Below are 55,469 nucleotides of genomic sequence, written 5' to 3'. Positions count from 1 at the left end.
CAAGCGACGCGTTCCCGAGTCCCGCTATGCTGACAGCGAATCAACCGGATGAGGCGGGGCGCCGGTATCTGATGGCCCTCTCGCGATCATCGAACCCTACCCAACCGAGAGGCTCTACCCCGTGAACTCTGCCACGCGCCGCACGCTGACGCGCGCACTCGTCTCCCTCGCCGCCGTCGCGGTCGCGATCCCGCTGTCCGGATGCAGCATCGTTCGCGACCTCGTCGGCGGCTCTGCACCGCAACCCGAACGCGACGAGACCACGCAAGAGATCGTTGAAGAAGGCGACGCCGACGTCTTCGCCCTTCAGGTCGGCGACTGCATGAACGAAGTGACCGAAGAGCTCGTCTCCGAGGTGCCCGTCGTTCCGTGCGACCAGCCGCACGACGAAGAGGTGTACTTCGACCTCACCCTCGAGGGCGAGGAGTACCCCGGCGACGACGTCGTGGAGACGCAGTCCGACGAGGCCTGCCTCGCGCAGTTCGAGCCCTTCGTCGGCCTCGGCTACGACACCTCGACGCTCGACATGTACGCGTACCGCCCGTCGCAAGAGAGCTGGGAGAGCCTCGACGACCGCGTCGTCTCGTGCGTGATCTACGACCCGGCCGGCCAGGTCACGGGAACCCTCGCGGGCACCGCACGCTGATCAGCTGAGCCACGGATGCCGCGTGGTGCGCCTTCGGGTGCGCCACGCGGCATTTCTCATGCCTGCCGGGTCTCATGCCGGCCGGGGCTTGCGGCGGCTCCACGCGACGCCGGCGAGGCACAGCACGCCGCCGATCATCCCGAGCAGGGTCGGCAGCTCACCGAGCAGCAGCCACGAGAGCACGACGACGATCGCGGGCACGGCAAGGGTGGCCGAGGCGGTCGCACCGGCGGAGCTGCGCTTGAGCACGTACGCCCAGAGCAGGAACGCGACGGCTGTCGGGAAGACCCCGAGGTACACGACCGCCAGCACGGCCGGCGTCGGCGCGTCGGAGAGCTCGCCGATGGTCTGCGGGAGGAATGGCAGCAGCGCCACGGCGCCGACCACGCAACCGATCCAGGTCGCGCTCAGCGCGTCGGCATCTCGCAGGGCGACCTTCTGCACGAGTACCCCGGCGGCATAGAGCACTGCGGCGAGGATACCGAGCACGATGCCGAGCGGATCGCTGTGCGCACCGATGCCGCCCGTCGCGATGATCACGACACCGGTGAACGCGATGCCGATTCCGATCATGAGCGGGCGCGGGAACCCCTCCTTCAGCAGTGCGCCGGCGGCGAGCGCCACGAGGAGCGGCGCGATGTTCACGAGCATCGCGGCGGTGCCCGCGTCGAGGTGGCGCTCGGCGAGATTGAGCACGAGGGTGTAGCCCGCGAACCAGAGCAGACCGTAGACCGCGATGAGCACCAGTGCGCGGGGGCGAGGCAGCGGCGGGCGGCGCCAGATGGCGATCGCGACGAGCACGGTGGCACCGACGAGCTGGCGGCCGAGCGCGAGCGGTCCGGGCGAGATCGCATCCCCGACCCCTCGGATGGCGATGAATGCCGAGGCCCAGAGCACCAGCACGATGAGCATCGCGGTCAGCACCTTCCAGCCGATCGTGGCTGGTGGCACCGGTGATTGCAGCGCGTCGGGCGCGGTCGCTGAGGGGAGTCGCATCCGTCCAGCCTGACGTGCGAATCACCTCAGTACAAGCGAACGATTCTTCCTATTCGTTCAGTGACACTGTACGATCGCGGCATGGTAGACCCACATCGACTCCGCGTGTTCCGGGCAGTCGTGCAGACCGGCTCGATCAATCAGGCTGCGACGCGACTCGGTTACACCCCTTCGGCGGTCAGCCAGCACGTGAGCACGCTGCAGCGCGAGACCGGGCTGACGCTCATCGAGAAGCGCGGGCGCGGCATCGTGCCGACGTCGGCCGGCATCGCCGTCGCCGACCGTGCCGCTCGAGTGCTCGACCAACTCGCCGATTTCGACTCCATGGCCGACGATCTGCGCTCCGGCCGCAGCGGAACGCTGCGCATCAGTTGCTTCATGTCGTCGAACCGCGCCTGGATGCCGGCGATCGCCGCCACACTCTTGAGCGAATTCCCGACACTGCGGCTCGAGCTCAGCCTCGTCGAACTGCGCGGACAACACGCCGGTGAGCCCGACATCGAGTTGTACGTCGCCGAATCGGTTCGCGGCGACCGCGACCCGGCGGTCGCAGATGGCGCAGCCGACGGCTACGAGATCGAAGAGCTTCGCACCGAGGGCTACGTCGTCGTCGTGCCGAACGGGCATCCGCTCACGAAGCAGCACTCGGCGACGCTGCGCGAGCTCGCCGACGAACCTTGGATCGACAATGACCACGCTCACGGACCATGCCGTGAGATCGCGCTGTCGGCCTGCGCCGCCCGCGGGTTCGCACCGCAGTTCCGCATCCAGGCCCCCGACTATGCGACCGCCTTCGACTACGTCGCCCACAACGTCGGCGTCACCGTGCTGCCTCGCCTCGGCGTGCTCGACCTACCCGACGGCGTCACCGTGCTGCCAGTCGACGATGTCGACGTGCAGCGGCGCATCATGTTGCGAGTGAAGCGCTCGATGCGAACGCACCCCGCGGTTCTGCGCATCACGGCGCTGCTGCGCGAGGCAACACGCACCTGAGACACGGATGCATGATGCAGCGCTGAGCTGCTCCGACAATGTGCGACAACGGCCGATGGTGGAGATGGGGGGAATTGAACCCCCGTCCATCGCTGTGATTCCACGCCTTCTCCGGGCGCAGCCTGTGCAAGCGTTCTGCTCGGCCCCGACCTTTGCCACAGGCGCCTAGGTCGACGAGCCCAGCCTGAGTAAAGTCCCGCGTGTCGCTCAGGCGACCACACGCAGCAAGTTCCCTAGATGACGCCAGCTACCGGGGCGGGAACAGACCCGCGGGCTGACGGACTATCGAGCTCGCTTAAGCAGCGAGGGCGAAGTCAGTGCGCTTTGAATTGGCACTTATTGTTTTCCAGAGATCGTTTACGAGATAACCCTGGATCCTCGGCCCGCTTCTCGTGGGTTCGCAGACGATGTCGAAACCGATCATCCCCATGAATCGCCGTGACTGCTCGCTCAGTCGGAACTGAGACTGCAGTCTGGCGGGCCGTTGTCGCACACTGTGGAATTTTCAATGGGCAGAGCCCAACCCGGGCGCCGATCTTTGAATCGGTGAGTGCCCGGCCTTACAGTCTAGAACAGGCGCGGCCGCTCCGCCATTCCCGAGCGGATGATTCTGGAGGTCCATGTGGCTACCGTCATCGCCGTGCGCGGCAACGCCGAAGAGCGCGTCGCACCCGAGCTCGGCGCGGTGTCGCTGACGGTCGGCGCGTCGGGCGCCGAGCGCGACTCCACGTTGGCGCGCACCGCCGAGGCACGCGAAGCTCTCATCGCCGCGGTGCGCGGGCTGGAGGCATCCGGAGCCCTCGACACGTGGTCGGCGGGGCAACTGCGGATCTCATCACACCGTCCGTGGAACAGTGAGGGCAAGCAACTGCCGGTCGTGCATCAGGCGAGCGCCGACGTCGAGGTCGTCTTCACCGATCTCGACAAGCTCGGCGAATGGGTCAGCGCCGTGTCCGTCAACGGCCGGGTCTCCGTTGGCGGTATCGAGTGGCGACTGACGGATGCCACCCGCAAGCGCACCCAGGAGCTCGCACAGCGCGGCGCCGTCGCCGACGCCGTCGCGAAAGCGACCGTCTATGCCGCTGCGCTCGGACTCGGCGTTCCCGCACCCGTCGAACTCGCCGACACGGGCTTGCTCACCGCACAGCCGGTCGTGCCTGCTGCAGGCGCTGAGCGGATGTACGTGATGCACGATGCAACGGTCGACTCGTCGGGCGGCGGCCCATCGCAGTTCACGCCGGCGCAACTCGTGATCGCGGCATCCGTCGACGCCAGGTTCGCGGCCGCGCCCGCCTGAGGCGAGCCGGATCGGCTGACGTCGAGAAGCCCGCCGAGCTCAGCTCGGGTCGATCAGCAGCGTCTCGAGCGCGGAGAGTTCGGAAAGCGCCAGCCCGGCGGCGAGCAGGTACTCGCGCACGGAGCCGTGTTCACGTTCGATGGTCTCGATGACGCCGTCGATCGCGTCACGCGGGCTGCCGCCCATTAGCGTGCGCAGCTCGGGGCTGTCGGGCACGCCGTAACGCACGACGAGGCCCACCATCTCTTCGAGCCACTCCCCCGCGAGGTTCGCCTCGGTCGAGGCGTAATCGGCGACGACGGACTCACGATCGACACCGACCGCGAGCAGCGCGAGGGCGATGACGACGCCGGTGCGGTCTTTGCCCGCCGTGCAGTGCACCACCACGGCGCGGTCACCGGCCGTCGAGATCTCGCGCAGTGCGGCGACGACGACCGACGCGTGCTGGGTGACGATGCGCTCGTACAGTGCGTCGAGCGAGATGCCCGCGGCACCCTGTGACGCACCGGACCCCTCGAACACCGGCAGCCGCAGCACCTCGACGTCGAGGTCGCCCAGATCGTCGGGCATGACCCGGGACTCGTTCTCGTCGCGCAGGTCGATGACGATACCGACCCCGAGGTCGCGGAACTTCGCTTGCCCTGCCTCCCCCAATCTGTGCAGGCCGTCGGAGCGGTAGAGCACGCCCGCGCGTACCGTTCCGGTCAGTGCCGGCAGCCCGCCGACGTCACGGAAGTTGTACGTTCCGGGCACAGGGATGCGGGTCGAGGTCTCCATCGCGACGAGCCTACATCGCACGTCGCTTCGACAGGCTCAGGGAACGATCAGTCGCCGAGGTTGCGCCGGCTCGCCATGGCCCGGTCGGCCTCGCGCTTGTCTTGACGCTCGCGCAGTGCCTGCCGCTTGTCGAACTCCCGCTTGCCCTTCGCAACCGCGATCTCGACTTTCGCGCGACCGTTCGAGAAGTAGATCCGCAACGGCACCAGCGTGTAGCCGCCTTGGCTCGTGCGGTGGCTGATCTTCACGATCTCCTGCTTGTGCAGCAGCAGCTTGCGCTTGCGCCGCGGAGCGTGGTTGTTCCAGGTGCCCTCGGTGTACTCGGGAATGTGCACCGCGTCGAGCCACATCTCGCCGCCTTCGAGGAACGCGTAGCCGTCGACGAGCGACGCCCGACCCTCGCGCAGCGACTTCACCTCGGTGCCGGTCAGCACGATGCCGGCCTCGTAGGTGTCCTCGATCGTATAGTCGTGGCGCGCCTTGCGGTTGGTCGCCACGACCTTCTGACCGGTCTCCCTGGGCACGAGCGGCTCCTTGCCTCGAAACGGATGCCCCGGGGCATCCGGAGCAGCCGTTCAGTCTAACGGATGCCGCGGCATCCGTTTCGCCGGACTCGGAAGCTGCGAACTCAATAGCTGCGAACTAGACCTTCAGATACCTCGTGATCGCGATGCCAGCCGACGCGGCCGCGAGCAGCACCCCCACGAGGATGAGCAACGGCACCACGATCAGCGCATCGCCGAGGTCGACGAAGGTGAACGACAGGTTGTCGGCGAGGTAGCCCTGCACGAAGAAGTACACGATCGCGACCACCGCCCCACCCGCGAGCACGGAGCCGATGAGCCCCGCGAACACGCCCTCGAGTATGAACGGGGTCTGGATGAACCGGTTCGACGCACCCACCAGCCTCATGATGCCGAGCTCTCGCCGGCGCGAGAACGCCGAGAGCCGGATGGTCGTGGCGATGAGGAGGGCCGCAGCGACGAGCATGATCGCCGCGATCGCGATCGCCGTGTAGCTCGCGGCGTTCAAGACGTCGAAGATCTGATCGAGATACCGGCGCTGGTCGACCACCCCCTCGACGCCGGCCATGCCCGCAAGACTCTCGACGAGCACGGCAGCCTGCGATGGATCGACGAGGTTCACCCAGAACGTCTCGTTCAGCACCTCGGGCGTCACGTAGTCGGCCGCCGGGGTGCCCTTGAACTGCTCCTGGAAGTTCTCGAAGGCCTGCTCGTGATCTTCGAAGTAGAACTCGTCGATGAAGGGCATCAGCGTGTCGGAACCCAGTTGCTCCTCGATCGCGGCCTTCTGCTCTTCAGTCGCTTCGCCGTCGGTGCAGCCGGCTGTGGTCGACACGCCCGTGCAGAGGTACACGGCGACCTGGGCTCGGTCGTACCAGTAGTTCTTCATCTGGCCGATCTGCAACTGCAGCAGCGCCGCGGTGCCGACGAAGGTCAGCGAGATGAACGTCACGAGCACGACGGAGACCACCATCGAGGCGTTCCGGCGAAGGCCGTTCGCCGCCTCGGAGAGCACGAGACCGATCCTCATTTCGTCGGCCCCACTTCCTGGTCGTCGTCGCCTTCCCGGGGGCCTCCCGAGGCGCGCAGTCCCAGCCGTTCAGCGAGAGTCAGATGTTCGGATGCCGCGCTTCCGGCCCTCTTCGCCTTCGCTGCGTCACTCGAGCCGGCCCCCTCGCCGGCCACGGGCACGGCGGCAGTCGCTGCGGCGGTGATCGCCGCCGCGGCATCCGTCACCTCGTCGCGCTCTTCGGGCTCGACGTAGAGCGGCTGCGCTTCGCGCATGACCTCGGTCGTGACTTTCGGTGCTGCACTCGTGATCGGCTCGCCGGTCGGCTGGGCAACGGGACCGGTGCCGTCGCCGGCATCCGCGCCGGACTCGCGGAGCGACGCTCCGTAGCCGGCGCTGCGCTCGTCGCGCACGATGTCGCCGGCGGAGAGCTCGATCACCCGGCGCTGCATCTGGTCGACGATGCCGGCCTCGTGCGTGGCCATGACGACGGTCGTGCCACTCGAGTTGATGCGTTCGAGCAAAGTCATGATGCCGGCGCTCGTCACGGGGTCGAGGTTTCCGGTCGGCTCGTCGGCCAACAGGATCTGCGGGTTGTTCACGATGGCGCGAGCGATGGCGACCCGCTGCTGCTCACCGCCGGAGAGCTCGTGGGGCATGCGCTTGCCCTTGCCGTCGAGGCCGACGAGCTTCAGCGTCTCGGGCACGGCCGACTGCACGAAGCCGCGCGACTTGCCGATGACCCGAAGGGTGAACGCGACGTTCTCGTAGACCGACTTGTTCGGCAGCAGCCGGAAGTCCTGGAAGACGACGCCGAGGTCACGCCGGAAGTAGGGCACCTTGCGGCTCGAGATCGAGCCCAGGTCTTGCCCGAGCACATGGATCGCGCCCTTCGAGGGCTTCTCCTCTTTCAGGATCAGCCGGAGGAAACTCGACTTGCCGGAGCCCGAGGCGCCGACGAGGAAGACGAACTCACCGCGGAGGATCTCAACCCCGATGTCGTTCAGGGCGGGCCTCGCCTGGCCGGAGTAGGTCTTGGTGACGGAATCGAAGCGGATCATCGCCATCGAGCCTAAGCAGGGACGGGGTGAATCGGCGCAACGACTCGCACGTTCAGCGGGTGTTTACTCGGCGGGGCGCTTGCGCCACTTGATACCGGCCGCGATGAAGCCGTCGAGGTCGCCGTCGAAGACGTGGCTCGGGTTGCCGACCTCGTAGTCGGTGCGCAGGTCTTTGACCATCTGGTACGGCGCGAGCACGTACGAACGCATCTGGTCGCCCCAGCTCGCGGTGATGTTGCCCGCAAGTTCTTTCTTCTGCGCGGCCTCCTGCTCTTTCTGCAGCAGCAGCAGTCGCGACTGCAGCACCCGCATGGCGGCGGCGCGGTTCTGGATCTGCGACTTCTCGTTCTGCATCGACACGACCGTGCCGGTCGGCAGGTGCGTGATGCGCACCGCGGAGTCGGTCGTGTTGACCGACTGGCCGCCAGGCCCACTCGAGCGGAAGACGTCGACGCGGATGTCGTTCTCGGGGATCTCGACCGCTTGCGCCTCTTCCATGAGCGGAATGACCTCGACGGCGGCGAAGCTCGTCTGACGCTTGCCGGCCGCGCCGAACGGGCTCATGCGCACGAGGCGATGGGTGCCGGCCTCGACACTCAGGGTGCCGAACGCGTAGGGCGCGTCGATCTCGAAGGTCGCCGACTTGATGCCGGCCTCTTCTGCGTAGCTCGTGTCCATCACGGTGGCCTTGTAGCCGTGCTGCTCGGCCCATCGCAGGTACATGCGCATGAGCATCTCGGCGAAGTCCGCGGCATCGACGCCGCCGGCGCCGGCACGGATGGTGATGACCGCGGGGCGGTCGTCCCACTCGCCGTCGAGCAGAGTCTGCACCTCGAGGTCGCCGATGGCCTTCTGCAGCGACTCGAGTTCGGCGCGCGCCTCTGCAGCGCTCTCTTCGTCGCCCATCTCGTTGGCCAACTCGACGAGCACCTCTAGGTCGTCGAGCCGTGAATCGATGCTCTTCACCCGGGCGAGCTCGGTCTGACGGTGGCTGAGCTCACTCGTCACCTTCTGGGCGTTCTCGGTGTCGTCCCAGAGATCGGGAGCGCCGGCCTGCTCAGAGAGCCGCTCGATCTCCGACTCGAGGCCGTCGACGTCGACGACGGAACGGATGTCGCGGAAGGTGGATCGCAGCGCGGCGATCTCCTGTGTGAGGTCAAGATCCAACATGGCCTCCCAGCCTACGCGAGTCGCCCTTCCCGCGACTGACGCGGCATCCGCCCCCTCCCCGAAGGCGACGGCACCGGGCGGTGGCGGCACGGGTGTAGCGTCGAATCGATGACCGATTCCACGCCCCGATTCTCGTGGCGCTCGATCATCCTCCCGGTTTACCTGCCGACGCTCGTCTTCTCGCTCGGCGAGGGCGCGATGATCCCGATCATCCCGCTCGTGGCGACCGAACGTGGCGCGACCCTCGCGCTCGCGGGCCTCATCGCGGCGATGCTCATGGTCGGCGAGCTGGCCGGCGATCTGCCCGCCGGCTGGCTCGTGGCGCGCATCGGCGAGCGCAACGCGATGATCGGTGCGGCGCTGCTGGCCGTCATCGGGGTGCTCATCGCGCTCGTCTCCCCGACCGTCGCGGCGCTCGGTATCGGCGTGTTCCTGCTGGGCCTTGCGACCTCGGTGTTCGGGCTCGCCCGACATGCGTTCCTCACGAGCTACGTGCCGGTGCGCATCCGCGCGCGTGCGCTCTCGACGCTCGGCGGAGTGTTCCGCGCAGGCTGGGCGGTCGGCCCGTTCGTCGCGGCGGCCATCATCGCGGCGACGGGCTCGAGCGAGACCGTCGTCTGGGTGCTCGTCGCCGCATGTTTCGCGGTGATCGGTGTGCTCGTGCTGCTGCCCGACCCGGAGCGGGTCTTCGGTGCGGCGAGGCTCGCGCGTGCGGCATCCGCTGACGTGCTCGAGACCGCGACGGATGCCGCGGGCCGGCCGCGCACGGCCGGTGAGGCCGAGGCTGCGGCAGAGTCTTCGCCGAGCGTGTTCGGCGCGATCCGCGAGAACCGAGGCGTGCTCGCGCGCATCGGCACGGGCGTGGGCCTGCTCTCCGCGATCCGCGCGAGCCGCACGGTGGTGCTCCCCTTGTGGTCGGTCTCGATCGGCATGCCCGCCGAGCAGGCCGCGCTCGTGATCGGCATCTCGGGCACCATCGACTTCGCATTGTTCTACGTGAGCGGCCAGATCATGGACCGTTTCGGCCGGCTCTGGAGCGCGATCCCCGGCCTGCTCGGCATGGCCGTCGGCCACATCGCGCTCGCGTTCACGCACGACCTGCCCGACAACGCCCTGTGGTTCGCGATCATCGCCGCCTGGCTCGGCCTCGCGAACGGGGTCACGAGCGGCATCATCATGACGCTCGGCGCCGACCTCGCGCCGAAGCAGAACCCGGCGCCGTTCCTCGGCGCGTTCCGAATGATCGGCGACACCGGCGGGGCCGGGGCTCCGCTCATGATCGCGGCAGTGACCTCTCTCGGCTCGATCATGGCCGCGAACGTCGTGGTCGGGGCGCTCGGCCTCGTCGGCGCCGCGCTGCTCTGGCGCTGGATTCCCCGGTACGTGCCCCACCGGCGACGGCGCTGACGCAGCGTTCGAGCGGGCTTCAGCCCGTCGTCGTGAGTGACAGCACGACGAGAATGACCTGCGAGACGAACACGAAGCCTCCGACGGCGACGGCGCCGATCCAGAGCCATCCGGCGACGAGTGTCGGATCGCTCTTCACCTCACGCCGCGCACGCAGCCCGAGCACGACGGCGAGCCCCGACAGCGGCAGCGAGGCGATCGCGGGCGTGAAGAGCGCGGCCACGACGATCGCGACGGCGGCGATCGCCGTCCACGCGTAGCGTCGCCCGTCAGCTCGCGCTGTCGGGCCCCGATCCGAATTGCCGTCGCTCATGGCTCAGCGTCCGTTGACCTTCTCGATCTGCATCACGAGGATGACCCGGTCGGCCTTGTCGGCGGGCGCCTGCTGCTCGGCGTTGCCGTAACGCTGGCCGAGGTGAACATAGAACGCGCCTTCCGGGTCGGGGATGACCTCGGCGAGGGTGCCGCGCAGCTCGACGTACTTCTGCGGATTCTCGGGGTCGGTCATCTCGAGGGTCATGCGGGGGTTCGCCTGCAGGTTGCGGAACTTCGCGCGCTTCGTCGTGTGCGTGAACCGGATCGTCTGCGTTTCGGCGTCGAACTCGAACCACATGGGGTTGATCTGCACTTCGCCATTGGGGCGCACGGTGCCGAGGTGGGCGAACACCGGCGCGGTGAGGATGCGAGTGAAGTGGTCTGAGATCTCAAGGGTCATGTTCCCAGTCAATCGCACGGTGAGCCGTCAACGGAACGAGCCGTGAGCTGAATGCTCCGTCAATGGAACACGGAACGGGCCGTCGCCGTCACTTCGATCGGCACCGACAGCGGCACCAGTTCTGTGTGGATGGGTGCGTACCAGACGGCCCGCATCGTGATCGTCGCGCTCTGCCCGTCGTCGGATGCCGCGCGCACGAGTTCGACGTCGTGCAAGCCGTGCACCGCGTCGGCGAGGTAGCCGTCGGCGACCTGCTGCACCTCGACATCGTCGAGGCTGAGCGAGAGGTGGTCGCCCTCGACGTGCACGGTGTCGAGGCTCCACGCCTCGGCTGCGGCGAGCGCCGCACCGTCGGCGAGGGTGAACAGGCGTTTTCGCTCGAGGTAGAGCGAGGTCGCCGAGACGACGACGAGCACGAGCGAGAGGCCGAGGAAGCAGTAGAAGATCGTGAGCAGCAGGGTCGATCCCTGTTCGCCCCGATCGAGACGCGCCCGCACCCACCGCATCATGGGCCGGTACCGCCTGTCGTCGTGGCCGCCGCGAAGCGCGACACGGTCTGAGTTGCGCTCGCCTCGAGGGGCACGCTCGTCGCTCGGTCGAGCGACAGGAACGCGGGCACGAGCGGCAGCGCGACGGTGGCCGTGACGGAGACCCGGACTCGCTCGCCCGGGGCGAGGCAATCGCCCGAGGGCGAACATGAGACGGTGACGGATGCCGCGTCGGCATCGACCCCGTAGTCGTCGAGCGTCACCCGCACGGCGCGTTCCACCGCGGCATCCGCTGCCCCTGCATCGATCGCTTGCACGGCGACGCGCGCCGCCTGCCTCGCCGCGCCCTCGACAGCGAGCGCACCGCCCTGAATCGCCGCGACGGCGAGCACGAGGTAGACGAGCGGCACGAGCAGGATGATGCCGACCGTGAGGAACTCGAGCGAGGCCGAACCAGACTCATTCGAGAACTTCGAGCGCAGCATGCCCCGTCACCTCCAGCGCACGGTCGACGCCGAGTAGTCCCACGACGGGCAGCGGGGCGCGCACCGTCACCGACACGATGGCAACGCCGCCGACGGTCGTGATGCCCGCCTCGATGTCGTTCGCGTAGTCAGTCGAGACGGCCGCACCGATCAGTTCGCGCGTGCGGGCGATGCCGGCACCCTCGCTCGACCCGGCGAGCGCGGCATATCTGGCTCCCTCGGCGGCGGCGTCGAGTACGGTGTTCCGCACGTGCAGGGCCAGCGCCAGCTGCACCACGGCGAGCGCGAGCACCGTGAGCAGAATGCCCACGAGCGTGAACTCGGCGACGGCTGAGCCACGCTCCTGCCTCGCGAGTCGCCGCGCGAACCTCCGAAGCCGGGCGGGAAGCGCCCGGTTGATCAGACGCCGAGCACCCGGCTGATCGCCTGGTCGAAGACGCCCGACAGCGCCGGCCCGGCGAGCCCCCAGATGACGATGACCAGCCCGGCCGTCATGAGCGTTATGAGCACCCAGCCGGGCACGTCGCCGCGTTCGTCGCGAATCCGTTGCTCGATCCACCTGCGCATGGGGTTTCCTTTCGTCGGTGCACCTGACTTCTGCGCACGGGGTTGAACGGTCGTCGTCATCGATGCTGCGGTTCATCAGAATCCCGTCTGCAGCACGAGGTAGCCCGGGAACAGCGCGTACGCGACTGTGACGGGCAGAATCAAGAAGATCAGGGGCACGAGCATCGCGACCTCTTTACGCCCCGCGAGCTCGATGATCGTGCGTTTGGCTTCCTCACGGGCATCGCCGGCTTGCGATCGGAGCACGGCCGCGAGCGGGGCGCCTCGATCGAGCGCACCGAGCACCTGGTCGAGGGCGCGTGAGAGCGCCGGATGCTCCAGGTCGTCACGAAGTTGCGTCAGCGCCTGGCCGAGCGGCACCCCGGTGCCGACGGATGCCACGACTCCGGCGAACTCTCGTGGCAGTTCACCCGACCGAGAGCCGACGCTCGCGAGACGACGGATCGCATCGAGCATGCCTTCGCCCGCGGTGAGGCTGAGGGTCAGGAACTCGAGCACCGTCGGCAGCTCGGCCGAGATTCGGGCGAGGCGCCGGCGGGCGGCGCGCTGCAGCACCCAGTCGCGTGCGATCGCACCGAGCGCCGCCGCGAGGAACGGCATGGCGATGCGAACGACCGCGGGAAGCGATCCGAACGCCGGCGAGAGGAGGGCGAGCGCGGAGGCCAGGGCGAATGCGCCGGCACTCCACGCCAGTTGCTCGCCCCGGAACCGCTCGACCGTCGCCGTCGACCCCGCCTGCCGGAGGCGTCGCGCGATCGTGTCGGCTCCGCCGAGCCACTCCGAGACGAGAGTGCGCAGCGCGCGAGCGGCGGGGCTTATGAGGAACCCCAGCACCGGCGTCGGGTCGGCCGGCCGTCTCGCGAGCAATGCCCGCGCCTCGGCCGAGATGTCGGCGACATACGGAGCGACACGATCGACCAGCTTCGGGCGGCCGACACGCGGCACCGCCGAGACGACGAGCCAGAGCCCGAGGCCGAGCACTGCGCCGAAGACGAGCGCGAGCGCAGAGGCGCCGTTCAGTGGAACCATCTGCGCTCCTCTGGCAGTCGGCCGAGGGCGACCATCGCTTGGTAGGCCACGATGGTCACGACCACTCCGGCGATGATCAGGGCGGTGCCCGCGGCGGAGTCGTAGGCGACGATCGTCTCGGGTCGCGAGGCGAGCACCAGGAGCAGCAACCACGGCGCTGCGACGCCGAGGCGGGCCGCGTTGCGGATCCAGGACTGCCTGGCGACGACCTCGCCGCGAAGCGCCGCGTCTTCGCGGAGGTACCCTGCGAGTCCGCGGAGCACGGCCGTCACGTCACTGCCGCCGACCTCACGGGCCATCCGGAGGGTTTCGAAGATGCGGTCGGCGACGGGGTCGGCCAGCGAAGCCTTCAGGCGGTCGAGGCACGCTCCGAAGTTGCCCGTACGTCGGTATTCGTCATCGAAGGCCGCGAACGCCGCACGGGTGGGTGCCGGGCCGAGGTCGGCGAGTGCCCCGAGACTGTCGGGCAACGACATGCCGGCTCGCACCGACGCCACGAGGTGGTCGACGACATCGGGCCACACCGCGCGATTGGTCGCCCGCCGGCGTGCGGCTCGTGCGCGCACGAGCAGCGGGACGATGGCCGCGCCCAGCAGCGTCGCGACCATAGTGAGCACGGGCACCATGAAGACCGCCTGCGCGATCGCGCCGCCTACGACTGCGAGCACGGCAGCGACGACCACGATGACGGCGACCGGCACGCCGCCGAGCCCGGCGAGGGCGAGCTCGTCGCGGATCCTCCCGCCGTCGCCGAGGCCCTTCGTTCGCGCGACCTTGGCCGGCCACATGAGCGGAGAGAAGGCCAACAACACGCCAAGACCCAACAGCGCCCCGAGCACGAGGCTCATCGGCGGGCCGCCGCGAGCACGATGTCGGGGTCGAGCCCGACGGCATGATACTTCTCGAGTCGCGCCGGCGTCGCACCCGTGGCGATGAGTTCACCGTCGCGCGAGACGAACACAGCATCGGCGTCGACGGATGCCCCGGTGCATCCGCCCGTCGGCGCGATGATCTCGGAGACCCGACGGTGACCGTCTCGGTCGATCGCGAGGTGCACGACGAGGTCGATGCAGCTGGCAACGGTCGGCACGACGAACGAGGAGTCGATGTTGCGGCCGGCGAGGAGCGGCAGCGTGCAGAGCTTCGCGAGCGCGTCGCGCGCGGAGTTGGCGTGGATGGTGCACATGCCCGGCAGGCCCGAGTTCAGCGCGATGAGCAGGTCGCGACTCTCGGCCTCGCGCACTTCGCCGACGATGAGCCGATCGGGCCGCATGCGCAGCGCTTCTTTGATGAGCCGGCGCAGCGTGATCTCGCCGGTGCCCTCGAGGCTCGGTTGACGGCACTGCAACGCCACGAGGTCGCGCACGTCGAGATCGAGCTCGAACGTCTCTTCAACGGTGACGACCCGGTCGCTCGCGCGCGCTCCGGACATGAGGGCGTTGAGCATGGTGGTCTTGCCCGTGTGCGTCGCACCCGACACGAGCATGTTCGCACCGGCGAGCACGCTCATACGGAGGAACTCGGAGGCGTGCGGCGTGACGGAACCGAGCTCGATGAGCTGTGCGAGCGAGCGGATGCGGCGCTGGAACTTGCGGATGTTGACGGCCCAGTGCGCCCTCGCGACATCGGGGATGGCGACGTGCAGCCGCGAGCCGTCGGGCAGCGAGGCATCGACGAAGGGCGACGAGAGGTCGACGCGGCGACCCGAGTGCTGCAGCATCCGTTCGACGAGCTCTCGCACCTCGCGATCGGAGAGCACGACGGTCGTCAGCTCTGACACGCCGTGGCGGGCGATGAACACCTTGGTGGGCGCGTTGATCCAGATCTCTTCGACCTCGGGATCGTCGAAGTAGGGCTGCAACTGCCCGTAGCCGGTGATCGAGGCGACCACGTCGCGAGCCGTGCCGTGCTCGTCGCCCAGCTGGGCATGCGCGCCGGCGAGCGCACGCTCGCTGTACCGCCGCACCTCTTCATGCGCGTAGCGCGCCGCGGCGGACTCGTCACGCGTGAGATCGACCCCGTCACGGAGCACCCGTGTGCGCACCCGGTCGGCGATGGTGCGCACGGCGTCGGTCATGGCATCCATCATGCGGTGTGTCGGATGCCTCGCCCCGAAGTTATCCACAGGCGCACCGCGATGGGGCGATCATCGCCTCGCGCCCGCTCGAGGCGATGCCGTGGTTCCCGGGCACGCATGGGTGGGGCAGATCATGCCGCTCGGCGCAGCCTCGAGAGAAGCGCGGCACTGTGGTCGCTCCAAGGGCGGCGAATGCGAAACGCCTAGACTGATCGGGCACTCGCGGGAGTGGTGAAATCGGTAGACACGCAGGATTTAGGTTCCTGTGCCTTCGGGCGTGTGGGTTCGAGTCCCACCTTCCGCACGAGAGATCATGCGAGCCGACAGATACACGGATGTCGCAGCGCGCGTTGTCGCGCTACGTTCGTCTCAGGGCCGTTATTCCGACGGCGTCAGACGAGAGGAAGCTGGCCATGACTGATTTCGTCGATCCCCTTGAAGAGCCGCTCGGTCTCGACCGCGATCCCAATCGCCCGCAGGCGCAGTCGCCCGAGATCGATGACGACTGGATCGAGTACGACGCCGACGGCAACGAGATCGCGAAGGACGACTCCTCCGACTGAGCTCAGTCTCTCGGCGGCCCGGCGGCGATGCGTTCGCGAGCGTACGCTTCGATGCGCTCGGCGGGCACCGACCAATCGGACTCGAGCCACCAGGTGGCGCCCGCGTCGGCCCACGGCTGCACGACGGCAGCGTCGGCCGCGGCATCCGTACCGCTCGTCGTGCCCTCTTGGATCACGTCGAACGGCCGACCTGCGAGACCCAGCGCTTCACGCTCGGCATGTATCCACGCGATCGCTTCGGCCGTGATCTTGGGAGTGAAGAGCCGCGTCTGCTCTTCGGGGCTCGCAGGCGACGCCCCAGGCGGCGCGTAGTTCGGAATCCACCCGTCGTACGCCGCGACACGGCGCATCGACTTCATGCGCGGCCAGAGCCCGACGACCCACGTCGGAATGCGGGGCTGCTGCACGATCGCCGGCGGCAGCATCGAATCGGTGCGCGCAGCCCGATAATGCTGCCCCTCGTATTCGAACGGCTCGGCGCGCCACAACTGCTGCATGAGCTCGAGCGACTCGTCGAGCAGCTCGGCGCGATGCTTGCGGCCGGGGTCGTCTTCGAAGGTCCAGAATCGGGGCTCAGCCTCGGAGACGCCGAGCCCGGCTGAGAGGATGACGCGGCCGCCCGAGAGCCGGTCGACGGTCATGGTCTGCCCGGCGAGCTCCCACGGGCGGCGGCGGGGCACCGGCGTGAGCATCGTGCCGAGGCGGATGCGCTCGGTGACCATCGCCGCCGCCGCGAGCGTGGCCCAGGGGTCGGTGGCCCAGATGCCCTCCCACACGAAGAAACCGTGCCAGCCGGCTGCTTCGGCGAGCGGCGCGAGCTCGACCGCGAGGTTCGGATCGGTACCGGTGAAGATGAACCCGTGCTTCATGGGGGCGACGCTACCGCCGACCTCTGACAACGGCTCGCTCCAGAAGATCTCGTGGCCGCGAGAGATCGAGTCGCTCCGCGGTCGCTGAAGCTTCCCACCGAGCCGTTCGCCCCGTAGGCTGGTGAGGTAACCCTTACCTAACTCGCCTCACCCGAAGGGTCGTCATGCCGATCGCTCCCCCGACTGCGCCACGCCCCGGCACCGAACCCGTCGACGTCGCTGCACTCGTGCGCGCGGCATCCGCCGACGACCACCGTGCCGCCGAATCACGCGGATACATCGTGCAACTCATGGGCGGCGAACTCTCGCTTGCGGAGTACACGCGCTATCTCGCACAGTTCGGCTGGGTGTACCAAGCGCTCGAGGAGCGCGGCAGTCGCGACGGCGACCCCGCGGTCTTCGACCCCGAGCTCGCCCGCTCGGCCGCGATCGAGGCCGACCTCGCCGCCCTCGGCGCTGCCGACTGGCGCAGCACGCATCCGCCGCTGCCCGCAACGGCCGAGTACGCCGCCCACCTCCGCGCCATCGCCGACGACGACGTTCGCTTCCTCGCCCACCACTACACCCGCTATCTCGGCGATCTCTCGGGTGGCCAGGCCATCGCACGGCTCGTCGCACGACACTACGGCGCGACCCCCGAGCAGCTCGGTTTCTACCGGTTCGAGATCGCCGAAGACGGGGTCGTCCGCTACAAACGCGGGTACCGAGAGGCGATGAACGACCTCGCCCTCTCGCCCGAGCAGGTCGACGTGCTGATCGCCGAGGTTCGCGAGTCGTTCCGGTTCAACGGCGCGATCTTCGAGGCGCTCGCCGCCTGAGCGACGTCATCCTCCAGTCGGATGCCGCCCGCATCTGCCCTCGGTAGACTGCAACGACACCACGCCGCCTGCTCAGACGCCACCATCGTCGACGCTGCGCCGTGCCCGACGACGACAGGAGATCCCTCCCGTGATCCACACCGCGCTCATCCCGTGGCTCGACCCCGAGACGATCATCTCCGGCGCCGGCCCATGGGCACTCGTCGTGGTCTGCGCGATCGTGTTCGCCGAGACGGGCTTGCTCTTCGGGTTCCTCCTGCCGGGCGACACCCTCCTCGTGATCTCGGGTCTGCTCACCCACACCTCGCTCGTCTTCGGCGTCGACATCTGGTGGGTCTGCCTCGCGATCGGCATCGCGGCGTTCCTCGGCGGCGAAGTCGGGTATCTCATCGGCCACAAGTTCGGCCCGAGCGTCTTCGAACGCAAAGAGTCGGGCCTGTTCAGCGTGAAGAACGTCGAACGCACGAACGCGTTCTTCGAACGCTTCGGCGCGCTCGCGATCATCCTCGCCCGCTTCGTGCCGATCGTGCGCACGTTCGCTCCCGTCGCCGCGGGCGTCGGCCACATGAACTACAAGAAGTACTCGCTCTACAACCTCATCGGCGCTCTGATCTGGGGCGCGGGGCTCACCTACTTCGGCTTCCTCATCGGCTACATCCCGCCGATCGCCGACTTCGTGCAGGAGTACATCGACGTCATCCTCCTCGGTGCGGTCGTGCTCACCCTCATCCCCACGCTCTGGCACTACTTCTCTTCCGCGAGCAAGGCGCGAAAGGCCGCTGCAGCCGGCGCCGACGTCGTCACCGACCACGACGAGGCCGAGCACCTCGTGCTCGACCCCGAGGTCTTCGAGCGCGGCCCCGAAGAGCGGTAGCCACCAGAGAGCGTTCGCGACGGAACTCGGCGTCGTGCAGCAGCCGCGCACCACTCACGGATGCTGCGGCTGCTCCCGCTCGGCACGACCCGCCGGCTCGAGCTGGAACGTCGAGTGCGCGACGTCGAAGTGATCGCTGAGACATCCGCCGAGCTCATCGAGCATTTCGCCCGCGCGGCCCGAGGCGAACACCTCGGGCTCCACCTCGACGTGCGCACTGAACACGTGCGAGCCCGAGGTGATCGCCCAGACGTGCACGTCGTGCACCGCGACGACGCCCTTCGTGCGCAGGATGTGCGCCCGGATCTCGGCGACGTCGGTGTCGGCGGGGGCGGATTCGAAGAGCACGCGCGCCACGTCACGCAGCAGTGAGAGGGCCCGCGGCACGATGAGCGCCGCGATGGCCAGCGACGCGATCGGGTCGGCCGCGTCGAACCCCGTGAACACGATCACGAGCGCGGCCGCGATGACCATGACCGAGCCGATCATGTCGCCGAGCACCTCGAGATATGCGCCGCGAAGGTTGATCGAGGCCTTCGAACCGCCGCGGAGCACGAGCATCGCGGCGACGTTCGCGGCGAGGCCGATGACCGCGACGACGAGCATCGGCACACCCTGCACCTCGTGCACCTCGCCCTCAGCGCCGGTCACCAGACGACCGATCGCGCCGATCGCCACCGAGACCGCCACGACGACGAGGATCACGCCATTCACGAGCGCGCCGAACACCTCGGCCCGACGGTATCCGTAGGTCTGCCGATCGGTCGCCGGACGGGCCGCGACCACGGCGGCCACGAGCGCGACGACGAGACCGATGAGGTCACTCGTCATGTGGCCCGCATCGGCGAGGAGTGCGAGCGAGCCGCTGATGAGCGCACCGATCACCTGCACGACGAGGAACGCGCCGATGATCGCGATCGCCACCCAGAGCCGGGTGCGATTCGCGGTGCCCGCGTGGTCGTGATCGTGTGCCATGTCATTCCAGCGTAAGCCGGGAACCGGGGACCGGGCCCAGATAGGAATGAGTCGCGTTCTCAGGCCCGCAGGCGATGCCGTCAGCCGAGTCCGCTGCGGAATCCCTCCCGCCAGCTCGGCCATGCCGGAGTCCACCCGAGCTCTCGCTTCGCCTTCGCGTTCGACGAGCCGCGCACCTTCGTCATCATCGACACGCCGTGTTCGCCGATGAGCGCCCTGGCCACCCACGAGGGCACGTGCATCGGCGGCTTCGCACCGACCGCCCGTGCGAACTCCGGCAGCCACACCGATACAGGCGCAGGTTCGTCGTCGACGATGTTGTAGATGCCCGGTGCGCCCCGTGTGACGGCCGCAGCCGCCGCGGATGCCGCGTCGTCGATGTGGCAGAACGACCATATCCCCGTGCCGCCGCCCACGACGGGCAGCTTGCGTGCCTTGACCATCTCGACGATCGAGCCGCCACGACCGATGGCGTTCCCCGGGCCGTACAGGGTGCCGTAGCGGAGCGCGAGACCCCCGGCATCCGTCGTCCGCTGCTCGACGTACCGGATCCCGGCGAGCGTCTCGCGCGACGCCTTCGTCGGGTTCGAGTCGAGCGGGTCCTCCTCGGTCTTCACCGGCCCGCCTGTGCGCTCGTTCGGCCAGCCCGCGTAGCTCTGCGCGATGAAGCGCTCGACACCTGCCTCTGCTGCGGCTGCGAGCAGGTGGTCGGTGCCCCGCGTGCGCAGGGCGTTCGTCGCCGCGAAGCCCTGATCGAAGTGCTTCATGTCGCCGACCTGCCCGCTGAGGGCGGTCAGCTGGTGGACGATCACGTCGGGCCGCGCCTCGACCACGGCGGTGCGCACGGATGCCTCGTCGAGGCCGTCCATCACGACGGCGCGTGCGCCGGCTGCCTCGATCGCCGAGAGCCGGTCGGGCTTCCTCGATGTACCGATGACCTCGTGCCCCTCAGCGACGAGCAGCGGTACCAGTCTCGATCCGATGGCGCCCGTGGCGCCGGCGATGAACACTCGCATGTCGATCTCCTTCTCTCTCACCCCCTCCGACGATCGAGTACCCGCATCTGTGACAGCCCGCATCTGTGCCATCCGGAATCTGTGCCATCCTCGAACCATGGCGGTCACCCGCGAGGCGCAGAACGCACTGCGCCCGCTCATGTTCTCCATCGCCTACCGAATGCTCGGCAGCGTGGTGGAAGCCGAAGACGTCGTGCAAGACGCGTACGTGCGATTGCAGGAACGCCAGGCGGCGGGCAAGACGATCGACAATCCCGACGCCTTCGCTGCGACGGTTGCCACACGTCTCTCGATCGACGCGCTGCGCTCGGCCCGGCGCACCCGTGAGGTCTACGTCGGCCCCTGGATACCCGAGCCGCTGCCGGATGACGATGCCGACCCCGCGCACCGGGTCGAACGCGACGAGACGCTCTCGTTCGCGTTCCTCGCGGTGCTCGAGCGGCTCGGACCGGTCGAGCGCGCCGTGTTCCTGCTGCGCGAGGTGTTCGCCTACGACTATCCGGCCGTCGCCCGCATCGTCGAGCGCGATGAGGCTGCGTGCCGCCAGATCTTCCACCGGGCGAAAGCACGCATCGCCGACGGGCGGCCTCGATTCGACGGCGCGAGCGAACGCGACGCCGCACTGACCGACGCGTTCTTCGCCGCACTCGAGGCGGGTGACGTCGACCGACTCGTCGGTGCGCTCGCCGACGACGTCGTGTTCTACGGCGACGGCGGCGGCCGGGCCCCGGCGATCCGCCAACCGCTGCACGGCGCCGTCGCCGTCGCACGGTTCCTGGCCGGACTCGCCCGCCGCGGCGAGAGCCTGGGCATACGGCTCGAACGCACGAACGTCAACGGAGCGCCGGCGTTGTGCATCACCGGGCCCGACGGCGCGATCCTCAGCGTGCTCATGGTGCACGTCGAGGGCGGCTCCGTGCACACGGTCGCCAACCAGCTGAATCCCGAGAAGCTCGGTCACCTCGGGAGGGTCGGCGACCTCACCGCCCTCATGAGTTCGAACGACGCGGAGGCGTAGCGCCGCGCTCAGGCGCCGCGCTCGGCGACGATGCGTTCGAGTCGGGGCAGCAACGCGCCGAACGCACGCGCCCGATGGCTGTGCGCGTTCTTCACCTCGGGTGCGAGCTCGGCGGCCGAGATGTCGAAGCCCTCGGGCACGAAGATCGGGTCGTAGCCGAACCCGTGCACGCCCGCGGCATCCGTTGCGATGCGACCGGGCCACTCACCGACCGCCGCGAACTCGAACGCGTTGCCGGCCGCGCCGGCAGCCTCTGGCGCGACGAGCGCGATCGTGCAGTGGAACCGGGCCCCCCGATGCGGGTCGCGGATGTCGCCGAGCTGGGCGAGCAGCAGGTCGAGATTCGCCTGCGCTCCCTTGCCGGGCCCGGCCCAGCGTGCCGAGAAGATGCCGGGTGAACCGCCCATGACGTCGACGGCGATGCCGGAGTCGTCGGCGAGCGCGATGCGCCCCGTGTGGTGGGCGGCGGCTCGCGCCTTGATGAATGCGTTCTCGGCGAAGGAGGTGCCGTCTTCGACGGGTTCGGGGCCGTCGTACGCGAGCACCGTGAGTCCCGGCATCCGCTCGCCCAAGATCTTCTGGAACTCGTCGACCTTGTGCTGGTTGTGGGTGGCGAGCACGATCTCGAGCGGCACGGCGTCACTCCCCCGCTGCGGCGGACGCCTCGGCGAGCACGAGCTGCTGGATGAGCGTGAGCTCGGTCGTGCCGGCGAGCGCGAGGTCGAGCAGCGAGTCGAGCTCTCGGCGGTCGAACGGCGCGCCCTCGGCGGTGCCCTGCACCTCGACGAAGAGGCCGCGGCCGGTCGCCACGACGTTCATGTCGGTCTCGGCGCGCACGTCTTCGACGTAGGCGAGGTCGAGCATGGGCGTGCCGTCGATGATGCCGACCGAGACCGCCGAGACCGTGTCGATGAGCGGCTTCGCGCGCTGGCCGATGAACTTCTTGTCACGCGCCCACTCGATCGCATCGGCGAGCGCGACGTAGGCGCCGGTGATCGCGGCCGTACGGGTGCCGCCGTCGGCCTGCAGCACGTCGCAGTCGATCTGGATCGTGTTCTCGCCGAGACCTTTCATGTCAACGACCGCGCGCAGGCTGCGGCCGATGAGGCGGCTGATCTCGTGCGTGCGACCACCGATGCGGCCCTTCACGGACTCGCGGTCGTTGCGGCTGTTCGTCGCCCGGGGCAGCATCGCGTACTCGGCCGTCACCCAGCCCTTGCCCTTGCCGTTCATCCAGCGCGGCACGCCGTTCGTGAACGACGCGGTGCACAGCACCTTGGTGCGGCCGAACGAGATCAGCGCGCTGCCCTCGGCGTGCTCGCTCCAGCCGCGCTCGATGGTCACCTCGCGCAACTGGTCGACGGTGCGCCCGTCGGCGCGAATCACTGCGGTTGGCTCGGATGCCTCGGTCATGCGTTCTCCTGTCGAAGCCGGCTGCGGTTGTTGGCAGATCGGTGGTCTGGGATGGTGACGGCACCGGTCTCGACGAGCTCGACGCTCGGGATCTCGGGGCCGATGAGCCTGTGGGCGAGGTCGAGGAAGGCACTCGTCGAGTGCCCCGTCGCCTCGTAACGGTAACTCGGCGGGGTCGCTGCACGGCGCTCGAGTCCGGTACTGACGAGCACGCGGTAGACGTCGTTCGCCGTCTCGACGTCGCTGGAAACGAGCGAGACCGCTTCGCCCATGACGTAGGAGATCGCGCCTTTGAGGAAGGGATAGTGCGTGCAGCCGAGCACGAGGGTGTCGACACGGGCACGCTTCAGCGGGGCCAGATATTCCTCGGCGACGGCGAGCAGTTCATCGCCGGTCGTCACCCCGGCCTCGACGAACTCGACGAAACGTGGGCATGCCTGCGAGAACAATTCGAGGTGCGGCGCCGCCGCGAACGCGTCGTCGTAGGCGCGAGAGGAGATGGTGCCGGCCGTGCCGATCACTCCGACCCGCCCGGTCTTCGTCGCGGCGACGGCGCGACGCACCGCCGGCTGGATCACCTCGACGACGGGCACCTCGTAGCGCTCGCGTGCGTCGCGGAGCATCGCTGCCGATGCCGTGTTGCAGGCGATCACGAGCATCTTCACACCCTGCGCCACGAGGTCGTCGAGCACGGCGAGCGCATACCCGCGCACGTCGGCGATCTTCTTCGGACCATAGGGCGAGTGCTCGAGATCGCCGATGTAGAGGATCGACTCATTGGGCAACTGGTCTTTCACGGCCCGGGCGACGGTGAGCCCGCCGACCCCGGAGTCGAAGATCCCGATCGGTGCATCCGTCACGACATGCAAGCGTAGCGCTCCCCGCTGGGCGCACCCTCCTCGATAGGCTTGCTCTGTGCCCGGGTCTGCTTCGCTCTTCACCGATCGATACGAGCTGACGATGGTGGATGCCGCATTACTCGACGGCACCGCCCATCGCGAGAGCCTCTTCGAAGCCTTCGCCAGGCGCCTGCCCGACGGCCGCCGATACGGCGTCGTCGCCGGCACGGGGCGCCTGCTCGAGCTCATACAGCGCTTCCGCTTCGAAGAGTCCGAGCTCGAATGGCTGCGCGAGCACGACGTGGTTCGGCCTGCGACGCTCGATTGGCTCGCCGACTACCGGTTCACCGGCGACATCTGGGGGTACCGCGAGGGCGAGGCGTATTTCCCGGGCTCGCCCCTCCTGACCATCAAGGCGAGCTTCGCCGAGGCGGTCATGCTCGAGACGGTCGTGCTCTCGACGCTCAACTACGACTCCTCGGTTGCGAGCGCCGCAGCTCGCATGGTCTCGGTCGCGCTCGGCCGGCCGATCGCCGAGATGGGTTCACGGCGCACGAGCGAGGGCGCGGCAGTCGCCGCGGCCCGTGCCGCCTACATCGCCGGCTTCGATGCGACGTCGAACCTCGAAGCGGGCCGCACCTGGGGCATTCCGACCATGGGCACCGCCGCACACGCGTTCACGCTGTTGCACGACACCGAAGAGCAGGCGTTCCGCGCGCAGGTCGATGCATTCGGCTCGAAGACGACGCTGCTCGTCGACACCTACGACATCGCGCGCGGCGTCGAGCTCGCAGTGAAGGTCGCCGGTACCGAACTCGGCGCCGTGCGCATCGACTCGGGCGACCTGCCGACCGTCGTGGCCTCTGTGCGCGAGCAACTCGACACGCTCGGCGCCGTCGACACCCGCATCACCGTCACGAGCGACCTCGACGAGTTCACGATCGCCGGGCTCTCGGGCGCCCCCGTCGACGCGTACGGGGTCGGTACCGCGGTCGTCACCGGTTCGGGCTTCCCCGCCGCCGGCATGGTGTTCAAAATCGTCGCACGACGCGACGATGCGGGCGAGTGGGTCGCGGTCGCGAAGGCGTCGACGCAGAAGGCGAGCGTCGGCGGCCGGAAGAACGCCGCACGACGCCTCGACTCCACGCTCACGGCGCGCGAAGAGCTCGTCTTCGTCGGCGACGGCCCCGAGGGCGAAGCCGAGTTCGAGGCCGGGAGCCGATTGCGCCCGCTCATGGTGCAGCTCATGTCGGGCGGCCGGGCCGACCCGGCCTTCCTCGGACAAGCCGGCACGGAAGCCGCGCGAGCACATCGCGCCGAGGTCATGCAGGAACTGCCGATCGAGGCGTTCCGGCTCGGCCGCGGCGAGCCGGTGATTCCGACGACCTACCGCTGAGGCCCGCATCGGTCGAGTAGCGAGCGTATCGAGCCCCGGAAACCTCACGTCGGTCGAATAGCGAGCGCCAGCGAGCGTATCGAGCCCCGGAAACCTCACGTCGGTCGAATAGCGAGCGCCAGCGAGCGTAACGAGACCCGGAGCCCCACCGCTGAGCCCTTTACGCCGACTTCATGCGCTCGTAGATCTCTTTGCAGCTCGGGCACACGGGGAACTTCTCGGGGTCGCGCCCCGGAGTCCACTTCTTGCCGCAGAGCGCTTTCACGGGCTTGCCCGTCATCGCCGATTCGAGGATCTTCTCTTTCTTCACGTAGTGGGAGAAGCGCTCGTGGTCACCGGGTTCGATGGCCTCGTCTTGAAGGAGCTTCTCGAGCTCATGGTCGAGAACGGAGGTGCCGCCACCCGGCGAATCGGGGTCGGCGATGCTCACGCGCACGGATGACATCATGCGTTCGATTCTACGCGCGGATCGCAGCAGCGAGGATCTCAGGACCGCGTCGATCGAACACCCGGCCGCCGACGAGCACGCCCAGCACGAGCACGAGGATGCCGAGACCGACGCCCGAGGCGAAGGATGCCGCGTGCCACGACGGATCCACGAGCAGGCCGAGCCCGGCGAACACCACAGCGGGCAGCGCGATGAGCAGTGAGCCCAGCATTGTGATCGACTGCACGAGCGTGGTGATGCCGCCCGTGGACTGCGGCTGCTGGAACGGGCTGTCGCCGGGCTTCACGGCCGGGTACGGGAAGCGGGCCGAGGTGATGGATCCGACACCGAGGCCGGCGAGCAGGAGGGCGGTGCTCACGCCGAGGAGTGACGGCAGCAGGCGCCAGTCGTTCAGCACGAACACCGTCACGGCGCTGCCGAGCCCGATCACGAGCACCCCGGTGATGAGCACGGGAACGAGACGACCGGCACGATCGGCGACGCCGCGCACGCCCGACACCACGTGCAACCAGATCGCGGTCGAGTCGTACGCGGTGTCGTTGTGCATGCTCCAGCCGAGCAGCAGGCACATGAGCGGCACCGGGATGAGGCCGAGGTACAGGTGCGGGATGCCCGCGAGGCTGAGCGGCACGACCACGAGCAGTGGCGCGATCGGCACGATCACGAGCGAGGCCCAGTAGCGCGCGTCGCGGAACCAGTAGGTGAAGCTGCGTGCGGCGACGGCACCGATCGCGCCCTGCGGCATCCGGTCGAACCAGCCGAGGCCGCGATAGCTCTTGGCGGATGCTTCGCGGCCGGGTGTCGCGAGCATCTTCGCCACGAGCGACTGCCAGGCGAACCAGATCACGACGAGGGTCGCGACCGCGATGAGGAGCTTCAAGAACGCAGTGCCCCAGTCACCGGATGCCGCGTCGCCGGGAATCGCGAAGACCGCGCCGAGCGGGGTCCAGGCGAGTACGCTCGCCAGCGCCTCCAGCACTCGGAGCCCCGTGTTCGCCCAGTCGACGGTGACCAGCACCACGATGAGCGGCGAGACCATGACGACCAGCAGGAGGCCCAGTACGCCGCTCAGTTCGCGGGCGCGTCGGGTGGACAGGAGCAGGGATGCGAGCCCCGTCGACACACGGGCGAGCAGGAGGCACGTCGCGAATGCCAGGGCCGCGGCGATGATCGCCGCGAGCGTCTCCCCGACTCCGCGCGACCACGTGACCACCGTGCCGAGGAGCACGAGCGCGAGCACGAGCGCGGGGATGCCGATGACCGCGGCGACGGCGAGGCCGACGGCGAGGGTTCGATCGGGCAGTCCGAAGAGGGCGAACCGCCGCGGGTCCATGGTGTCGTCGACGCCGAAGATCAGCGGCACGATGATGAAGCCGAGCACGGTGACCGCTCCGGCCACGACGAAGCCGTCGCGAATCAGCTCGACGTCACCGACGAATCGCAGGCCCACGAGCGTCACGAAGAGCAACGACGCGAGTCCCAGTCCGTAGATCAACCCGATGACGATGCCGACGACCTGCCATGGACTCCGCCGGAAGATGTTCCCGAGCAAGCGCAGTTTCAGTCGGAGAAACTGTGCAACCATTCCATGCCTTCCGCAGCCTTGCGTCCGCCGGCGAGTTCGACGAATCGGTCTTCGAGGGTCTGACCGGCTCGCACTTCGTCGAGCGTTCCCGCCGCGAGCACGCGCCCGGCGACGATGATCGCGGCCGAGTCGCAGACGCGTTCGATGAGGTCCATGCCGTGGCTGGAGAGCACGACCGTGCCGCCGCCGGCGACGTAACGCTCGAGGATCTCGGTGAGGTTCGCCGCCGACACCGGGTCGACCGATTCGAACGGCTCGTCGAGCACGAGCAGTCGCGGCGAGTGGATCATCGCGCACGCGAGGGCGATCTTCTTCGTCATGCCGGCCGAGTAATCGGCGACGAGACGGTCGACGGCGTCGTCGAGGCCGAACGCCGTGATGAGGTCGGCGCTGCGTTCGCGCACCGTGCGGCCGTCGAGGCCGCGGAGGATGCCCGAGTAGTACAGGAGTTGCGAGCCGGTCAGCCGGTCGAAGAGCCGGAGCCGGTCGGGCAGCACGCCGGTGGCGCGTTTGGCCGCTTGCGGGTTCGCCCATGCGTCGATGTCGTGGATGCGCACCGTGCCGCCGTCGGGGCGGAGCAGGCCGGTGACCATCGAGAGGGTCGTGGTCTTGCCGGCGCCGTTCGGGCCGACGATGCCGAAGAACGACCCGGCGCGCACGTCGAGCGTGATGCCGTCGACGGCGGTGTTCTCGCCGAACCGCTTCACGAGCCCCTCGATCGCGAGCACCTTCGGTGCGTTCGGAGCCGGAGCGGGCCGCGCCGGCCGCAGCATGCGCTTCTTGCGTGCAGCGGATTTCTTGGGCGCCGCGATGACGGCGACGGCCTGTTCAGCAGTTCCGGATGACGCGATCGTCGCCCCCGCAACAACCGCGGATGCCTCCACGACCGCGGGTGCCTCAGGCGCGACGGATGCCGCGGGGCTGACGGACGCCTCAGGGACGGCGACGACCGGCGCGGCCGGAATTTCCGCCGCCGGCGGTGCGACCGGGTCCGGCGCGGTGGCTTGAACCGCCGCCGTGGTTCGAACCGGTGCGCGCTTGGGCACCCGCTCCACGGTCTCCTCGTCGATCTCCGATCGCGGGTCCGCCGACTCGGCCGTAGCCGAAGGCTCATCGATGACGGGCGCTTCGACGACGGCGGCGGGCGGGTCTTCAGCGGCGGCCTTGCGGGTGCTGCGCTCGGCCGCGGTGGTCTCGGTCGTCAGTGCGGCTGCGACCCGCTGAGCCTGACGCTGCGACGCCGCAGAGGCCGCGGTGCTCCGGCTGCTCGCTGTACCGGCCTGGCTCTTCGCCGCCGAGGCGCGGGGGGTTCGAACCGTCTTGGCAGCGTCTCCGCGCGCAGCGGCGGCCTTCGTCGACGCCGAGCGCGATGCGGCGGTTCGCTTCGACGGCGCCGGACTCGTCACATCATCGCTGTCGGCAACGTTCCCCGAAGCATCCTTCGTCTTCGCCGCGCTCGTCTTCGCCGCAGTGCTCTTCGCGGCAGTCGTCTTCGCTCCGACGCTCTTGGCCGCAGTCGTCTTCGCGGCGGTCGTCTTCACCCCCGCGCTCTTCGCCGCGGCAGTCTTCGCTGCAGCGCTGCTCTTCGCGGCGGTCGAGGCCGCAGTCGACCGCCGCCGGGGTGCCGGCTCCGCAGTGGTCGCAGCGCTGCTGTCGACATCGTCGGCCGCGGCAGATTCAGTTGGCGCCGCCGTCGCTTTCGCGGCTGACGTGCGAGTGCTGCGTGCAGGGCGCGTCGACGCGCCTGCCGATGGAGCCGACTGAGATGCCTGCTTGTCGGAGGCCCCCGTGCCGGTGCCTTCGGCAGTTTCGTCGTCGTGTTCTGAGCGCGAAACGGAAGTCACCCAGATAACCTATCAATGAGCGCTGCCAAATCGAGCCTTGCGACGAGCGGATCCGCATTGGCAATGCTGGGTGCCACCTGAACACAACATCACGATCGCGCTACGACCTTGCCCCCAGTTGGTGGGCCACAGGCGCCCCTCGATATCCTGAAGACCGGCATAACGGCGTGTCCATATGTGAACTTCCGGATGAAAATCGGGCGAACTCTCGGCGACGAGGGCGAACGCCCGAGGCATCCGACCCACCGAAGGAGATGCAGTGACCACCCAGATCGTGATTCTCGCGGCCGGCATGGGGAGCCGGCTCGGGCGATCCCTCCCCAAGCCCCTCACCGAACTCGGCGACGGCCGCACCATCATGGGCCAGCAGTTCGACAACATCCAGCACGCGTTCGGCGCCAACGCCAACGTCACGATCGTCGTCGGCTACAAGCTCGAGCACATCATCGAGGCATTCCCGCAGGCGTCCTTCGTCTACAACGAGGAATACGACCAGACGAACACCTCGAAGAGCCTCATGCGCGCCCTCGCTGCTTCGCAGTCGGGCGGCGTGCTCTGGATGAACGGCGACGTCGTCTTCGACCCGCGCATCCTCGACCGCGCGCTGCCGTTCATCGCGCGCGACCAGTCGATGGTCACGGTCAACACCTCGAAGGTCTCCGACGAAGAGGTGAAGTACACCACGAGCGCCGAGGGCTACATCAAAGAGCTCTCGAAGACCGTCAAGGGCGGTCTCGGCGAAGCCGTCGGCATCAACTACATCTCGAGCCGCGACAAGGCGACCTTCCTCGCGCACTTGCAGCGCGTGGGCGACCAAGACTACTTCGAGCGCGGCCTCGAGCTCGCGATCGAGAAGAACGGCCTCCTCGTCGAGCCGATGGACATCTCCGACCTCTACGCGGTCGAGATCGACTTCGCCGAAGACCTCGAGCGGGCCAACCACTTCGTGTGACCTGCACCACAGCACCGGTAGTACAGCAGCACCGGTAACACGGCACTGCGAAGAACACAGCAGCAGAACAGAAGAGCGGATGCCTCGAGGCATCCGCTCTTCTCTGTCTGTGCCTTCTCTGTCTTTTGCCTTCTCCGTCTCTGCGTCTTCGCTGTCTCACCGCCTTCAGGTGGTGAGGGTACGCGCGACCCCAGCGCGAGCCAGCGATGCCGCGATCACACGACCGAGCCAGGTGAAGATGATCGGGCTGAGGGTGAAGAGCAAGAGGTAGAGCACCCAGAACCACGGGGCGTAGTGCTCGGGGCCGAGCACGATGAAGGTGCCAGCGGCGAGCAGCAGGCCGGACGCCCCGGCCGCGACGTAGTACAGCCATGGCGACCAGTTCTTGTACCGGGTGATGAAGAACGGCAACTCGAGCAGCGCGCCGACGAGCAGCCCCGTGCCGAGGAACCGGAGGATCCATTGCGGCGCGAACGCCGCGCCGACCAGGCCTGCGATGAACCCGGTGAGCAGACCCACGCCCGGACGCTTCAGCAGCGCGAGGGCGACGGCGCTCGGCAGGAAGTGCGAGCCGATGGTGATGCCGTAGAGCATCGGTGCAATGGCGGCGACGAGCCCGGCGAAGTAGCCCGCTCCGGCGGCGAAGAGCCCACCCGCGACGCCGATCGCGGCGCAACTGAGGATGACGCGGGTGCTGGTGCGGTGCACGAGACTCCTTCCGACTGGGCTCGGCACTTGCCACCCGTCTGCATTCAAATCTACCTCGCCGATACATGTCCGATGGAGGGTGGCATCTACGATGAGAGGCGTGATGAGCACCGTATCCGCTGCGTACGGCGACGCGCATCCGCTGCAGCGGACGGCGTGGGCCCGGTACCGGCATTCGCTGTGGCTGCTCACGACGCGCGACTTGAAGGTGCGCTACTCGACCTCGGCCCTCGGCTACGTCTGGTCGGTGCTCGATCCGCTCGTGATGGCGGGCATCTACTGGTTCGTCTTCACCCAGGTCTTCCACCGGCCGGTGGGCACCGAGCCGTACATCGTCTTCCTGCTCTCGGCGCTACTACCGTGGATGTGGTTCAACGGCTCGGTGTCGGACTCGACGCGGGCGTTCCTCAAAGAGGCCAAGCTCATCCGATCGACGAAGATCCCGCGCACCATCTGGGTGAACCGCATCGTGTTGTCGAAGGGCATCGAGTTCCTGCTGGCGCTTCCGGTGCTCGCGCTGTTCGTCATCGTGTTCTTCGTCATCGATCTCGGGCAATCGCTGCACTGGGAGCTCGCCTTGTTCCCGGTCGCGATCCTGCTGCAGGCGATCCTCACCGCCGGCGTCGCGCTCATCGTGGCGCCGCTCGTGGTGTTCTTCCGCGACCTCGAGCGCGCCGTGAAACTCGTGCTGCGGTTTCTGTTCTACGCCTCTCCCATCATCTACGGGGTCACCGACCTGCCCCCCGAGCTGCACTTCTGGGCGGCGTTCAACCCGCTCTCGGGAATCTTCGGGCTCTACCGTGCGGGCTTCTACCCCGACGAGCTCGACTGGTTCAACGTGGCGGTCGCCGCGGTGATGTCGGTGGGATTCCTCGTCATCGGGCTCTGGGTGTTCCGGTCGTCCGAGCGCCAGGTGCTGAAGGAGATCTGACGTGGATGCCACGACCGCCGTCGCCGCGGACACCTACGCGATTCGCACCGAGGGGCTCGGAATCCGTTTCCGCCGCAACCGCCGCGGGCGCCGCTCGTTCAAAGACCTCCTGGCCGGCCGCCGTCGCCGCACCCGACCCGGTGAGTTCTGGGCGCTTCGCGACGTCTCGATCGAGGTGCGCCCCGGCGAGGCGATCGGCGTGGTCGGTCGCAACGGGCAGGGCAAGTCGACACTGTTGAAGCTCGTGGCCGGCGTCATGATCGCCGACGAGGGAACGGTCGAGGTCACGGGCGGCGTCGCCCCGTTGATCGAGATCACGGGCGGCTTCGTCGACGACCTCACGGTGCGCGACAACGTCTACCTCACAGCCGGCCTGCACGGCATGACGAACGCGCAGATCGACGCGAAGTTCGACGAGATCATCGGGTTCGCCGACATCGGTGACTTTCTCGACACCCCGTACAAGCACCTCTCGAGCGGCATGAAGGTGCGCATCGCATTCGCTGTGATCTCGCAGCTCGAAGAGCCGATCATGCTGGTCGACGAGGTGCTGGCGGTGGGCGACAAGGTGTTCCGCGAGAAGTGCTATCGACGCATCGACGAGCTGCTCGCCGGCGGCCGCACATTGTTCTTCGTCTCGCACAACGAACGCGACCTGCGCCGGTTCTGCACGCGTGGGCTCTACCTCGACAAAGGCGCTCTCGTGCTCGACGGCCCGATCGACGACGTGCTCGACCGCTACAACGAGGAGCACGGCGGGTCGTAGCGCATCCAGAGGCCGCGGAGAGCCGCCGAGTCGAGCGACCGCGTGGAATCGAGAGCGACATTCTTCGCGACTGAAAACAGCCGGTCAACCCGCTTAATCCTGTGGAGAGATCGACGATCACGTCGCCTGTGGAGGACGAGTCGGTTGCCTCGAGTTCACCCAGCCTGCTCACGTATCATCGCCACATGTCCGACCGAGTACACAAGATCACCTCGATGAAGACGGATGCCCCCCAAGAGGAGCATTCGGTTCCCGGTGCGCAGAGCGGCGCACCGGAGCCCCGCGCGCACCGCATGGAACGCGGTATCGACCGGGTGCTCGCGATCCAGCGACCGATCGTCGTCGCCCATCTCCGCGGCATCCGTCGCCGTTCACCCGATGCCACGCCCGAGCAGATCGTGCGCATCCTCGAACGCCGGTATCTCGCAGCGGTCACGACCGGCGGCGCGGCCGTCGGCGCGACCGCCGTGATCCCGGGCGTCGGCACCGGCGTGACCCTCGCACTGTCGGGTGTCGAGACGGCCGGGTTCCTCGAGGCCACTGCGCTCTTCGCCCAGTCGGTCGCCGAAGTGCACGGCATCGTCGTCGACAACCCCGATCGCGCCCGCGCGCTCGTGATGACCCTGATGCTCGGCAACGAGGGCATCGATCTCGTGCGCCAGCTCGCCGGGCAAGCCTCGGGCACCGGCGTCGCCCGCAACGCCTATTGGGGCGAACTCATCACGAACAGCCTGCCGAAAGCCGTCATGGGCACCGTCGTCGAGCGTCTTCGCAGCGTGTTCATCAAGCAGTTCGCGGTGCGCGGGGGCGCCGGCATCATCGGCAAGGCGATTCCGTTCGGCATCGGTGCGGCGATCGGCGGCGCCGGCAATCACGTGCTCGGGCGACGAGTGTTGAAGCACTCGCGTCTGGCCTTCGGGCAGCCACCCGTGCTGCTGCCACTCGAACTCGAACCCGGCGACCGCGACTCGATGCTCCGAGCGACCGGTGCACGGATGTCGCGTGCCGGTGCCCTTGTCGGTGGCGCTGCACTCTCGGCGGGCCGCGGCATCCAGTCGGCCGGGCGCACCGCAGGGCGGGTCGCCCGGGGTGCGATCACCCGGCGATCCGGCGACGACGGCGCCGGGACCGACGCCGACGCCGACGCCGACGACCGCGCCACCACCGGCCGCGCCACGGGCGACCGCGCCGACCCCGCCTCAGACACGTCGGACGCAGCAGAAGAGCACCTCGACCCGAGCTGAGGTTCGCTATATTCAGAAGATGCTGAATTTAGATCGGACGCTCCACCGCCCGGGTGCGACACTTCGCTACACGCTGCTCGACGGTCACGCACCATCGATCGTCTTCGTGCACGGCGCAGGCATGGACCATTCCATGTTCACCGCGCAAGCGCTCGCCCTGCACGAGTCCGGTCACCGGGTGGTGAGCTTCGATCAACGAGGGCACGGCGAATCGCGGCTCGCACCCGGCGTCCGATTCGCCGCCGATGCCGCACTCGACGACCTCGCGGCACTCCTCGACCACCTCGATCTCGAGCGCCCGGTGCTCATCGGTCACTCGCTCGGCGGCAACGTCGCGCAGGCTCTCGTTCGGCGCGCGCCGAGTCGAGTCGGTGCGCTCATCGTCGTCGACTCGACCTGGAACACAGGCCCGATCTCGCGCGGTGAACGCCTCGCCCTGCGGCTCGGTGCTCCGGCGTTGTCGCTCATTCCCGCTTCCCGACTGCCCGGCATGCTCGCTCGCGCCTCGGCCGTGACGCCAGGGGCCGTCGCTGCAGCCGAGGCGGTCTTCGCGCGCATGCCGAAGCGGGTGTTCCTCGATGTCTGGCGTGCGACCGTCACCTTCGTCGAGCCCGACGCCGACTACCGGGTGCCCGTTCCACTCGGACTCATCCGCGGCGAGCTCGACCGCACCGGCAACATCGCGTCCGCGATGCCGGCCTGGGCGAAGGCCGAGGGTGTCGATGAGCGGATGATCGCGGGTGCCGGTCACGTGGTCACCCTCGATGCACCGGAAGCGGCCACCGCGGCGCTGTTCGACATCCTCGCATCGGCGTCTCATGCCTGAGCACGACGAACGGGCGGAGTTCATCGAGTCCGTCGGCGACGCGCTCGCCGGCTGGCGACTCTCCCGCGCGACCGGCCGGCTCTACGGCTACCTGCTGCTCAGCAGCGAACCGACCACGCTCGACACCATCGGCGCCGAGCTGGGCCTCAGTACCGGCAGCGTCAGCACGGCGGTTCGCGAACTCGTGTCGTGGGGGCTCGCCCGAACGATCCCCCAGCCCGGGAGCCGGCGTCTCCGCGTCGAGGCGGTCGGCGGATTCGAGCAGTTGCTCGCCGCGAGCCACGAGCGCACCCGAATCTTCATCCGCACGCTGCGCTCCGGTGAGGCGCTCACCGACGACGCGCGAGCGACCGAACGTCTCCGCGCCGTCACCGGACTCTTCGAGGGCTACGTCGACGCCGGCGACGAGATGCTGCACCGGCATCGCCGCATCGAGACCGGCTGAGCGCGACCATGTCCATAGCCGCGACGAGCGCCCCGACTACGCCTCGATCTCCTCGTCGTCTTGCTCGCGGGCACGCACGTCGCGCTCATCGATCTCGCCGTCGGCCGCGTGCAGGGCGGCGAACCGCTCCCATTCGCTCATCAGGTGATCGATGGCCGCGTGGAATCGCGCAGTGGTGACTCCCGGCGTGGTATCTCCGAAGTATCGCTCGACCCACACACCGAGCCGCTCGAGGGCGGCGTCATCGTGGGCGACCTCATCGACACGGGCGACCATCGCCGCGGCATCCGTCACCTCGAGCCATTCGCACGCCTGGAGGTAACCCGAGGTGTCGATCTGGGCCTCGGGGTTCGCAGGCCGGGTGATGAGCAAGGGCTTGCCGGCGGCGAGCCGGTCGTAGACCATCGCGGAGATGTCGACGATCGCGATGTCGGCCGCCGCGAGCTGCCAACCGAGCTTCGGCCCGCTGTCGTAGACGTGCTGTGCGCTCGGGTCGGCGGCATTCGCGGTCGAGATCGCGGCGATGATCGCGCGGTTCGCCGCGCCGTACGCGGGGTCGACGACACCCGACCGCGGATGCGGACGGTAGATCACCCGGTGCCGCCCGGTGGCGAGCAGGCCCTGCACGAGCGAGACGCCGTGCGAGGCGATCGAGCCGTAAGCGGCGGCATCGCGGTCGCCCTCCCAAGTGGGCGCGTACAACACGACCTCACGGTCGTCTTGCGGGTACGGCAGCGACGTGTCGTCGAGGTAGTGGTCGGCCTGCGGACGGCCGATCGGGATCGCCCGCTTGTCGAAGTCGTAGTCCCAGAGCACCTTCTCGAGCCGCGCCTTCGCCGCATCGCCCGCGATCAGGGCGTAGTCGTACGCCTTGAACTGGTTGGTGGTCATGTACATCTTGTCGGACTCGCCGTGGTTGATGAACACATGCCAGCGACGCCCGTAGCGCATCATCTGGAAGTTCTTGGCGTTCTGGTTCACGTAGAGGATGACGTGGAGGTCTTGCTCCTCGATGACCCGTTCGAGGTCGGCCACCCGGCGCACATAGGCGACCGGCAGCGGCGACTCGTCGAGCAGGGCGAGCGCCGCGCCCGATGCACGGCTCAGCACCAGCACGGGGTGGCGTTCGGCGAGCTCGGCGAGCGGCGCGTACCACTGCCGCAGCTGGTAGAGATTGACCTTGCCGTCGGCGAAGTACACCCCGATGCGGAAGCGGTGGGGCGGCAGCGGCTGCTGCTCGGCGAGTTTCACACCGAGCGAGCGCTGCGCACGTCTGGACCACATGATGTCCTTGGCCAGCTTGACCGCTCGACGCGCGTCTTTCCTCAATCCCACTTTCCAAGGGTAGCGAGGCCTGGCAGAGCGGATGCCTCGTGGCGGGCGCGGCGGGCGCACTGAGAGCCGATCGTTACCCCCGCGGGGTCTCGATACGCTCGCTGCGCTCGCTACTCGACCGACGGGGTCGCTGCGTCGCTACTCGACCGACGACTGCGGTCACACGACCGGCGGGCGCCCGGCGAGGGTCATGCGCCAGACCGTGCGCCACCGCATCGGCCGACGCTCCCCCGGGTATTCACGCCAGCCTGCGCGCCAGCCGCCGAACCAGGCGCGGAGGGCCGACGGGTTGCGCGCCCAGCGCAGCACCTGGATCGCGGTCCACGAGCCGACGTAGAGAGGCACGAGCACGGCGGGCAGGTTGCGGCGGGCGAGCCAGACCCGGTTCCGTGCGTTGAGACGGTAGTAGTACGCATGCCGAGCCGGGTCGATGACCGGATGAGCCGCCTCGAGGTCTCCGGCGTACCACGCGACGTGCCCGGTGTCCCACACCCGCCACGCGAGCTCGATGCCCTCGTGCGCGTAGAAGAACGGATCGGCCCAGCCGCCGGTCGCGTCGAACACCGAGCGGGGCATGAGCACCGCGCCCTCCCAGCACGAGAAGACGTTGCTCGAGTGAGCGGGGTCGCCCTTGCGGATGCGCGGGATCCAGCGGCGCGGTGAGACCTGGCCCGTCGGATCGACGACGCGTGGCTGAAGCAGCCCGATCTCTGGCCGGTCGACGAGCACGCGGCATCCGTCGGCCAGAAAGCTCTCGCTCGGCAGGAACGCGTCGTCGTCGAGGAAGAAGATCGCCTCGCCGCTCACGAGCGGCACCCCGCGGTTGCGCCCGGCCGGAATGCCGAGGTTCTCGGGCAGGTGCAGCGTCTTCACGCCCGCAGGCAGCGCCGGCGACGCGGTCGCCGGGTCCCAGCCGTTGCCGACGCAGACGACGTCGGTCACCACCTCCTGCTGGGCGAGAATGCTCCGGATGCCGCGGGCGAGGTCGTCGGGTCGGGTGCCCATCGTGAGCACCACGACGCCGACGCGGGGCAGCTCGCTCGCTGAGCCTGTCGAAGCCGGTGAGTTCCCTTCGACGGGCTCAGGGAGTTCAGGAACGGACACGGCGAGACGCCATGATCGCGGTGAAGTGCCCCACGACCGAAAGCAGAGCGAGCGGCAGCAGAGCCAAGAGCACGACGCGGTCGACGAGGGGCTGGCCGGCGAAGAGCCCGACCACCGCCGCCGCGAACACGATGAGGGTCAGCTCGACCGAGTGGTACAGGCGATGGAACGGCAGGAACCGCGCCGCCTTGCGGAGCTTGGCGACGAGTCCGCCGCGGGGCGCCGTCTCGCCATGCGTGTCGGCGAGCTTCGCGAGACCGGCGTTGGCACGAGCGACGTGCACCATGTCGTTCAGTGCTTTGTTGAGCACGATCACGAGGGCGAGGAGTGCGGCGATCGTGGTCCACAGGAAGTCGGCCGGGAACTCGAGCGGGTACGCCGCGGCACGGATTCCGAGCGCGAGCGGGATGAGTGCCTCGGTCGTGTAATGCCCCACCTTGTCGAGGAAGACACCCGCGGGCGACGACGTGCGCCGCCAACGCGCGACCTCGCCGTCGCAGCAGTCGACGAGCATCTGCAACTGCCCGAACACGACGGCGAGCAGCGCACCCCAGATGCCGGGGATGAGCAGGGCCGCGGCCGTCGACCAGCCGACGAGGATCATGAGCCCCGTCACGCCGTTCGCCGAGATCGAGGTCTTCAGCAGCATCCACGTGAGGTACGGCGAGAGCTTGCGGAGGTAGAGCGACGCCGTCCAGTGCTCGGCGTTGCGTCGACCTCTCACCTCGGGCGGCTGGGTCACCTCGCGCAACTCGGCGATGCTCGAGGGTCTCGTGGTGACCGGACCGGCTTGTGACATCGGCGTCACCTTCCCGTGTGCCTTGCGATGTTGCTCGTCAACGACAGGTATCCGAGCACGAAGCCCACTCCCCACGAGACGTGTATGCAGGGCAACACTACGAGAAACCAGGCCGCCGTGCTCGCGCCGCGCCCCCGGGCGTACACGAGCATCGCCGCTACCACGAACAGCAGGTACACGATCGGCACAGCGAAACCGAGGAGCAGCCACGGCGCGACGTCGAGTGCCGCCTGCACCAGGCCGCCGATACCGGCGATGAGGCCGATCGCGACCCCGAGCACCATGACGGGCGGTACGAAGTAGCGGATGCCGTTCGCCGACGGGAAGCGACGTGCGAGTTCGCCGCGCCAGAGCCCGGTCGAGAACATCTGCCTCGCGAGCCGGTCGAGCGAGGAGCGTGGCCGGTACGTCACGGCGAGGCGCGGGGTGAACCACACGCTGCCACCGGTTTCGCGGAGGCGCCGGTTCAGCTCCCAGTCTTGCCCGCGCTTGATGGTTTCGTCGAAGAGCCCCACCCTCAGCAGCGCGGAGCGGCGGAAGACGCCGAGGTAGACCGTTTCGGCGGGGCCCGCCGTGCCGCCGACGTGGAACGCCGAGCCGCCGAGACCGACTTTGGTGGTGTAGGCGAGAGCGACGGCGCGCTCGAACGGTGTCTCGCCCTGCGCATCCATGATGCCGCCGACGTTGTCGGCGCCGGTGCGCTCGAGCTCTTCGACCGCGATGCGGGCATAGTCGGTCGGCAGCATCGAGTGCGAGTCGACTCGCACGATCACGGGGTATTGCGCGGCCCTGATGCCGATGTTCAGCCCGGCGGGCGTCGAGCCGACCTCGTTGTCGAGCACGCGCACGCGCGCATCGCGCGCGGCGAGGTCGGCGACGAGCTCGTTGGTGCCGTCGATCGAGGGGCCGAGAGCGATGAGCACCTCGGCGGGGCCGGAATAGTCTTGCGCGAGGATCGACTCGACGGCGGCTCGAACATGCGTTGCGTCGTTCAGCACCGGCATGACGTAGGAGACGCCGAGGAGCGACGCAGGCATCGCTTCAGGGTGTTGCTCGGGCATGTTCCTCACTCGCGCTCGGGTCGATCGAGCCTAGCAGCCGGTGTCTGCGAGAACGCGGGATGGCAGACGCCGACGGCGGGCCGGATCCCTTCGGATCCGGACCCGCCGCGGGTGGTGTCGTGCGATCAGCCTTCGAACGTGCCGAGGGTGACGGTGACCGTCTTGGACGAACCGTCACGCGTGTAGGTGAGGTCGGCCTCGGCGCCACCGGGGAGGGCGCGCACCTGCGCGGTGAGGTCGGTCTGGTCGGTGATCGGCACCCCGTTGAACTCGGTGACGACGTCGCCGGCCTGCAGGCCCGCCTTCGCGGCCGCACCGTCTGCCGGCACATCGGAGATGAGCGCACCGACGGTGTCACTCGATCCCTCGGCCTCGGCCGAGGTGACCGTCGCGCCGAGCAGGCCGTGGCTGGCCGTACCGTCTTCGATGACGCCAGCGGCGATACGCTTCGCGAGGTTCGACGGCACCGCGAAGCCGACGCCGATGTTGCCGGCCGTCTCGCCCGATGCCGCGCCGCCCGTCGAGAGGATCGCGACGTTCACGCCGATGAGCTTGCCCTCGGAGTCGACGAGCGCGCCGCCCGAGTTGCCCGGGTTGATCGCGGCATCCGTCTGGATGACCGGGAGCGCGACCTGGCCGGTGGATGCGCTCGGCGGCTGGGCCTCGCCGCTGTCGGGGTCGGGCAGGTCGAAGAAGAAGTCGAACGGGCTGCCCGATCCGTCGTCGCCCTGCTCACCCTGGTCGCCGCTGCCGCCCTGCGAGTCGTCGGGCGTCGTCGGTGCTGCCGAGGATGCCACGTCGATCGAGCGGTTCAGTGCGCTCACGATGCCGTTGGTCACGGTGCCGGAGAGACCGAGCGGGGCACCGATCGCGATCGCCGTGTCGCCGACGTTGAGCTTGTCGGAGTCGGCGAACTCGAGCGGGGTGAGGTCAGATGCATCGACGAGCTTGATGACCGCGAGGTCGGAGAGCGGGTCGGTGCCGACGAGTTCGGCCTCGTAGAGGTGGCCATCGTTCGTCTTGACCTGGATCGTCGGCTCGCCGGTCGCCCCGTCGAGGGTCACGACGTGCGTGTTCGTCAGCACGTAGCCGTCGTCGGAGAGGATGATGCCCGAACCGGTGCCGCCGGACTCGCCGCCCGACACCGAGATCGTGACGACGCTCGGGCTCGCCTTGGCTGTGGCGGCCGTGATCTGGTTGACCGAGTCGGCGTCGTTCACGACGATGTTCTGCGCGGTGCCCGCGCTCTCGCTCACCGGCGTGCCGTTGTTGTTCGTGATGAGCGCGTTGATGCCCGCGCCCGACGCGCCGCCGATGAGGGCGGCAGCCACGATCGCCGCGGCGACGCCGAGGCCGACCCGACGCTGCTTGGGAGCGGCGGTTGCGCCGGCGTCGCCGCCCTGGGTCGGCAGGCCCGCGAGGGGCACGGTCGGCTGGGTCTCGTGCTGCTGGGCGGCGGTCGGTCCGCCGAAGGCAGGGGGAACCTGGCCGGGCTGGGCTGATGCCTGAGCAGGCTGCGGGGCAGCGGATGCCGCGGCAGCGGGCTGAGCCGGCTGCTTCGTGTACTGCGGGGCGGTGTACGGCTGGGGCTGCTGCCCGGGCTCGTACACGGTGCCCGTCGCGGCCGGAGCGGGAGTCGCCGTGGCCTGGGCTGCGATCGGAGCCTCAGGCGTTGACGGGCTGGCCGGGGCCGCCGGGGCGACAGCTGCCGCTTCTGCGGCGGCCGGAGCTTCGGGCGCTGGCGATGCAGCGGAAGTGGTGGGCACTGCAGGGGTGGCGCTCGCAGCGTCTGCGGTCGTGGCGGTGTCTGCGGTCGTTGCAGCGTCTGCGGTCGTGGCAGTGTCTGCGGGCGTCGGGGTGACGTCGGCCTCGCGGGGCTCCCCCGCGGCGCCGTCAGTGGTGTCGGTCATGGTGTGCTCCTTCCAAGCGATGCCAGCATCCCGCCGCAAGCTGTGTACCCGATCGGCGCAGTCTATGACTCTGCTATCCCCGAGCCGGGATTCGTCCGAATCCGGTCCGGGAGCGTCGCTGCCTGCGCCAGCGTACCGGCCTTACCCTCGCGTACGGTGAGAACGTGAGCGACTTCTCCCCCGCACGGGGCCTCGCGCCCTGGCAACGCACCGCGGCCGGCGCCGGCCTCCTCTCGCCCGAGGGCACGATCGCCGCGACGATCTTCGCCGAGATGAGTGCGTTGGCGACCCGAACCGGCGCGATCAACCTCGGACAGGGGTTCCCCGACGAAGACGGACCCGCCGAGGTGCTCGAGGCCGCTCGCCAGGCGATCGCCGACGGCGTCAACCAGTACCCGCCGGGAATGGGCATGCCGGTGTTGCGCGAGGCGGTCGCAGCCCATCAGCATCGGTTCCACGGTCTCGAGCTCGACGCGGCATCCGAAGTGCTCGTGACGGCCGGAGCGACCGAAGCGCTCGCGGCCACGCTGCTCGCGTTCGTCGACGCCGGCGACGAGGTCGTGACCTTCGAGCCGTACTACGACGCGTACGCCGCCATGATCGCCCGCGCCGGTGGCGTGCACCGCACTGTGCCGCTCAGGTTCCCCGATTGGCACGCGGACCCCGACGAACTTCGCGCAGCGGTCACCGCTCGCACGCGCATCATCCTCGTGAACTCGCCGCACAACCCGACCGGTGCGGTGCTGGACGCAGCGACACTCGCGCTCATCGTCGAGCTCGCCGAACGGCACGATGCGCTCATCGTCACCGACGAGGTCTACGAACACCTCACGTTCGGCGTCGCACACACGCCGATCGCGACACTGCCGGGGGCGCGTGAACGCACGATCTCGATCTCCTCGGGCGGCAAGACGTTCTCGACGACCGGCTGGAAGATCGGCTGGCTGACCGCGCCGGCGCCCCTCGTGACGGCCGTGCTCGCCGTCAAGCAGTACCTCACGTACGTCAACGGCGCCCCGTTCCAGCCGGCGATCGCGACCGGGCTCGGCCTGCCAGACGCATTCTTCACGGATGCCGCGGCGACCCTCTCGGCCAAGCGCGACCTGCTCGCCGCCGGTCTCGCCGCTGCCGGGTTCACGGTGTCGCTCCCCCAGGCGGGGTACTTCATCGTCGCGGATGCCGCGCCGCTCGGTGCATCGGATGCCGCGGCGTTCAGCCGCGAGTTGCCGGAGCGTGCCGGGGTCGTGGGCGTGCCGGTCACGGCATTCGTGCACGCCGATCGCCGGCCCGCGTACGCGAGCCTCGTGCGATTCGCGTTCTGCAAGCGGCGTGACGTGCTCGAAGAGGCGAGCACCCGGCTCGCCGCGCTCAACGCGGGGTGACGTCGAAGCGACGCAGTGCGAGGGCGGGGTTCACCCGGCGCACGGCATCGATGCGCTCCTTCGAGACCCAGGTGACCGCGACATCCGTAGCCTCGCCGATCGTGGCGAGCTCGACGCCCATCGGGTCGACGATCATGCTGTTTCCGGCGCCCAACGGCGGCGCATGGTCGGCCGCGGCGACGTAGATCGTGTTCTCGAGCGCGCGCGCCGTGGTGAGCACGCGCCAGTGCGCCTCTTTCAACGGACCGCGCACCCATTCGGCGGGCATGCAGACGACATCGGCACCGGCGTCGACGATGCGCCGGGTGACCTCGGGGAACCTCGCGTCGTAGCAGGTCTGCAGGCCGAAGCGGATGCCGCCGGCCTCGAAGATCTCGGGCGGTTCGATCGCGCCCGGGGCCACCGAGGCCGACTCCTGCTGCCCGAAGGCGTCGTAGAGGTGGAGCTTGCGGTAGCGGGCGACGATGCCGGCGCCGGGAGCGAGAGCGATGACCGTGTTGGAGACGCGGCGGTCGCGGTTCTCGCTCTCGCTCTCGCTCTCGCTCTCGAGCCGCTCGATCATGCCGGCCACGAGGTGCACGCCGAGACGGTCGGCAATGGCGCTGAGATGTGCCGTGAAGTCGCCGCCGAGGGGCTCTGCCGCCACCCGCCAGTCGTCACCGGGCTCGGGCGTGAAGTAGCTCGAGTACTCGGGAAAGACGATGAGTCGGGCGCCACGCGCGACCGCGAGCTCGGTGAGGCGCGCGATCTCGGTGCGATTGCGGGCGACGTCGTCGTTCGGCGCGAACTGGGCGACCGCGACGCCGAATCCCTCGGTCGTGCTCTGCATGTGCTCAGCCTATTTGCTCGAGGCGGCACGCCCGGAGCCGCGGACATCCCACGCCTTTTCCTGATTCCTCAGCCTCGCTCGCTAGAATAATCGTCTGGCCAACTCCGATGTTGGCGTGGTCGAGCCGCCGGAGGGCGCAACGATCCGGGCTGGAAACCCCGGCATTCACGCGTTCTCATTCGAAAGGCGGGCTACGCCCATGTCCAAATCCTCCTCCCGGCGCTGGTGGGTCCTCGTGATCCTCGCGCTGACGCAACTCATCGTCGTGCTCGACGGCACCATCGTCAACATCGCGCTCCCCCAAGCCCAGATCGCACTCGGGCTCAGCGACGTCGAGCGCCAGTGGGTCGTCACCGCCTACGCTCTGGCATTCGGGGCACTCCTCCTGTTCGGCGGACGCATCGCCGACTACTGGGGGCGCAAGCGCACGTTCCTCGTCGGCATGGTCGGCTTCGGCGTGGCATCCGTCATCGGCGGAATCGCCCAGACCGGAGGCGAACTGATCCTCGCCCGCGGCCTCCAGGGCGTCTTCGCCGCCCTCATGGCGCCCGCGGCGCTGGCACTCCTGACGGTCACGTTCCCCGGGGGCCGTGAGCGCAACACGGCGTTCGCCGTCTTCAGCGCGGTGGCCGGCGCGGGCGCGGGCGTCGGTCTCTTGCTCGGCGGCATCCTGACCGAGTTCGTCGACTGGCGGTGGTGCCTGCTCGTCAACGTGCCCATCGTGATCGTCGTCTTCGTGGCGGGTGCACTCCTCGTGACCGAGAGCAAGGCCGAGGGCAAGAACCGTTACGACTGGCTCGGCGTCATCACCGTCGCCCTCGGCCTCGGCTCCCTCGTCTACGGCTTCACGCTCGCCGAAGAGAGCTGGGTCTCGGTCGGAACGATCGGATTCATCGCCGCCGGCGTGGTGCTGCTCGCCCTCTTCGTCTGGATCGAATCTCGCGTCGCCCAGCCACTGCTTCCGCTCCGCATCGTGCGCGACAAGGTGCGGGGAGGTGCGTTCCTGCTGCAGGCGATCGCGGGTAGCGCCATGATCGGCGCGACCGTCTATCTCACGTTCCACCTGCAGATCGTGCTCGGGTTCTCGCCGCTGTGGGCCGGCCTCGCGAGCCTGCCGCTGGCGATCGTGATCTCGCTCGTCGCTCCGCTCGCCACCAAGTTCCTGTCGCGGTACGGTGCCCGGCCGCTCATGATCGGCGGCCCGCTGTTCGCCGCAGTCGGCCTGTTCTACCTGAGCTTCATCACCGTCGACGGCAACTACTTCGTGCAGGTGCTGCCCGCGCTCGTGCTGCTCGGCATCGGCATGGCGATGCTCTTCGTGCCGATGCAGAACCTCGCCCTCGCCGGCGTGGCCCCGCACGACGCCGGCGCTGCGAGCGCCACGGCGAACGCCGCGATGCAGATCGGCGGTTCGCTCGGTCTGTCGATCTTCACGACGGCGTACGCCGCAGCAGCCGGAGGCGTCGCGGTCACCAGCTCGGCGAGCCAGCTCGAGGCGTTCGTGAGCGGCTACTCGGCCGCCTTCGTCGCCGCGGGCGTCGCGATGCTCGTGGGCGCCGTGCTCGCGATCGTGTTGATCCGCCCGCGGACGTCCGAAGTCGAGGTCGAAGTCGAGGTCGACGTCGACACGGCCGTGACCGTCGCCGTAGGCGACTGACAGCAGGCATGAGGATGGCCCGGAACCCTGCGGTTCCGGGCCATCCTCGTTGCGCAATCGGGAAATCCGGAACGCCTTGTGTGTGCTGGGCACTTTCAGCGTCGGTGATTGAAGCGGCTCAGACCAGACCCTGCTGGCGCCGAAGCCGCGAATGTCCGGTGAGACCACACCGACCGACCCGGCATGATGTTCTCAGGCCGCAGCCGGCCGTCCCCGAACCCGACGAGGAGAACCCAGACTGTGACGCAAACGCCGCCCGACCCCGGCACCTCCTTCTTTCGACGTCCGGTGTTCTGGATCAGCGTGTCCGTGGTGGCCGTCATCGCCGTCGTCGCATCCCTCGTGTTCGTGCTGACCAAGGCTGTGACGGACGTCACTGCTGCGCCGCCTGCATCGTCGGCGCCTGAGAGCACCGCGCCACCATCGACGCCGCCGGCGACCGAACCGACACCGCCGGCCGACCCGGCCACGGTGACGCTGCCCGCCGATTGCGCCGGGATCTACACACGCGACCTGACCCCGGACTTCGGCGGGCTGGTGCTGAACCCAGACTGGGCCGTCGACGCCACCCCGAAAATGTACGGGTCGAACGACGAGGAAGCCATCGCACTGCTCAGCGACGTGTCGCAGCTCTCATGCCATTGGGGGAACCCTGTCGGCGGAAGCGACCGGAGCCTCATCACGAACGTGTCAGCGGTCACCGCCGAGCAGTCGACGGCGATGCAGGCACGGTTCGCTGAGGTCGGGCACTCCTGCTACGAAGAGTTGGACGGCGTCCGCTGCGTGACCGAATCGCCGAAAAGCAACGACGGCCAGACCGGCGAGTCCCACTTCTTCCGTGAAGGGGTGTGGATCGCAACGAAGTGGATGAACACCGGCCCTGACGGGTACACGCACGACATCATCGCGGCGATCTTCGGGTAGCGACAAGCAGCACCGAAGAAGCGGAAGAGGCCGGGACTGAATTCCTTCAGTCCCGGCCTCTTCTGAGCGATCTCATGAGAACCGGAATCCGATTCTCCAATACCGCCTTGGTTGCGGGGGCAGGATTTGAACCTACGACCTCTGGGTTATGAGCCCAGCGAGCTACCGAACTGCTCCACCCCGCGGCACCGACCGCCTTGCGGCGATCATCCTCGTATCAGCGCTGGTCAGATCGTGTTTCTCAATCGGCCTGATTGCGATGTTCCCTTGAGTTTACGTCACCGGTCGAGTCCGCTTCGACCATCATCGCTTCTGTTCTGTCATCACGTCACCCGCGATGCCGGCCGCCGTTGTGCAGAATCTGCACCGATGCGATAATCCAGAAGTGCAGCAAGCACAAGGGCAGCGTCAATACAGAAGCCCGGTGTCGCCCTGGGGAGAGGCGTCAGCGAGAGGCATCAGCGACGAGCCTGATCGCACTGTGAACGGCGTCGCCATTCTCCGTGATGGACGTCCGTCACCTTCAGCGAGAAGCGTCGGTCACCTTCGGCGAGAAGGATGAGGGACCTCCGGTTCTTCAAGAAAGGCTTCTGGGGTCTCGGTGAGACGATCCGTGTCCTTGAGTGACGAGTACTGGAGAAGGTCACATGAGTGATTTGCCCGCTTCCGCAACGCCGACTGACGCCGCCGCCGACCACAAGAAGAGCATCTTGTTGGTTTTCGCGGGACTGATGCTGACGATGCTGCTCGCGTCCCTCGATCAAACCATCTTCAGCACCGCGTTGCCGACCATCGTCGGGGATCTGGACGCTGCCGACGAGATGGGCTGGATCATCACGATCTACCTGCTCACATCGACGATCGTGCTCCCGATTTACGGAAAACTCGGTGATCTTGTCGGTCGCAAAGGCATCTTCATCACCGCGATTTCGATCTTCGTCATCGGCTCGACCATCGGCGGATTCGCTCCCGACATGACCTGGTTGATCATCGGTCGCGGTGTGCAGGGCCTCGGTGGCGGCGGGTTGATGATTCTGTCTCAAGCGATCATCGCCGACGTGGTGCCCGCCAGAGAACGCGGCCGCTATATGGGAATCATGGGCGGCGTCTTCGCGGTGTCCTCGGTAGCGGGTCCATTGCTGGGCGGCTGGTTCACCGACGTCATCGGCTGGCGGTGGTGCCTCTGGATCAACATCCCCCTGGGCATCCTCGCGATCATCGCAGCCGTGGCCTTCCTTCACCTGCCGAAGCACAGCACCACCGGGTTGCGGCTTGACGTATTCGGAGTGGCGCTCCTCGCGCTCGCCTCGACCGGACTCGTGCTGATCAGCACGTGGGGTGGGACAACCTACGATTGGGACTCCCTCATTATCATCGGTCTGATCATCGGAACAGTTCTCGCCGCGGGTGCCTTCGTCCTCGTCGAACGACGCACTGCGGAACCGATCATGCCTCTCGAACTGTTCCGGAGGCGCAACTTCAATCTGAGCACCAGCGCAGGTCTCTTGATCGGCGTCGCCATGTTCGGCACCCTCGCATACACGCCGACCTACCTGCAGATGGTGACTGGCGCCAGCGCAACACAGGCGGGACTGCTGATGGTCCCGATGATGGCTTCGTTGCTCGTCTCCTCGGTCGCTTCCGGACAGATCGTGAGCAGAACCGGCCGCTACAAGTGGGCGCCGATAGCCGGGACGCTCGTGACTGCTGTGGGCCTGTATCTGCTTTCGACGATGTCGTCGACGACGGAGGTATGGGTGACCTGCGCATATCTGAGTGTCATGGGCTTGGGCTTGGGCATGTGCATGCAGAACCTGATACTCGTCGTCCAGAACACGTTCCCGAACGCCGTTGTCGGTACGGCGACAGCGACCAACAACTACTTCCGTCAGATCGGTTCGTCGCTGGGTGCTGCCATCGTCGGCACCGTGTTCACGTCACGGCTCGCGACCCTTCTGGCGGAACGATTGCCATCAGACGAATCAGCAGCCGCCGGCTCGAGCAACGCATTCACACCTGAGTCGGTAAAAGAGTTGCCTGCGTCGATCCGCGACATCATCGTCGGTGCTTACAGCGACGCCCTCACACCCGTGTTCTTCGCCATGGTTCCACTGATGCTCGTCGCGGCCATCATTGTTTCGTTCCTCCGCGAGGACCCACTGAAAACGACGTTGGACCATGGCGACGTGATGTCAGGCAGCCTGGAGATCGACGGAGCGAGCGCCGCGGCACTGAGCACCGCATCGCTGGCGATCATCAGTCAGGAGCAGATCGACTCCCAGCGGGCGCAAAAACAGTAGCCGCCAGACGGGGACCAGCCGACTCGTTGGTTACTGGAGTTGACCGTGTTCTTCCCCCTTCACCTCGGCCCTGAAATCCGTCCCGTGCCGCCTCCGTATGGACGAAGGACCTTCCCGAGCCCACCGCGCTGTGCGAACCCTCGTCGGTTCATCGGTCATCGCTCGCAGCTCCTGACGCGTCCGAGGTCGGTGTCGGAGTCGGTACCGCTGTCGGGGGCGGTTCGGCGAGAGTGAGGCTGACTGCGATGCCGACTCTCAGCACGGCACCGGACGCGGGCCGGCTGCCCGTCACAACGGCGGCGGCCGGCGTCGCTGCAGGCGAGACGACGGTGAAGCCTGCGGATTCGAGGAGCGCGGTGGCGGTCGCGGCATCGAGCCCGGCGACGTGCGGCACTGTGTTGGTCCCGTTGGCGACGGTGACGGCCACGCCGGAGCCGGGCGGGATGGTCGACCCGGCGCCGGGGTGTTGCGACAGCACTCTGTCGGCCGCCTCTGCGGAATCGATGCGGGTAACCGGGCCGAGCGTGAGCCCAGCTTCGCGCAGCGCGCGCTCCGCCTCGACCAGTGATCCGAACAGTGTCGGCACCGGCAGGTCGACGATCGGAGCGACCACTGGCGCCGGCGAGGGCGTTGAGGTCGGCTCGGGAGCGGATGTCTCGCTGGGTAGTGCCGTTGCTGCCTGCGCAGGCGGTCGGTCGTTGTCGCCGGCCGAGCTCCGGGTCACGACGCCCCATGCGACTGAGCCGCCGATCAACACCATCGTCGCGATGGCCACGAGGAGTCCGACACCGGACGTGCGAATCGGTATCGCGGCACCAGTGGGGCCCATTTGCGGGACATCCAAGTAGTCGGTGGGTGTCGTGCCGCCGCGCGGCAGCAACAGTGTCGCGCCAGTGACCGTCTGCGGCTCGTCCGGCACCCTCGGATCGCTGGGTATGCTCGCCGCTGCCTCAATGAGGGCGACGCGGAACTCCTCGGCATTCCGGTACCGTCGCACTGGCGTTTTGTTCATCGCGGTGGTCACGACCCGGTCCAGCGCACGGGGCACGTCGGCGATCGCCGACGGCACCGGTGGTGGGGCGCTCGCCTGGGCTTGGAGCACTTGACGCGTCGTCGTGCGCGGGTATGGTGGCCGCCCGGTGAGGAGGAAGTACAGCACCGCGCCGGTCTGGTAGATGTCCCCCGCTACCCGAACCGGCTTGCCGAGAGCTTGCTCGGGCGACATGTATTGCGCGTTGCCGATGACGCCCGCTTCGTCGGTCTCGTCGGCGCCGAGGAGGACGTCACTGCCGAGCGTCGGTCGCCCGGTGACGTCGGCGAGGCCGAAGTCAACGAGACGAACCTGCGACACTGTCACGTTGTCGTCGCCCTTGTTGGCCTCGAGCAGCACGTTCGCCGGCGACACATCCCGATGCACGAGACCATCCGCGTGTGCGGCGGCCAGGGCGGCGAGGACTCCTGAGATTACGGTGACCGCGACGAGCGGATGCATCGGTCCACGCGTCGCGACCCACTCGGCCGCGCTCAGCCCGCGCACGAGATCGAACGCGATCCAACCCATTGTCACCCCGCCGGCATCGTGCAGGCCATGGTCCCGCACGGAGACGATGTTCGGGTGGGCGAGTGATTGCGCCGCTTGGGCCTCGCGGAAGAATGCTCCCCGAGTACGGTCGTCGACCGACAGGTGCGGATGAAGGATCTTCACGGCGACCGACGCCGACGCTGAGCCGCTCGGCGTCAGGTCTTCGGCCTCGAACACCGAGGCTGAGCCGCCGACACCGAGCAGCTCGCCGAGCCGGTATCGACCGCCGAGCAGCTCCCCGGGGTATCCAGGGGTTGACGTGTCGCTCATCGTTCAGCCAAACCGCCCGTTGACGTAGTCGAAGGTTCGCTCGTCCTGAGGTTCGGAGAACATCGCGTCGGTGTCGCCGTGCTCGACGATCACGCCTGGTGTGCCCTGCGATGCGAGGAAGAACGCGCATTGCTGCGATACCCGCTGCGCCTGTTGCATGTTGTGGGTGACGATCACGATCGTCACCTCCTTCTGCAGCTCCGTCATGGTCTCTTCGATCACGCGCGTCGAGGTGGGGTCGAGCGCCGAACAGGGCTCATCCATGAGCAGCACTTTCGGGGTGACCGCGAGTGATCTCGCGATGCACAAGCGCTGCTGCTGGCCACCGGAGAGGCCACCGCCCGGCTGGCGAAGCCGGTCCTTCACCTCTTTCCAGAGTCCAGCCGAGATGAGGCTGCGTTCGACGAGTTCGTCCTTCTCGTCGCGGGAGGCTTTGATGCCGGTGAGCTTGAGACCGGCGATGGTGTTGTCGTAGATCGACATCGCCGGGAACGGGTTGGGCTTCTGGAACACCATGCCGATGTGGCGTCGGGCGTCGGTGAGCTTGCGGCCGCGGTCGTAGATGTCGTCGCCGTCGAGGAGCACCTCGCCGGCGAGGGATGCGATGGGGATGAGTTCGTGCATTCGGTTCAGGATGCGCAAGAACGTGGACTTCCCGCATCCTGACGGCCCGATGAGTGCGGTCACCTGCCCGGCGGGCATGGAGAGTGAGACCCTGTCGAGCACTTTGTGGTCGCCGAACCAGGCAGACACGTCACGGGCTTCGAGGTTTGACAGCGTAGGCGCGGTTCCGGCGGGCGCCGTTCGGCGATCGACCGTCTCGAAGGATCTCTCCGGCGACTTCGGCGACGCGGTGGCGTTGTCTGCACCGCGTCCGCCGAACATGCGGCGCTTCGGCGTCTGCAGCACGCTCGTCACGTCGGGTGCGGACGCGGCAGAGACAGGCGTGTGCACGGTCGTGATGTCACCCAACTCGAAATCCGCCTTGCCGAGAGCAAGGTGCACGGTGGTGATGTCGTCGATTTCGGGCGCTGACTGGGGGTCGGTGTGCTGGGTCATGGTGTCCTCGGGGTGGGTTCAGAGCAGGTTGGGTAGGGCGTTCATCACGATGTCGGCAGTGGTCACGCCGAGTGCCAGCATGAGCGGCACGCCGACGAGCCAGGTCTGCCAGCGCCCCCACGTCTTCCACAGCCACCACAGGGTGATGCCTGCTGCGGCGAAGAAGACGAGCGAGAAGAATGCGATGAACCACGCGGTTCCGTCTTGTCCCATCGCTCGTTCCGGGGTCGGCAACGCCTGGTATGCCATCACTTTCGATGGTGTCGACTGGATGGTGGAGGTGAGTTGTGCGTCGATGTGCAGCGCCCCCGATGGAAACAGGGCGAGCCCATCGGCGGTGATCAGCTCGAGCCGCCCTTGTTTCGGCCGGAGTGGCTCTGGCATCGGGTCGCCGGCGCGGCGAAGCCCGAACACTTGATAGGTGTTCGTGCCCTGCCCGGTCGTGACGGAAATCTCATCGCCTGGCTCGAGCTGATTGAGTGATCCGAATGGTCCGCCGTATGTCGCCTGACGGCCCATGATCACGCTGGTCCCGGCCTGTCCGGGCATCACCGAGTCTCGGCGGTGCCCGGCGCCCGAGCGCAGCATCTCCGCGGTCGTGCCCTCGGCGATGACCTCGCTGATCCCGATCGCGGGGATCTGCATCAGCGCAACCGGGGTGCCGAGCGGGACCATCTGCTCATCGACGTTGAGCTGCCCGACCGGGGTTTCCGCCTTTGCGAGCGACGTGCGGAGCACTTGGTAGCCGACTTCCTGCGCCTTGTGGTGCTGGAACGTCGAGAATACAGCGACGTGTCCGACAAAGCCGAGGAACAGCAGCGACAGCGTCAAGATGACGGCGCCCACCCACCAGCGCATGTCACGTGGTGCGAGTTGCCGCGGCGCTGCCGCCGGCAACCGACCACGTGTCGGTGTGCCGCCTGGGGGTCTGGTGCCAGCTGGTGGTGAAGCCCGCTTCACGGGCCGCGGGATGCGTCGGAGCACTTCAGTGACCGCGGTCGTTGAGAATCCCGGGTTGCGGCGCGGTCGGTGGCCAGGGCGCATCTCGTCTGGCCGTCCCGGAGGGGCGAGCGCCTCGTCGGTTTCAGGGGGCCGGGTTTCGGTGGTCACGTCTGTGCTCATCAGCGTGCGCCTGCGAGCCGCGCAGGTTCAGGTTCGCGCATGACGCGGATGACCCGCCAGCCGAAGAACACGAGCCCTGCGAGCACGACGGCGCCGAGCACCCACCACGCCCACGGCGGAACGTTCTCGCCGGTGCTGCTCGCGGCACCCGCGGTCGTTCCGACGAGGATGTCGGCGATCGCGATCGCGTTACACCATCCGGTGAACTGCACTGTATGGGTGCCCGCAGTGGTCTTCTCGGCGACCGGGAACACTGCTTGCACCTGGCCGTTCGCGTCAGCGATGAATGTGCCGATCAGCGCCGGTTCGGCGAACAACACCAACTGCACCTGCTCACCTGCGCCGTACCCGGTCGCCGTCGCCGTGACCTGCTGGCCAGGAAGGTACAGGCTCTTGTCGGTCGTCGCCTTCTCGCCAGTGGTTGCCGCCTTCGTTGGAACGGCGGGCTCGGTTGGCGTGCAGTTGGCGGAGGTGGTGGCTGTGGGTGCACCGCCTTGCGTGTTCGCGGCCGGTCGGCCGGAGGATCCGTTGTTTGCGCTCCCGGAGTTCGCGCCCGGTGTCTGGGTGGTAGGCGGAGTGGGCTGTGTCGGGGGGCGGCTCGGGATCGTCACCGTGAATCCCGTCTCCTGGTCGGGGATTTCCTCGGCTGACGCGGGTGCCGTGCCGGCCGATGCGACGGTTGCGACCACGACGACCGCGATGAGGCAGCGGATGGCCCCTGCTGTTCGTGATCGCATGCTCATCGCACTGGCTCGCTTTCCTTGGCGTGGTGGTTCTCCGCGGCGAGGGTATCGGCGCGGACCTGCTCGGCGTAGACGGCCAGCTCGGCCGCGAGCCGGTGCCGCGACCGACGGCGCCACCAGACGCTCGCCCAGACCGCGCCCGCAATGACTGCGAGCAGCCCGAGCAGCGACCACGGGATCGCCCATGCGAGAGTCGAGGCGGTCACCGGTGCGGGTGCGACATCGGTAGCCGCAACGCCGTCAGCGGCCGCGGGGATCACCGTGAGGTCGGCGAAGAGGAGGAAGATGGGCGGCACGCCGGGGAACTCGGCGGTGACGTGGGTGGTGCCGCCGGGGACGAGGTTCTTGATTGGCGGCAGGGTGACGGTGCCGAGATCGATGCCGAACGGCCCGGTCAGGCGTGCGCTGGGCGTGGCGGAGAGGCGCATGTTGCCGGAGTTGGCGAGGTCGAACCCGACACGGCCGGTGCCAGCGCCGATCGGGTTCCAGGCTCCGTCGTAGCCCGACACCGTGCCCCTGATGTCGAGCGCGGGCGTCAGCGGCCCGTCGACGCGGAGGTAGATGCGCGTGCCGACGCGTTGCGACACATTCACAGTCGAGCCAGCGCCATCGACGGCGGTGGAGCGGAATGATGCGACGATGCCGCCGGCGTGGTCGCCCGGCGTAGCGTCGTGGGGAACGGTGATCGTGAACGGCAGGTCCACCCGGCTGCCGGGCTCCAACGTGATGTCGGTGCCGAGCGCCGCAGTACATGCCGCTTCGGCGTCGTCGTCGGTGTCGGCGCAGACCGATGCGCCTGAGTCGATGCTCGCCCAAGCTCCGGCGTCGACGGATGCCTCGTCGGCACCGATCAGTGTGAACGCTCCGGTTTCGTAGTCGGTCGCGGCATCCGCACCTTGCACGCGGAACGTCGCCGGTTGGGTCGAGAAGTTCGACACCGACACCCAGTCGCTGATCGTGGTGCCTGGCGCGACGTGAAAGTCGAATTCTGTGCGCCCGTCGGGGCCGTCGGGTGAGGAGGGTTGCACACTCCAGGTGACCTCGCTCCCTTCTTCGGCGTGTGCAGGGGCGGGGGTGAAAGCCATGGCGAGGGTCGCCAACGAGAGCGCGGCGATCATCGTGAGCCGGCCTGGTGGGAAGGCGGCGGTGCGAGCGGTCAACTTCGTGTCTTCCGTGAGTGTTGCGAATGGATCGTGACGGTAGGCCGGGGTTCCGCGGTGGATCCAGTGGAACCCCGGCTCTGCCGGTGCCGGCTCAGATCAGGGTGATCGTGAGCGTTGACGTGTAGTTGCCGGCGGCGGAGTCGGCCGGGGCCTTCAGGGTGATTCCGGCCTTGACCGTGGTGTCGGCGACGGTCGCGCCGGCAACCGCCTGCGCGAGCGACTTCTGCGACGAGAGGCCCCCGTTCGTGCCCGCAACGACCTCGGCGCCTGCCGTGCCGCCGTTCGCCGCGGCAGCGCCGATGAGCTCGGGTTTCCAGCCGAGGCTGGAGGCGGCGATCTTCTTCGTGTCGTCGGCGGTGTTCACGAACTCGCTCACCGAACCGTTCAGTGCCCACTCGGTGCGAACTTCACGGTTGTCGGACACCTTTGCTTGCTCGAGCGTGCCCGTTGCCACGTACGACGTGCCTTCGAGAGTCGCCGCGCTGAGCGCGACCGCTCCGGGGGTGATCGTGAACTTCAGCCCGGTTGCCGACGCGGGGATCGTGACCGTGATGTCGGTGTCCTGCGGCGGCTGCGGCTCGGCGACGGTGTTGACGGTCGCCACGCCCGACTCGGAGCCGTTGTGGGCGTTGTCGCCGGCGTAGACCGCCTTATAGCTGTACGTCGTACCGGCTGTGAGGCCGGTCACGGTCGTCGAAGCCGACCCGCCGGTGATGGCGCCGGTGCCGACTTCGGCGCCCGTGGCAGTGTTCACGAACGACACCGACCCGGTCGCCGCGGCCGACGAAACAGTCGCGGTGAGGGTGACGGAGCCGTCATTGCCAGCGGTCGGGGTGAGCGCGGTCGTGGTGTCGACCTTCTCGACGGGCTCCGTCTGGGCCTGGATCTTCCACGTCTCTGTCGCGGCGTCCACGGTGATCATCGTCTTGAAGTACATCGACTGATCGTTCACGCCGACACCGTTCGCGAGGCGCATGCGGTCACAGGTGACGACGAGCGGGAAGGTACCGGTGCCGGCGGCGTTGAAGAGCCCGATCGCGGCGGCTTCGCTGTGGAACGCATAAACCCCAGTGAGAGCGATCGTGGGCCCGGTCGTCTCCGGGTTCAGCCCCGTCGCCTGAGGGAAGCCGTTCTCGCGGCGTCCTGCCGCATGGAGATGGGTGCTTGCATCCTTGATGATGAATGTTCTTGAAGTGGCGTAGTAGAACTCTGGGCAGACTTGCGCCACGTTCAGCTGTGTGGGGGGCGTTTCGAACGTTCCCTCGGAAGGAGTGAAGATCGGCTCGACCGGTACGCCGTCGTTCAGGATCTGATTGCCGGGGATCAGATCGGCGGCGTGGGCCGCCGTTCCGCCGCCGACGGTGAGGATGCTCGCGAGGGTGACCGAGGCGAGCGCGGCAGCGATGAAGCGGATGCTCAATCTGGGCCGTTGGAGGGATGCAGGGGCTTGGGGAACGA

General features: G+C 68.2%; 57 protein-coding genes, 2 tRNA genes and 1 other RNA gene. 21 read left to right on the top strand and 39 right to left on the bottom strand.

All coding sequences use genetic code 11. The features are described from left to right. Positions 1–121 precede the first annotated feature (121 nt). The gene (locus AC1C2S_RS15810) at positions 122–646 is read left to right on the top strand and encodes a septum formation family protein (protein WP_495353560.1); all 525 of its coding nucleotides are present in this window, start codon (positions 122–124) and stop codon (positions 644–646) included. A gap of 72 nt (positions 647–718) precedes the next feature. Here the strand turns inward: AC1C2S_RS15810 and AC1C2S_RS15805 are convergent, their stop codons facing one another. Continuing rightward, on the bottom strand, positions 719–1,642 hold the full coding sequence (locus AC1C2S_RS15805) for a DMT family transporter (protein ID WP_495353559.1): 924 nt from the start codon (positions 1,640–1,642) through the stop codon (positions 719–721). Positions 1,643–1,723: 81 nt separating this feature from the next. Between AC1C2S_RS15805 and AC1C2S_RS15800 the strand changes: the two genes are divergently transcribed. Further along, the gene (locus AC1C2S_RS15800) at positions 1,724–2,635 is read left to right on the top strand and encodes a LysR family transcriptional regulator (RefSeq protein WP_495353558.1); all 912 of its coding nucleotides are present in this window, start codon (positions 1,724–1,726) and stop codon (positions 2,633–2,635) included. Between the two features lie 56 nt (positions 2,636–2,691). Here AC1C2S_RS15800 and ssrA read toward each other — a convergent pair. Continuing rightward, positions 2,692–3,063, bottom strand: a transfer-messenger RNA (tmRNA) gene (gene ssrA, locus AC1C2S_RS15795). Between the two features lie 194 nt (positions 3,064–3,257). Here ssrA and AC1C2S_RS15790 point away from each other — a divergent pair. Then, on the top strand, positions 3,258–3,932 hold the full coding sequence (locus tag AC1C2S_RS15790) for an SIMPL domain-containing protein (RefSeq protein WP_495353557.1): 675 nt from the start codon (positions 3,258–3,260) through the stop codon (positions 3,930–3,932). 39 nt (positions 3,933–3,971) lie between these two features. On the opposite strand, the gene AC1C2S_RS15785 is transcribed toward AC1C2S_RS15790, so the two are convergent. The 5 genes from AC1C2S_RS15785 to prfB form a co-directional block, all read right to left on the bottom strand. Next, positions 3,972–4,709 carry a tyrosine-protein phosphatase gene (locus AC1C2S_RS15785; protein ID WP_495353556.1) on the bottom strand — a complete coding sequence of 246 codons (738 nt, stop codon included), beginning with the start codon at positions 4,707–4,709 and terminating at the stop codon, positions 3,972–3,974. A 47-nt stretch (positions 4,710–4,756) separates the two neighbouring features. Next, positions 4,757–5,233, bottom strand: coding sequence for an SsrA-binding protein SmpB (gene smpB / locus AC1C2S_RS15780; protein ID WP_495353555.1), 477 nt, complete (start codon positions 5,231–5,233; stop codon positions 4,757–4,759). A gap of 118 nt (positions 5,234–5,351) precedes the next feature. Then, positions 5,352–6,263, bottom strand: a complete 912-nt coding sequence (gene ftsX, locus AC1C2S_RS15775; RefSeq protein WP_495353554.1) for a permease-like cell division protein FtsX — start codon at positions 6,261–6,263, stop codon at positions 5,352–5,354. Continuing rightward, a complete protein-coding gene (ftsE, locus tag AC1C2S_RS15770; RefSeq protein ID WP_495353553.1) occupies positions 6,260–7,303 on the bottom strand; it encodes a cell division ATP-binding protein FtsE in 1,044 nt (347 codons plus the stop codon). The genes ftsX and ftsE overlap by 4 nt, the downstream gene beginning before the upstream one ends. Positions 7,304–7,366: 63 nt before the next feature. Beyond that, positions 7,367–8,473, bottom strand: coding sequence for a peptide chain release factor 2 (gene prfB, locus AC1C2S_RS15765; RefSeq protein WP_495353552.1), 1,107 nt, complete (start codon positions 8,471–8,473; stop codon positions 7,367–7,369). 108 nt (positions 8,474–8,581) lie between these two features. On the opposite strand from prfB, the gene AC1C2S_RS15760 reads away from it, so the two are divergent. Beyond that, positions 8,582–9,880 carry an MFS transporter gene (locus AC1C2S_RS15760; protein ID WP_495353551.1) on the top strand — a complete coding sequence of 433 codons (1,299 nt, stop codon included), beginning with the start codon at positions 8,582–8,584 and terminating at the stop codon, positions 9,878–9,880. A 19-nt stretch (positions 9,881–9,899) separates the two neighbouring features. Here AC1C2S_RS15760 and AC1C2S_RS15755 read toward each other — a convergent pair whose 3' ends face one another. From AC1C2S_RS15755 to AC1C2S_RS15715, 9 genes are all read right to left on the bottom strand, one after another. Beyond that, positions 9,900–10,193: a hypothetical protein gene (locus AC1C2S_RS15755; RefSeq protein ID WP_495353550.1), complete on the bottom strand. Its 294-nt coding sequence runs from the start codon at positions 10,191–10,193 to the stop codon at positions 9,900–9,902. 3 nt (positions 10,194–10,196) lie between these two features. Continuing rightward, positions 10,197–10,595 carry a PPOX class F420-dependent oxidoreductase gene (locus AC1C2S_RS15750; RefSeq protein ID WP_495353549.1) on the bottom strand — a complete coding sequence of 133 codons (399 nt, stop codon included), beginning with the start codon at positions 10,593–10,595 and terminating at the stop codon, positions 10,197–10,199. A gap of 59 nt (positions 10,596–10,654) precedes the next feature. Next, positions 10,655–11,092, bottom strand: coding sequence for a pilus assembly protein TadG-related protein (locus AC1C2S_RS15745; RefSeq protein WP_495353548.1), 438 nt, complete (start codon positions 11,090–11,092; stop codon positions 10,655–10,657). An 8-nt stretch (positions 11,093–11,100) separates the two neighbouring features. Beyond that, positions 11,101–11,568: a hypothetical protein gene (locus tag AC1C2S_RS15740; RefSeq protein ID WP_495353547.1), complete on the bottom strand. Its 468-nt coding sequence runs from the start codon at positions 11,566–11,568 to the stop codon at positions 11,101–11,103. Next, the gene (locus AC1C2S_RS15735) at positions 11,543–11,968 is read right to left on the bottom strand and encodes a TadE/TadG family type IV pilus assembly protein (protein ID WP_495354411.1); all 426 of its coding nucleotides are present in this window, start codon (positions 11,966–11,968) and stop codon (positions 11,543–11,545) included. Before AC1C2S_RS15735 ends, AC1C2S_RS15740 begins: the two co-directional genes overlap by 26 nt. Then, positions 11,968–12,135, bottom strand: coding sequence for a hypothetical protein (locus AC1C2S_RS15730; protein ID WP_495353546.1), 168 nt, complete (start codon positions 12,133–12,135; stop codon positions 11,968–11,970). The genes AC1C2S_RS15735 and AC1C2S_RS15730 overlap by 1 nt, the downstream gene beginning before the upstream one ends. Before the next feature lie 75 nt (positions 12,136–12,210). After that, a complete protein-coding gene (locus AC1C2S_RS15725) occupies positions 12,211–13,164 on the bottom strand; it encodes a type II secretion system F family protein (protein WP_495353545.1) in 954 nt (317 codons plus the stop codon). Further along, positions 13,152–14,012: a type II secretion system F family protein gene (locus AC1C2S_RS15720; protein WP_495353544.1), complete on the bottom strand. Its 861-nt coding sequence runs from the start codon at positions 14,010–14,012 to the stop codon at positions 13,152–13,154. The genes AC1C2S_RS15725 and AC1C2S_RS15720 overlap by 13 nt, the downstream gene beginning before the upstream one ends. Next, entirely contained in the window at positions 14,009–15,241 is a 1,233-nt protein-coding gene (locus AC1C2S_RS15715) for a TadA family conjugal transfer-associated ATPase (RefSeq protein ID WP_495353543.1), read from the bottom strand. Before AC1C2S_RS15715 ends, AC1C2S_RS15720 begins: the two co-directional genes overlap by 4 nt. Before the next feature lie 222 nt (positions 15,242–15,463). Between AC1C2S_RS15715 and AC1C2S_RS15710 the strand changes: the two genes are divergently transcribed. After that, a tRNA-Leu gene (locus tag AC1C2S_RS15710) sits at positions 15,464–15,545 on the top strand. Positions 15,546–15,654: 109 nt separating this feature from the next. Beyond that, positions 15,655–15,804, top strand: a complete 150-nt coding sequence (locus AC1C2S_RS15705) for a hypothetical protein (RefSeq protein ID WP_495353542.1) — start codon at positions 15,655–15,657, stop codon at positions 15,802–15,804. Positions 15,805–15,806: 2 nt separating this feature from the next. Here AC1C2S_RS15705 and AC1C2S_RS15700 read toward each other — a convergent pair whose 3' ends face one another. Then, a complete protein-coding gene (locus tag AC1C2S_RS15700; protein ID WP_495353541.1) occupies positions 15,807–16,673 on the bottom strand; it encodes an LLM class flavin-dependent oxidoreductase in 867 nt (288 codons plus the stop codon). Positions 16,674–16,837: 164 nt separating this feature from the next. Here AC1C2S_RS15700 and AC1C2S_RS15695 point away from each other — a divergent pair, with 164 nt between their 5' ends. Beyond that, positions 16,838–17,491, top strand: coding sequence for a biliverdin-producing heme oxygenase (locus tag AC1C2S_RS15695; protein WP_495353540.1), 654 nt, complete (start codon positions 16,838–16,840; stop codon positions 17,489–17,491). 133 nt (positions 17,492–17,624) lie between these two features. Beyond that, positions 17,625–18,365, top strand: coding sequence for a DedA family protein (locus AC1C2S_RS15690; RefSeq protein ID WP_495354410.1), 741 nt, complete (start codon positions 17,625–17,627; stop codon positions 18,363–18,365). Between the two features lie 54 nt (positions 18,366–18,419). Here AC1C2S_RS15690 and AC1C2S_RS15685 read toward each other — a convergent pair whose 3' ends face one another. After that, positions 18,420–19,340, bottom strand: coding sequence for a cation diffusion facilitator family transporter (locus AC1C2S_RS15685; protein WP_495353539.1), 921 nt, complete (start codon positions 19,338–19,340; stop codon positions 18,420–18,422). Between the two features lie 80 nt (positions 19,341–19,420). Beyond that, on the bottom strand, positions 19,421–20,356 hold the full coding sequence (locus AC1C2S_RS15680) for an NAD-dependent epimerase/dehydratase family protein (protein ID WP_495353538.1): 936 nt from the start codon (positions 20,354–20,356) through the stop codon (positions 19,421–19,423). Between the two features lie 97 nt (positions 20,357–20,453). On the opposite strand from AC1C2S_RS15680, the gene AC1C2S_RS15675 reads away from it, so the two are divergent. Further along, positions 20,454–21,374 carry an RNA polymerase sigma-70 factor gene (locus AC1C2S_RS15675; RefSeq protein WP_495353537.1) on the top strand — a complete coding sequence of 307 codons (921 nt, stop codon included), beginning with the start codon at positions 20,454–20,456 and terminating at the stop codon, positions 21,372–21,374. Positions 21,375–21,382: 8 nt separating this feature from the next. On the opposite strand, the gene AC1C2S_RS15670 is transcribed toward AC1C2S_RS15675, so the two are convergent. From AC1C2S_RS15670 to murI, 3 genes are read right to left on the bottom strand one after another with little or no spacing between them, the layout of a single operon-like run. Continuing rightward, positions 21,383–22,009 (bottom strand): non-canonical purine NTP pyrophosphatase, encoded by a 627-nt coding sequence (locus tag AC1C2S_RS15670; protein ID WP_495353536.1) that lies wholly within the window; start codon positions 22,007–22,009, stop codon positions 21,383–21,385. Positions 22,010–22,013: 4 nt separating this feature from the next. After that, positions 22,014–22,787 (bottom strand): ribonuclease PH, encoded by a 774-nt coding sequence (rph, locus tag AC1C2S_RS15665; RefSeq protein WP_495353535.1) that lies wholly within the window; start codon positions 22,785–22,787, stop codon positions 22,014–22,016. Further along, positions 22,784–23,647: a glutamate racemase gene (gene murI, locus AC1C2S_RS15660; protein WP_495353534.1), complete on the bottom strand. Its 864-nt coding sequence runs from the start codon at positions 23,645–23,647 to the stop codon at positions 22,784–22,786. The genes rph and murI overlap by 4 nt, the downstream gene beginning before the upstream one ends. A gap of 55 nt (positions 23,648–23,702) precedes the next feature. Between murI and AC1C2S_RS15655 the strand changes: the two genes are divergently transcribed. Beyond that, on the top strand, positions 23,703–25,022 hold the full coding sequence (locus tag AC1C2S_RS15655; RefSeq protein WP_495353533.1) for a nicotinate phosphoribosyltransferase: 1,320 nt from the start codon (positions 23,703–23,705) through the stop codon (positions 25,020–25,022). Between the two features lie 160 nt (positions 25,023–25,182). Here AC1C2S_RS15655 and AC1C2S_RS15650 read toward each other — a convergent pair whose 3' ends face one another. From AC1C2S_RS15650 to AC1C2S_RS15640, 3 genes are read right to left on the bottom strand one after another with little or no spacing between them, the layout of a single operon-like run. After that, positions 25,183–25,470, bottom strand: a complete 288-nt coding sequence (locus AC1C2S_RS15650; protein WP_495353532.1) for a DUF3039 domain-containing protein — start codon at positions 25,468–25,470, stop codon at positions 25,183–25,185. A 10-nt stretch (positions 25,471–25,480) separates the two neighbouring features. Next, positions 25,481–27,055 carry a hypothetical protein gene (locus tag AC1C2S_RS15645; RefSeq protein ID WP_495353531.1) on the bottom strand — a complete coding sequence of 525 codons (1,575 nt, stop codon included), beginning with the start codon at positions 27,053–27,055 and terminating at the stop codon, positions 25,481–25,483. After that, the gene (locus AC1C2S_RS15640) at positions 27,031–27,828 is read right to left on the bottom strand and encodes an ABC transporter ATP-binding protein (protein WP_495354409.1); all 798 of its coding nucleotides are present in this window, start codon (positions 27,826–27,828) and stop codon (positions 27,031–27,033) included. Before AC1C2S_RS15640 ends, AC1C2S_RS15645 begins: the two co-directional genes overlap by 25 nt. A 481-nt stretch (positions 27,829–28,309) precedes the next feature. On the opposite strand from AC1C2S_RS15640, the gene AC1C2S_RS15635 reads away from it, so the two are divergent. After that, positions 28,310–28,819, top strand: a complete 510-nt coding sequence (locus AC1C2S_RS15635; protein ID WP_495353530.1) for a hypothetical protein — start codon at positions 28,310–28,312, stop codon at positions 28,817–28,819. 339 nt (positions 28,820–29,158) lie between these two features. Next, positions 29,159–29,851 (top strand): phosphocholine cytidylyltransferase family protein, encoded by a 693-nt coding sequence (locus AC1C2S_RS15630; RefSeq protein ID WP_495353529.1) that lies wholly within the window; start codon positions 29,159–29,161, stop codon positions 29,849–29,851. 165 nt (positions 29,852–30,016) lie between these two features. Here the strand turns inward: AC1C2S_RS15630 and AC1C2S_RS15625 are convergent, their stop codons facing one another. Continuing rightward, the gene (locus AC1C2S_RS15625) at positions 30,017–30,559 is read right to left on the bottom strand and encodes an ECF transporter S component (RefSeq protein WP_495353528.1); all 543 of its coding nucleotides are present in this window, start codon (positions 30,557–30,559) and stop codon (positions 30,017–30,019) included. A 103-nt stretch (positions 30,560–30,662) separates the two neighbouring features. Between AC1C2S_RS15625 and AC1C2S_RS15620 the strand changes: the two genes are divergently transcribed. From AC1C2S_RS15620 to AC1C2S_RS15600, 5 genes are all read left to right on the top strand, one after another. Then, positions 30,663–31,490, top strand: a complete 828-nt coding sequence (locus AC1C2S_RS15620) for an ABC transporter permease (protein ID WP_495354408.1) — start codon at positions 30,663–30,665, stop codon at positions 31,488–31,490. A 1-nt stretch (position 31,491) separates the two neighbouring features. Further along, entirely contained in the window at positions 31,492–32,256 is a 765-nt protein-coding gene (locus tag AC1C2S_RS15615) for an ABC transporter ATP-binding protein (protein ID WP_495353527.1), read from the top strand. A gap of 185 nt (positions 32,257–32,441) precedes the next feature. Continuing rightward, a complete protein-coding gene (locus AC1C2S_RS15610; RefSeq protein ID WP_495353526.1) occupies positions 32,442–33,500 on the top strand; it encodes a hypothetical protein in 1,059 nt (352 codons plus the stop codon). Positions 33,501–33,519: 19 nt separating this feature from the next. Continuing rightward, entirely contained in the window at positions 33,520–34,326 is an 807-nt protein-coding gene (locus AC1C2S_RS15605) for an alpha/beta fold hydrolase (protein WP_495353525.1), read from the top strand. Further along, positions 34,319–34,771 (top strand): GbsR/MarR family transcriptional regulator, encoded by a 453-nt coding sequence (locus tag AC1C2S_RS15600; protein WP_495353524.1) that lies wholly within the window; start codon positions 34,319–34,321, stop codon positions 34,769–34,771. Before AC1C2S_RS15605 ends, AC1C2S_RS15600 begins: the two co-directional genes overlap by 8 nt. A 36-nt stretch (positions 34,772–34,807) precedes the next feature. On the opposite strand, the gene AC1C2S_RS15595 is transcribed toward AC1C2S_RS15600, so the two are convergent. The 5 genes from AC1C2S_RS15595 to AC1C2S_RS15575 form a co-directional block, all read right to left on the bottom strand. Further along, positions 34,808–36,106 (bottom strand): CDP-glycerol glycerophosphotransferase family protein, encoded by a 1,299-nt coding sequence (locus AC1C2S_RS15595; RefSeq protein WP_495353523.1) that lies wholly within the window; start codon positions 36,104–36,106, stop codon positions 34,808–34,810. A gap of 159 nt (positions 36,107–36,265) precedes the next feature. Next, on the bottom strand, positions 36,266–37,111 hold the full coding sequence (locus AC1C2S_RS15590; RefSeq protein WP_495354407.1) for a glycosyltransferase family 2 protein: 846 nt from the start codon (positions 37,109–37,111) through the stop codon (positions 36,266–36,268). Between the two features lie 85 nt (positions 37,112–37,196). After that, a complete protein-coding gene (locus AC1C2S_RS15585; protein WP_495353522.1) occupies positions 37,197–38,009 on the bottom strand; it encodes a CDP-alcohol phosphatidyltransferase family protein in 813 nt (270 codons plus the stop codon). A 5-nt stretch (positions 38,010–38,014) separates the two neighbouring features. Continuing rightward, positions 38,015–39,046, bottom strand: coding sequence for a glycosyltransferase family 2 protein (locus AC1C2S_RS15580; protein WP_495353521.1), 1,032 nt, complete (start codon positions 39,044–39,046; stop codon positions 38,015–38,017). Between the two features lie 149 nt (positions 39,047–39,195). After that, on the bottom strand, positions 39,196–40,980 hold the full coding sequence (locus tag AC1C2S_RS15575) for a S1C family serine protease (RefSeq protein WP_495353520.1): 1,785 nt from the start codon (positions 40,978–40,980) through the stop codon (positions 39,196–39,198). A gap of 164 nt (positions 40,981–41,144) precedes the next feature. Here AC1C2S_RS15575 and AC1C2S_RS15570 point away from each other — a divergent pair, with 164 nt between their 5' ends. Beyond that, on the top strand, positions 41,145–42,362 hold the full coding sequence (locus tag AC1C2S_RS15570) for a pyridoxal phosphate-dependent aminotransferase (RefSeq protein ID WP_495353519.1): 1,218 nt from the start codon (positions 41,145–41,147) through the stop codon (positions 42,360–42,362). Here AC1C2S_RS15570 and AC1C2S_RS15565 read toward each other — a convergent pair. Then, positions 42,349–43,191, bottom strand: coding sequence for a carbon-nitrogen hydrolase family protein (locus tag AC1C2S_RS15565; RefSeq protein ID WP_495353518.1), 843 nt, complete (start codon positions 43,189–43,191; stop codon positions 42,349–42,351). The two genes, AC1C2S_RS15570 and AC1C2S_RS15565, sit on opposite strands and share 14 nt — an antisense overlap. Positions 43,192–43,390: 199 nt before the next feature. Between AC1C2S_RS15565 and AC1C2S_RS15560 the strand changes: the two genes are divergently transcribed. Next, positions 43,391–44,848 (top strand): MFS transporter, encoded by a 1,458-nt coding sequence (locus AC1C2S_RS15560; RefSeq protein ID WP_495353517.1) that lies wholly within the window; start codon positions 43,391–43,393, stop codon positions 44,846–44,848. 240 nt (positions 44,849–45,088) lie between these two features. After that, positions 45,089–45,772, top strand: a complete 684-nt coding sequence (locus AC1C2S_RS15555) for a hypothetical protein (RefSeq protein ID WP_495353516.1) — start codon at positions 45,089–45,091, stop codon at positions 45,770–45,772. 108 nt (positions 45,773–45,880) lie between these two features. Here the strand turns inward: AC1C2S_RS15555 and AC1C2S_RS15550 are convergent. Continuing rightward, positions 45,881–45,957: transfer RNA gene (locus AC1C2S_RS15550), tRNA-Met, on the bottom strand. A gap of 462 nt (positions 45,958–46,419) precedes the next feature. Here AC1C2S_RS15550 and AC1C2S_RS15545 point away from each other — a divergent pair. Beyond that, entirely contained in the window at positions 46,420–48,072 is a 1,653-nt protein-coding gene (locus AC1C2S_RS15545) for an MDR family MFS transporter (RefSeq protein ID WP_495353515.1), read from the top strand. 148 nt (positions 48,073–48,220) lie between these two features. Here the strand turns inward: AC1C2S_RS15545 and AC1C2S_RS15540 are convergent, their stop codons facing one another. The 6 genes from AC1C2S_RS15540 to AC1C2S_RS15515 all read right to left on the bottom strand — a co-directional run bounded on the left by AC1C2S_RS15540 (position 48,221) and on the right by AC1C2S_RS15515 (position 55,431). Further along, complete coding sequence (locus AC1C2S_RS15540; protein WP_495353514.1) at positions 48,221–49,924, bottom strand: protein kinase domain-containing protein; 1,704 nt, start codon at positions 49,922–49,924, stop codon at positions 48,221–48,223. 3 nt (positions 49,925–49,927) lie between these two features. Beyond that, positions 49,928–50,701 carry a phosphate ABC transporter ATP-binding protein gene (locus AC1C2S_RS15535; protein ID WP_495354406.1) on the bottom strand — a complete coding sequence of 258 codons (774 nt, stop codon included), beginning with the start codon at positions 50,699–50,701 and terminating at the stop codon, positions 49,928–49,930. Between the two features lie 300 nt (positions 50,702–51,001). Then, the gene (locus tag AC1C2S_RS15530; protein WP_495353513.1) at positions 51,002–51,841 is read right to left on the bottom strand and encodes a sortase; all 840 of its coding nucleotides are present in this window, start codon (positions 51,839–51,841) and stop codon (positions 51,002–51,004) included. 263 nt (positions 51,842–52,104) lie between these two features. Then, the gene (locus tag AC1C2S_RS15525; protein WP_495353512.1) at positions 52,105–52,842 is read right to left on the bottom strand and encodes a hypothetical protein; all 738 of its coding nucleotides are present in this window, start codon (positions 52,840–52,842) and stop codon (positions 52,105–52,107) included. Between the two features lie 2 nt (positions 52,843–52,844). Further along, positions 52,845–54,008: a hypothetical protein gene (locus tag AC1C2S_RS15520; protein ID WP_495353511.1), complete on the bottom strand. Its 1,164-nt coding sequence runs from the start codon at positions 54,006–54,008 to the stop codon at positions 52,845–52,847. Positions 54,009–54,102: 94 nt separating this feature from the next. Beyond that, complete coding sequence (locus tag AC1C2S_RS15515) at positions 54,103–55,431, bottom strand: Ig-like domain-containing protein (protein ID WP_495353510.1); 1,329 nt, start codon at positions 55,429–55,431, stop codon at positions 54,103–54,105. Positions 55,432–55,469 lie beyond the last annotated feature (38 nt).

This window comes from Agromyces sp. Y782, from assembly GCF_059445405.1.
The sequence above is the reverse complement of the archived record's forward strand: the minus strand, read 5'-3'. Positions and strand labels throughout refer to the sequence as shown.

Coding starts and splice junctions, on each gene's coding strand:
- prfB (WP_495353552.1), bottom strand. CDS start 8,473: ATGTTGGATCTTGACCTCACACAGGAGATCGCCGCGCTGCGATCCACC.
- AC1C2S_RS15540 (WP_495353514.1), bottom strand. CDS start 49,924: ATGAGCGACACGTCAACCCCTGGATACCCCGGGGAGCTGCTCGGCGGT.
- AC1C2S_RS15530 (WP_495353513.1), bottom strand. CDS start 51,841: ATGCGCTGGTGGGTGGGCGCCGTCATCTTGACGCTGTCGCTGCTGTTC.
- AC1C2S_RS15705 (WP_495353542.1), top strand. CDS start 15,655: ATGACTGATTTCGTCGATCCCCTTGAAGAGCCGCTCGGTCTCGACCGC.
- AC1C2S_RS15785 (WP_495353556.1), bottom strand. CDS start 4,709: ATGGAGACCTCGACCCGCATCCCTGTGCCCGGAACGTACAACTTCCGT.
- AC1C2S_RS15545 (WP_495353515.1), top strand. CDS start 46,420: ATGAGTGATTTGCCCGCTTCCGCAACGCCGACTGACGCCGCCGCCGAC.
- rph (WP_495353535.1), bottom strand. CDS start 22,787: ATGACCGAGGCATCCGAGCCAACCGCAGTGATTCGCGCCGACGGGCGC.
- AC1C2S_RS15685 (WP_495353539.1), bottom strand. CDS start 19,340: ATGGCACACGATCACGACCACGCGGGCACCGCGAATCGCACCCGGCTC.
- AC1C2S_RS15575 (WP_495353520.1), bottom strand. CDS start 40,980: ATGACCGACACCACTGACGGCGCCGCGGGGGAGCCCCGCGAGGCCGAC.
- ftsE (WP_495353553.1), bottom strand. CDS start 7,303: ATGATCCGCTTCGATTCCGTCACCAAGACCTACTCCGGCCAGGCGAGG.
- AC1C2S_RS15730 (WP_495353546.1), bottom strand. CDS start 12,135: ATGCGCAGGTGGATCGAGCAACGGATTCGCGACGAACGCGGCGACGTG.
- AC1C2S_RS15585 (WP_495353522.1), bottom strand. CDS start 38,009: ATGTCACAAGCCGGTCCGGTCACCACGAGACCCTCGAGCATCGCCGAG.
- AC1C2S_RS15620 (WP_495354408.1), top strand. CDS start 30,663: ATGAGCACCGTATCCGCTGCGTACGGCGACGCGCATCCGCTGCAGCGG.
- AC1C2S_RS15680 (WP_495353538.1), bottom strand. CDS start 20,356: ATGCGAGTGTTCATCGCCGGCGCCACGGGCGCCATCGGATCGAGACTG.
- AC1C2S_RS15580 (WP_495353521.1), bottom strand. CDS start 39,046: ATGCCTGCGTCGCTCCTCGGCGTCTCCTACGTCATGCCGGTGCTGAAC.
- AC1C2S_RS15750 (WP_495353549.1), bottom strand. CDS start 10,595: ATGACCCTTGAGATCTCAGACCACTTCACTCGCATCCTCACCGCGCCG.
- AC1C2S_RS15720 (WP_495353544.1), bottom strand. CDS start 14,012: ATGAGCCTCGTGCTCGGGGCGCTGTTGGGTCTTGGCGTGTTGTTGGCC.
- ftsX (WP_495353554.1), bottom strand. CDS start 6,263: ATGAGGATCGGTCTCGTGCTCTCCGAGGCGGCGAACGGCCTTCGCCGG.
- AC1C2S_RS15805 (WP_495353559.1), bottom strand. CDS start 1,642: ATGCGACTCCCCTCAGCGACCGCGCCCGACGCGCTGCAATCACCGGTG.
- AC1C2S_RS15605 (WP_495353525.1), top strand. CDS start 33,520: ATGCTGAATTTAGATCGGACGCTCCACCGCCCGGGTGCGACACTTCGC.
- AC1C2S_RS15725 (WP_495353545.1), bottom strand. CDS start 13,164: ATGGTTCCACTGAACGGCGCCTCTGCGCTCGCGCTCGTCTTCGGCGCA.
- AC1C2S_RS15560 (WP_495353517.1), top strand. CDS start 43,391: ATGTCCAAATCCTCCTCCCGGCGCTGGTGGGTCCTCGTGATCCTCGCG.
- AC1C2S_RS15800 (WP_495353558.1), top strand. CDS start 1,724: ATGGTAGACCCACATCGACTCCGCGTGTTCCGGGCAGTCGTGCAGACC.
- AC1C2S_RS15565 (WP_495353518.1), bottom strand. CDS start 43,191: ATGCAGAGCACGACCGAGGGATTCGGCGTCGCGGTCGCCCAGTTCGCG.
- AC1C2S_RS15695 (WP_495353540.1), top strand. CDS start 16,838: ATGCCGATCGCTCCCCCGACTGCGCCACGCCCCGGCACCGAACCCGTC.
- AC1C2S_RS15755 (WP_495353550.1), bottom strand. CDS start 10,193: ATGAGCGACGGCAATTCGGATCGGGGCCCGACAGCGCGAGCTGACGGG.
- AC1C2S_RS15740 (WP_495353547.1), bottom strand. CDS start 11,568: ATGCTGCGCTCGAAGTTCTCGAATGAGTCTGGTTCGGCCTCGCTCGAG.
- AC1C2S_RS15715 (WP_495353543.1), bottom strand. CDS start 15,241: ATGACCGACGCCGTGCGCACCATCGCCGACCGGGTGCGCACACGGGTG.
- AC1C2S_RS15675 (WP_495353537.1), top strand. CDS start 20,454: ATGGCGGTCACCCGCGAGGCGCAGAACGCACTGCGCCCGCTCATGTTC.
- AC1C2S_RS15640 (WP_495354409.1), bottom strand. CDS start 27,828: ATGCTGCGGCCGGCGCGGCCCGCTCCGGCTCCGAACGCACCGAAGGTG.
- AC1C2S_RS15525 (WP_495353512.1), bottom strand. CDS start 52,842: ATGCGATCACGAACAGCAGGGGCCATCCGCTGCCTCATCGCGGTCGTC.
- AC1C2S_RS15760 (WP_495353551.1), top strand. CDS start 8,582: ATGACCGATTCCACGCCCCGATTCTCGTGGCGCTCGATCATCCTCCCG.
- AC1C2S_RS15610 (WP_495353526.1), top strand. CDS start 32,442: ATGTCCGACCGAGTACACAAGATCACCTCGATGAAGACGGATGCCCCC.
- AC1C2S_RS15600 (WP_495353524.1), top strand. CDS start 34,319: ATGCCTGAGCACGACGAACGGGCGGAGTTCATCGAGTCCGTCGGCGAC.
- AC1C2S_RS15645 (WP_495353531.1), bottom strand. CDS start 27,055: ATGGTTGCACAGTTTCTCCGACTGAAACTGCGCTTGCTCGGGAACATC.
- AC1C2S_RS15650 (WP_495353532.1), bottom strand. CDS start 25,470: ATGATGTCATCCGTGCGCGTGAGCATCGCCGACCCCGATTCGCCGGGT.
- AC1C2S_RS15700 (WP_495353541.1), bottom strand. CDS start 16,673: ATGAAGCACGGGTTCATCTTCACCGGTACCGATCCGAACCTCGCGGTC.
- AC1C2S_RS15590 (WP_495354407.1), bottom strand. CDS start 37,111: ATGGGCACCCGACCCGACGACCTCGCCCGCGGCATCCGGAGCATTCTC.